The organism is Bacillus cereus group sp. BceL220, from assembly GCF_051776965.1.
Classification (GTDB): domain Bacteria; phylum Bacillota; class Bacilli; order Bacillales; family Bacillaceae_G; genus Bacillus_A; species Bacillus_A cereus.
Genome location: NZ_JBPWBC010000008.1, coordinates 173014 through 222177 on the forward strand (window position 1 = coordinate 173014; position 49164 = coordinate 222177).

Consider the following 49164-nt stretch of genomic DNA (forward strand, 5'->3'; position numbering starts at 1 on the left):
GAGGAATAAACGGGATAACAACTGTATTACTATCACCTTCAACTACTACTGGCGGCTCATTCGGATTTACAGTTGCGAGCCCATTCGCTGTAGCGGTATTTGTAACTAAATTATTTACTTGCCCTCCTGTTATTACAACTTGGAAATTAATAATTGCTGCATCATTTGGCTGAAAATCACCTAACGGAATACCAGTATTCGGATTAGCAAATGGAAGAGGTACATCATTTACCGTTACCGTACCATTTATAAATAGCGTATTCGGATCAATGATATCTGTTAACACAATATTGGTCACAGGAACTGTACTATCATTTATAACAGCGATTCCGTAAGTGACAACATCCCCTATCATTGCTACTTCAAAGTTTGCTCCTTTTGCAACAAATAAGATTGCAGTATTTACCGTTACAATAACTGTATTGCTCGTGTCCATCACTGTAACTGGCGGCTCTCCTGGTACTAAAATATATTCTGCTAACGCTCCAGCAACGTTTACTACTGTTCCACCATCCGGAAAACTTGTAATCGTAGCTTCATATGTTACAAGTGCCGTCTCACCAACTGGTATATCAGGTATCGTAAATCCAATCTGCGGATTTAACCCCGGTTGCGGAACCCCATTTATCGTTACACTATTTGGAACGAAATCAGCTTCCTGAGATAGCACATCGATAAATTGAACATTCATTGCATCAGCAGTACCAGTATTTAATATACGAACAGTATACGTTACCATTTCTCCTACACCAACAACTGAATGGTCTACTTCTTTTAGCATATCTAAGCTGCCTCTATTTACCGGCGTAACCGTCGTATTACTTGAATTTGTAATTGTAGACGGAGGTTCTCCTGGAATCAATTCGAAATCGCCCGTTACTCTTGCTGTATTCATAATGCTACTAGAAGGCGGAACTGCGATTACATTTACTTCAAATGTAATTAATACACTATCCCCTACTGCAAGATCAGGCAATGCAAAGCCTACAAATGGATCTAAACCTACTTGCGGAATCCCATTTATTTGTACACTTCCAGGAACGAATTCTAAACTAGGTGATGGAACATCGATAAACTGAACATTCGTTGCTGTTACCGTTCCCGTATTTGTAACTTGCACACTATACGTTAACGTATCTCCTAATCGTGTCGCTTCTTTATTTATAGATTTTATAACGCTGAATCGTCCTCTATTCACTCTAGTTATCGTCGTATTACTCGGCTCTGTTACTACAACTGGTGGTTCTCCTGGCACTAAAGTAAAGCTTCCTGTTATATTTGCAACGTTCGTAATTGTTCCTGATGACGGGATGTTTGTAACTGTCGCTTGAAACGTCACTATAACTGTTTCACCTACCGGTATATCTCCAACTCCAAATCCAGTAATTGGATTTAAGTTTGGTTGCGAGGCTCCATTTATCGTTACACTATTTGGTACAAATGACGCCCCTGCTGAAATGGTATCAACAAACTGAACAGCATTAGCTGTTACTGTTCCTGTATTCGTTATTTGAACCGTATACGTTAATATATCTCCAACGAGAGTAGCAACCCTATTTACTTGTTTAATAACATTAAATTGCCCTCTATTTACAGTTGTAAGTGTTGTATTGCTCGGCTCTGTTACTATAACTGGTGGTTCTCCTGGTACTAATACAAAACTTCCAGTTACATTTGCCGTATTGGCAATTGTTCCGTTTGATGGCGCACTAACAACGGTTACTTGGAAGATGACTTCTACACTTTCACCTGGATTTATATCTGGAAGCGGGAATCCGTTATTCGGATTGAATCCAGGTTGTAACACACCATCTATCGTTACACTGTTCGGCACGAATGCTATAGAGGAAGGTAATACATCACTATATTGAACATTCGTTGCTGGCACTGTTCCTGTATTTTGAACTACTGTTGTATATGTGATTGTATCGCCTACTGCAACAACCGGCTGACTCACTGATTTTAAAACATTCAAACCAGGCTCATTGATTTCTGTTAATGTCGTATTACTTGTCGTTGTTTCCGTAATAGGCGGTTCTGTTTCACTTACAGCAAATGTAGCTGTAACGTCTACAAAATTAACAATCGTTCCACCTTCTGGTATGCTTGTAACCACTTCCTGATATGTGACAAGTACAAAATCATCGACAGGTATATCTGGAACTGTAAAACCAATGAAAGGATCTAATCCTGGTGCTGGTACCCCGTTTATGCTCACACTTCCTGGTACAAATGCTACACCCGCGGAAGTAGTATCGATAAATTGAACATTCGTCGCTGGCACTGTTCCGAAATTAAAAATCAATACATCATACGTTAATATTTCTCCTACCGTCGCTACTTCTTTATCTACTAGTTTCAATGGAAAAATAAACGCTATATTAATTGTCGTAACGACTAAATTTGTTAATATCGTTTCCGTAATCGGTGGTTCCTGCGGATTTGGTTGTGAAGTAAATGTAACATCTGCATCATTTAATATGACTTCATTATCTGGAATTTCTGTAATCGTCACTTGGAATGTGACCTCAATACTTCCACCAGCGATTAATAATGGAGTAACTGTAAATCCTATTTCTGGATTTAAACCAAGTTGCTGCACTCCACCTATCGTTACACTATTGTCAACAAACGTCGTTCCTTCTGGTATGACATCTTGGAAGAACACATCTGTAACAGGGATAATTCCTACGTTTGAAATGAGCACAGTATACGTTAATACATCCCCAACGGCCCCAGTTGCAACATCAACTGTTTTTGTTGCAGTTACTTCACCAGGAGGAGGTAACGGTATTGTAACTACCGTTGTATTACTTGAATTCGTTGTTGTTACAGGTGGCTGTAAAGGATTTAATAAGAAAGTGGCTGTAGCAGATGCTGTATTTAATACTGCTCCACGTGTAGACGGTGCAACTACCGTAACTTGGAACGTTACTGTCAATGATGTTCCAGCTGCAATATTAGGAAGCGGGAAACCAACATTTGGGTCAAATCCAGGTTGTGGCGTTCCATTTATCGTTACACTATTTGCTACAAAAGTTGTCTCTAAAGCAATTGAATCAAGGAAAGAGACATTCGTTGCTGTTACTGTACCGTTATTTCGAATGACAACAGAATACGTGTAAGTTTCTCCAAGTGATGCTTGTTGTACAGATGAAGATTTTTGTATATTTAACTGTGCTGTGTTTACTTGCGTCACTACAAAATTACTATTTGTAACAGTCGTTATTGGAGGGTTTGCTGGATTTATAAGAAAACTTGCAGTAACGTTCGATTGGTTTCTTATATTTCCACCGCTCGGAACACTCGTCACTGTAACTTGAAACGTAATCGTAGCCGTTTGCCCGACCGGAATATTTGGTACCGGGAAACCTAGCATAGGATCCGCGCCTTGCTGTACGACTCCATTTATCGTCACACTATTTGCTACAAAGGCAGTACCAGACGGAATTGGATCTTGAAAAACAATATTCGTTGCAGGAACAGTTCCTGTATTTTGAATAAGAATCGTATACGTTAACGTATCTCCTACACCGGCTTGTGGTGTATTTACACTCTTCATTACATTAAGTGATCCTACATTCACTCGCGTCACAACAATATTACTAATCGTTACAATTGTAATTGGTGGCTGGAGAGGACTTACCTGGAAATCAGCAGTGACATTCGCATTATTCGGAAGAACTCTATTTGGTGGTACACTCGTGATTGTCACTTGAAAAGTGACCGTCACCATACCTCCTACTGGAATATTAGCAAGTGGAAATCCAGTTGTCGGGTTTAAACCTGGTTGAGGTGTCCCGTTTATTGTTACACTATTCGCTACAAAAGTGGTTCCAACTGGAATCGGATCAAGGAATGATACATTTGTCGCTGCCACCGTTCCACTATTTTGTATACGAACTGTATACGTTAACGTATCTCCTACACCGGCTTCAGTAGCACTTACACTTTTCATTACATTTAATCCTGAAGAATTCACGATCGTCATAACAGTATTACTTGGTACTGTTACAGTAATCGGTGGCTCTGTTGGATTTACAAGGAAATCTCCAGTTACATTCGCATTATTTACAACATTATTTCCTTGGGGAATTTCATCAATTAATACTTCAAATGTAACAATAACGCTGGCGCCAGTAGGCAAATTATTTAATGGGAATCCAAGTTCTGGATCTGCCCCTTCTTGTAATACACCATTCACAACTACACTATTTTCAATAAATAATGTCCCTTGTGGAATTGAATCTTGGAAAAATACATTTGTAGCTGGTACACTACCTGCATTTATAACTTCGATTGTATATACTAAAACATCTCCTACCGTTGCAACATCCGTATTGACTGCTTTCACAACTTCAAAGTTTCCTGATTGTACTGTCGTATTCACAACATTACTCGGTACATTGATTGTTACTGGTGGTTCATTCGGATTCACTTGAAAGCTTGCTGTTACATTTGCTTGATTTAAAATATCTTCATTTTCTGGATTCTGTACAATTACTACGTCAAATGTGACTACAACCGTTTGAGCCGCAGGAATATTCGGAAGAGAGAATCCTGTATTCGGATTTAGTCCACTTTGCTGTACTCCATTAATTGTTACAGAATTTGCAACAAATGAAACAGCAGAAGAAATAGGGTCTTGGAAAAATACATTTGTTAACGGAACGTTCCCTGTATTTTGGACGGCAATTGTGTACGTTAAAGTATCCCCTACCGCCGCTTGCGTTGTATTTACTTCTTTTATTACATTTAAACCGCCTGTATTAACTTGTGTCACAACTGTATTCGTTTGTCTATTAATTGTTATCGGTGGCTGATTCGGAATAACAACAAAATTAGCAGATACATTTCCGCGATTCGCAATCGTACCTCCCGATGGTGTAGATGTTACTCGTACTTGAAATGTAACAGTCCTACTTCCGCCAGGAGATATATTAGCTACTGTAAACCCAGTCGCTGGATTTACCCCAGGTTGTGAAACCCCATCCACAGTCACACTATTTGCGATAAATGTCGTTCCAATTGGGATCGGATCTTGAAAAATAACGTTCGTTGCAAGTACATTTCCTGTATTTTGAATTGTTACCGTGTACGTAAGAACGTCGTTAACCGTTGCAAAAGCTTTATCCACTGTTTTTCTCGTTGTTATATCAGCTATATTAATTGTCGTAACTACAGTATTACTTGTCGCTTGCCCTGAAACTGGTTGTTGACCAGGCACTGGAGTAAAGTTAAATGTTACACTCGCACGGTTTGGAATTGGATTGACAAGAGGGTTCGATGTTACTCGAACTTGAAAGCGCACTACAGTCGTTTGCGATGCATTAATACTTCCAAGATTAATACTACTTGCTGGATTCGCTCCTGGACGCGCTACTCCATTTACCGTAACGCTATTTGCGACAAATGTTGTTCCAGCAGGGATACTATCAACAAAAATAACATTGTTCGCAGTGACGTTTCCATTATTTGTGACATTAACTGTGTACGTTAATACATCATTAAGCGTTGCCGTCTGTAAATCTACAGATTTCTGCATACTTATAGTTGCTTGATTCACTGTCGTTTGTACTGTGTTTGAAGAAGACGTACTTGTAATAGGAGGACTACCAACGAAGGGACGGAATTGATATGACACCATTGCACGATTTAAAATAGGATTGGGATTCGGGAATGATGTTATTCGAACTTGAAATGTAACAATTCTTTGCGTGTTATTTGGGATTGTGCCTAAATTAATTCCATTAGCAGGGTTTGCATTCGGCTGTGTTACTCCCCCTACCGTAACACTACCTGCAACAAACGTCGTTCCGTTCGGAATACTATCACGTAATACAACGTTTTCTGCACTTCCTGTTCCTGTATTTGGGACCGTAATTGTATAAGTGAGAGTATCCCCTACCCCCGCGACTGTTCTATTAACTGATTTAACAGGATTAATAATTGGACCTGTTGCATCAATTTGAACACCAAAACCAGCTGCAGCGTATCCATCTCCATTTGTAACAAATCGAACCGTTGCTGATGTTTGACTGTTTACTAAAGATGAGGAGGCATCTACATTCGTAATATCCCACCCCTGTCTTCGGACGGCCAAAGCTACCCCTAACGGCTGATTCAAATCTCCAAACGTGCCGCTCGTATCTAAATTTCCACTGTCATTACAAATTTGTGACTGAAAGAAATTATTCGCAGGATTTCTCGGTCCGAATAATGCAACTGTAGCATTTGCATTCGGCCCAAAGCGAAGTTGATCTCCAACAATGTTAGAATCACCTTCTTGAGCAGTTACGAGCACTCTTCCTGTAACAGCTCCTGTTGCCGGCGTAGCAAAACCTGAAATTGTAGCATCAACTGGCGGGGATGAAGCATCGATAATTTCTTGACCTGCATATACTGACAAATTTCGAAGTGGTAAACTTGCATTTTGATACACAACCTCAAGCGTCCATCCAGCTGAACGACTGATTGTTGGGTCCGCTGAAGTTCTTGCAGCTGGCACAGCACCCGTTGTATATGTGCCTGCCCCACCTGCACTAACAAGATTCGTTACATTGGCAGAGCGAGCATAATAAAACTGATTTCCTACTGAACCTTGCTGCGCGGTAGCAGGATCTGGCGTAACAGAAAACGTCCCTGCTGGCGTTGTAAATGTAATGTTATCATTTAAAAATGGTAACACATCTTCCGTATCAGTCCGGAAAGTACCAGCCCAAACTAATTCTGCATATAATACACTGCTTCCCGCTGGAAGATTTAAAATTGCACTTGAAGAATTCAATTGCCATTCATCTGTTGTCCCTGCTGGGAACCCTGGTACTTGCAATGCTGTATTTACTGTCGTAAACACAGCAAGTGTACCAAAAATATTACCTGGTGCAGGTGATGTAGGGCTAAGTCCCAGCGTATTCCCAGTAAACGTGACGGCACCAGGTACTGTTGTCGTAAACCTATTTATAAAAGGCACACAATCATCTCATTTCAATTATAGTAAAAAGTGCTCTATACTATAAAATGTAGACAAACTATACAATGTACGTTGTCCAACAAAATTCCGCACATATGAGAGGGGTTTATAAAACTATGCGCTACGTTATCATAACAGGAACTTCACAAGGTTTAGGTGAGGCAATCGCTACGCAATTATTAGAAAAAAATACAACTGTCATCTCTATTTCTAGAAGAGAAAATAAAGAGCTTACGAAACTTGCAGAACAATATAACAGCAATTGCATTTTTCATTCCCTAGATCTTCAAGATGTACATAACTTAGAAACTAACTTTAAAGAGATCATTTCATCTATTAAAAAAGACAATGTATTCTCTATTCATTTAATTAATAATGCGGGTACAGTTGCACCTATGAAGCCAATCGAAAAAGCTGAAAGCGAACAATTCATTACGAACGTTCACATTAATTTACTTGCACCTATGATTCTTACATCTACATTTATGAAACATACGAAAGACTGGAAAGTAGATAAACGCGTTATTAACATTTCATCTGGTGCAGGAAAAAATCCTTACTTTGGCTGGGGCGCTTATTGTACAACGAAAGCTGGTGTAAATATGTTTACACAGTGCGTAGCAACTGAAGAAGTAGAAAAAGAATATCCAGTAAAAATCGTCGCTTTTGCACCTGGTGTTGTTGATACTAATATGCAATCACAAATTCGTGAAACAAATAAAGAAGATTTCATAAACTTGGACCGCTTCATTGCATTAAAAGAAGAAGGAAAACTATTATCACCTGAATATGTTGCGAAAGCTATTCGTAACTTACTAGAAACTGAGGACTTCCCTCAAGGCGAGATTATTAGAATTGATGAATAACAAAAAGGTGTGCTAAAATAGCACACCTTTTTGTTTTACTTCTCTAAAAATATAAGCACAGACTCCGCAATTTTCTCATAACCAATTTCTTGATAAATTTTATTCGATATCGGATTCGCTAAATCAGTATATAACGTAGTCGTCTTGTACCCTTCATCTAACATACGTTGACTAAGTGCCGCTACACAATTAGATGCGTATCCCTTTTTCCTTGCTTCTTTCGGCGTGTATACGAAATTAACTGTTATATTATTTTTAGTTGGTCTCGTTTTTGCAGCTACAGAAACAAGTTTCCTATCTACTTCCAAACCAAACAGTCGATTTGTAGTTATTAATGTATGCGCAGTTTGTTTTGCTTCTTCTTTCGTAGTAGGAAGCTTTACGTCTTCACAAAATTGATATATCCACTGTTCTATTAATGGTAATTCATCATTATTTACCGCCCGGAAAAGTCCGTTCGCATTACACTTCTTCTTTACTCTGTTCAGCTCATACACACCTTGCTCCATTGCAACATTCATTTTCTTATTTTCTAATACCGCAATCTCTTCCGCTAATTTCTGTACAATTTTCTTATTACCGATCAATCCAGGAATATCTGGATATACTTTCGTTAACTCTTTTGCAAGTTCCTCAATAGCTACTCCCGAAATTTCAGAAGTTGCAACAATGATTTGTTTCTTCTCTTCTGTTTGCAGAAATACAACCGCAATCTCTTCTCCTTGTTTCGCTATCCCCATAAATATTGGTTGTTGGATCATTTGTAATACACCTAATATGAGATTGTTTTCCTGCTCATTCTTTTCTAGAAATGGTGTAACATCTTCTTTAAAATGAAAAATCTCTTCATATACATGTAATTGAATCATCGACAATCTCTTCTCTCTATTTATATTTTAATTAAGTATTGGCGATTAATTCATTAAATCCCTCTTTTACGATTCAATAATATTCAAAACTAATGTATTTAAAGCATTTTCAGCTTGTAAAATTCTCTGTCTTTCCTTTTCAAATACATCTTCTTCTTTTCGAAATGACTCTTTTCGATTTTTAATCATACGATTCATTTCTTTTTTACTCGGTCCACCGTATACATTTCTTTTTTGAATAAAAGCTTCTGGCGATATAATTTCTTTCCACTCTTTTTCTAATAAATTTATTTTAAAATGTTCTTGCAAGTACATATTTATCTCTTTGAAGTGTAATTCATGTAGTTCTTTTTTCTGCTCCAATGACATATTTGCAATAGCACTTGCTGCATGATGAGCATGCCGAAATGGAATTTCATAGTTTTTTGTTAAAACATCGGCGAAATCCGTTATCGTTATTGCATGTTTATAGGAACGACTTTTTAACGTTTCTTCTTCTACTTTCATCGTTCGGATCACTGCATTCATCATACAAAAAACACGAATTGCCTTTTCAATTCCTTTATATAAATATGGCTGCAAGTCATCTTCCGTATCGACAATATCACCAAATGGTGTATTATGAATCATTTGAAATACTGTAAATGATTCTCCTAAAGCACTACTCGTAATTGCACGAGCGTGTTCAATTGAAACCGGATTTCGTTTTTGCGGCATTATACTACTGATTTGTACATATGGCTTTGCAACAGTAATACCGTCATATTCTTTCGTTGCTAACAACAAAAAGTCATGAATCCATCTACTCGTATTCGTCATCATTACCATAAGTAGCGAGCTAACTTCTAATAAATAATCCGCTCCGGCAACAGCATCATATGAGTTCTCAATTACAGTTGTAAATCCAAGTAGATGAGCAACTCGTTCTCGTTTAATCGGGAAACTTGTTGTAGAGAGTGCAGCTGCCCCCATTGGAGACTGATTTAAAAGCTGGTACGTTTTTTTCATTCGTTCTAAATCTCTTTGCATCGTATCGTAAATTGCTAAAGTATAATGACCAAATGTTGTTGGCTGTGCCGGTTGTGTATGTGTATAAGCTGGCATGATCGTTTCCTTATGATCATCAGCAAGTTGCAGTACACTTTCTTGCAATAGCAAATGATGTTCCATTAATCGTAATATATACCGCCTTAAACTCATGCGATACATCGTTACACCCATATCATTTCTACTTCTACCAATATGCATATTACTTACAAAATCGCATTTCGCTTCTTGAGAAATTAAATGTTCGATTAAAAAAAAGAGGTCTTCATGCTGCTCTGTATATACCAATTTACCTTTTGGTATTCGCTCTACTTTTCTAAGTGCGTTTAATATAACTTTAGCTTCTTCTATTTTCATTAAACTTTCTTCAGTCAGCATCGTAATGTGTGCTTTATGCACTTGAAACATATCTTTCAATAAGTAATTTCGTTGAAAATCAAATACATGTTGTAATACACAATCCACATATGTTTTTCCAGGGAAATCAGCGCCTTCACTCTTTATAAACTCTTCCTTACTCTGTTTCATCACCTTTTCCCCTCTCGCCTAAGTATTACTACCCATCATACCCAGAGATAGAAAAAAAGTGCCTGTACATAAAAATAAACTCGGTGCTCTCTGCACCGAGTTTATTTAATAAAAGTCGCATCATACTTATCGCTTTGCAACACTTGGAAATGTAAGTTTGCTAAATGTTTCCGTATTTCTGCACTATCGTCTTCATTTAAATTGTTCGCCAAAAACACAATTTCTGTACAGTTTCCACGTTTATCCATAGCGTAAACCGCTTTTGTAACCGTCCATGGTGTGTAACCATTCTTTTGTCCAGCATGTCTAAATGTTTTACGGTATTTCTTAGCACTCATGTCTGTTTCAACGATATTTGCCCACACTTTTTCTTCAGCTTCTGTCAAGCCACCTTTATGGTTTGCCTTTTGAAGTAATACCATATAATCATTTGCAGAAGCTGCTGGTAATCTATCTGACCAAATTTTGTCGTAACGTTCCTCTAAATAAAGCGGAATTTCCTTCTGTAATAATGGTCCCTTCTTCTTTAAGCGTTCATGAATAATCATCGAATATTCACGATATTGCTCTTGAGACATTTCTTTTAACTTTTTCTCTATTTTATATTTTGGAACATGTAATTCTTTATGCAAATATCCCGGGATATACAAAGATGAAACGATTGGAAATAGTGGTTGATGTGCAGGAAGTGATAAACTTTGTAAATTTCGATTGATGTTATCTAATCCTAACAATTCCATTAAGTATTCAGCATTTGCATTCGAACTAAACTTAACCATTCCTTTTGCCACTTCTTCTAAAGAAACCGCTCCTTCAGTTATCTTGCCCGTCTTCTCCAAATACTTTTGCCATCTATCTTGTGCACCACCATCTGTATTCGGCACATAATAGCGATTCACATCGTTAATCGACACGAAACTAGACGAATCAATTTTCCCTTCAGTAACTTGTTTCGTATATTCAAGCGCCACAATTAATTTCATCGTACTAGCAACTGGCAATACAACATTTGGGTTTACAGAATAAACAACTTTATCATTTCTCTTTACTAGAAGCGCACTATTTTTTTCATCTTTATGTTCTTCAATAAAAGATGCAATATACTGTGCATCATCATTATTTGAACTCCACACTTTTTTCACTAAAAAGTTACCCGATATTAGCAAAACAAAAATACCCACAATTACTGCGCATACTATAGTTTTTTTCAAGTAAAATTCCTCTCCTATTGTGTAACTCTTCTCTATTTATCATTAAAAAACAAAATAATGGAGATGGTCATTTAAATAACCATCTCCATTATTTTAACTTGTATGCTCCTATTATGTCTACGTCATAAATTTCACAAAATCCTCAAGAAACTTTTTATAATGTAACGACCAACCAATTCGCACCCAATTTTTTAATGCTTTTGCATCAGGTTGAGGTCGAAAATCAGCAATACTCTCTCCTTTTGCAATTCCAGCTGTATCTACATCGACACGACGATATACATAGTCTAAAAGGGATGGATTTGCCGCAACCATCATTGTAACGACGTCATGTACTGGGCTTCCTTTTATTTTCGGATTTAACTTTCTATAAGCTTTATAATAATACGTAAATATCGGCTCGATTAACTTATTAAAACTCGTTTTAGAGTGTTTCGTAATATATTTTACCATTTCCGGCGTAATAATTGCTTCAGATGTAACGTTAAGTGGTACTAATGTCACATTTTTAGCATTTTGCATAACTAATTGCGACGCAATCGGATCACCATGAAAATTCGCCTCTGCGACTGGTGTTACATTGCCAGGCATTAAGAAAGCACCGCCCATTATATAATATTCTTTCACATACTTCATCATCGGCTTTTCTAAAATAAATGCCGTCGCTAGTGTTGTTGATCTACCAGCATCGACTATTATTAATTCCCCTTTATATTTTTCAAGAAGATCAAAAAATGCACAAAAAGGCTTTATATTTGGCGAAAAAGTTTTTGGAGGTTTAATTGGCCCTAAACCGTCTGCCCCATGAATTTCTGGATAATACGTTGTAACATCTCCGGATAAAGGAATTTTCGCACCATTAATAACAGGTATATCTTCCCGTCCTGCCATTTGCAATAAATATGCGGCATTACTTGTCGCCTTTTCTTGTGTTACATTTCCATATCCCGTTACTACCCCAACAATATCAATATCAGGATGCAACAATCCATACATAATTGCTAAAGAGTCATCAATGCCTGGGTCTCCTAAAAATAACACTTTTTTCATCGACCTCAACTCCATCCCCTCAGTTGTTATTAATTTATGAATAAACGTGGATATACAGAATAAAAAAGAACAAATTCATACGAAAAAACGCAGTCTTATAAGGACTACGTTCTTCAGCTAACCTATACTGTTTTTTTTACAGCACTCATACTTCCAATAACATAAGCGATAAACGCAAAACAAATTGGGAAGACAACTGTATGTATACCGAACGGATTTGGATAGAAAAGATGAATACACATATATGAACCTACTCCAACGAAAATGGAAGCAAGCGCTCCTGTAGCATTTCCTTTTCTCCAATATAACCCTAATACGATTGGCCAAATGAATGCTGCTTCTAATCCACCGAAAGAAAATAAATTTAGCCATATTAAAAAATCTGGTGGTTTAATCGCCGCTGCATAAACGAGTAGCCCTACAATACCAGTAATCCACAAACTTCCTTTTTTTATCGTACTGTCTGCTGCATCTTTATTTATGTAATTTACGTATATATCTTTAATAATTGACGAGCTTACAAGTAATAATAAAGAGTTTACTGTAGACATAATCGCCGCCATTGGTGCAGCTAAGAAAACTCCAGCTAACCAAGGTGGCAACACTTCCATCGCGAGTAGCGGCATTACTTTATCTGGTACCGTTATACCTGGAAGTACTACTCTTGCAAATACACCTGTTAAATGCATACCAATCATAATTGTACCAACGACAACTGTTCCAATTATTAAAGCTTGGTGCATAGCTTTTGAATTTTTATAAGACATGGCACGCACGCTAATTTGCGGTAAACCTACAACGCCAATTCCAATTAAAATCCAAAATGATGTAACATATGATTTCGTTAAACTGCCATCTGCTCCGAATGGTGTAATTAAATTTGGATTAATTTGAACAAGTTCCTGCATAATCTTTTCAATTCCACCACCAGCAATGACAGTAGCAATTAAAATGATTGTCGTTCCAACTAACATAATGATTCCTAATAATGTATCTGATAGCGCGACTGCACGAAATCCACCAATTAATACGTACACAAGTACAGAAAAAGTAAATAAAAATAGTGCTGTTGTATACGATAGACCCGTTAGTGACTCGATTAATCGTCCACCGCCGACCCACTGGGCTACTGTCGCTGAAAATAAAAAGATAATAATACATAACGCAGAGAGTATAACAACTGCTTTATTATTGTATCTCCCTTTTAAATAATCGATAAGAGTAATTGCTTCCATCTTCCTAGCAATAATTGCAAACTTTTTACCGATAACCGTTAAAACGATATATCCTGTTACAACTTGAATCGCAGATAATAGTACCCATCCAAGCCCCATATTGTAAGCAATACCGGGACCACCAATAAAGCTACTTGCACTACCGTACGTAGCAATCATTGTCATCGCTAATAATAAACCGCCTAACTCACGCCCACCAAGAAAATATTCTTGTAAAAATTTATTATGTGCTGTTGCTTGCACGCGTCTTGAAGCATATACACCAATTAAAAATACAACGATAAACGAAATTATCATTGGAATGATTACATACCAATTCATCTATTATTCCTCACTTTTTTCTTCCTCATCGAGTGAAATATCTTGAAATACAAAACGAACAACTAAACTAAGTAAAATAACCATAACGATAAATCCAACGATACAGCTATAAAAAAACCATGCGGGAAAACCTAATACATATGTATATTCACTTGGATCTTTACTACCAAGCCCATAAGCAAATCCGTACCATATTATAAAATTAATAATAGCAAGTCCAAGACCAATTAACGCTTCTCTATGGGCTATTCGAAAGCGTGGATCATCATGATAATCTTTCATTTTTCCCCCTCCTCTCACGATGTATTATTGTACCATTGTTCTTCTAGTTTTTCCTACTAGAAAGCAAAAACAAGCAGGATTTTTTATAATCATATAGAAGCTTCTCTTACATTACATATTTTTTACAATTGTAACACAAATGAAATTTGAATTTTCAGTATTTATTAATTATGATTTTAATTAGAGGCTTTCCATCTAGTTTCCACATCCTTGATTTCGGAATAAGCGCCGTCTCGTACTGCGTTTACATTATATTTTCAAGGGGGTTATACAATGAGTCAACTAGCTGTAAATCTTCATGAAAAGGTAGAAAAGTTTCTTCAAGGTACAAAAAAGTTATATGTGAATGGATCTTTCATTGAAAGCGCTTCCGGTAAAACATTTAAAACACCTAACCCAGCAACTGGTGAAACACTTGCCGTCGTTTCTGAAGCTGGTCGCGAAGATATTCATAAAGCTGTAGTCGCAGCTCGTATGGCTTTTGACGAAGGTCCTTGGTCTCGTATGAGCACTGCTGAGCGAAGCCGTCTCATGTACAAGTTAGCTGATCTAATGGAAGAACATAAAGAAGAGCTTGCACAGCTCGAAACATTAGATAACGGAAAACCAATCCGTGAAACAATGGCAGCAGACATACCACTTGCAATTGAGCATATGCGCTATTACGCTGGATGGGCTACGAAAATCGTTGGTCAAACAATTCCTGTTTCCGGTGATTACTTTAACTATACACGCCATGAAGCTGTTGGTGTCGTTGGTCAAATTATCCCTTGGAACTTCCCGCTTCTTATGGCAATGTGGAAAATGGGGGCAGCGCTTGCTACAGGATGTACAATCGTTTTAAAACCTGCAGAACAAACTCCACTATCTGCTCTATACTTAGCTGAATTAATTGAAGAAGCTGGATTCCCGAAAGGTGTTATTAATATCGTACCTGGATTCGGTGAATCAGCTGGACAAGCTCTCGTTAATCATCCACTCGTTGATAAAATTGCATTTACCGGTTCTACTCCTGTCGGTAAACAAATTATGCGACAAGCATCCGAATCATTAAAACGCGTTACACTTGAATTAGGCGGTAAATCACCAAATATCATCTTGCCAGATGCTGATTTATCTCGTGCGATTCCTGGTGCACTTTCTGGTGTTATGTTTAACCAAGGACAAGTATGCTCTGCTGGGTCACGCTTATTTGTTCCGAAGAAAATGTATGATAATGTCATGGCTGATCTCGTCCTCTATTCTAAAAAACTAAATCAAGGTGTCGGTCTTAACCCTGAAACAACAATTGGTCCTCTCGTTTCTGAAGAACAACAAAAACGTGTAATGGGCTACATTGAAAAAGGGATTGAAGAAGGAGCTGAAGTACTATGCGGAGGAAGTAATCCATTCGATCAAGGCTACTTCGTTTCTCCTACAGTATTCGCTGACGTAAATGATGAAATGACGATCGCAAAAGAAGAAATTTTCGGTCCAGTTATTTCTGCAATACCGTTTAACGATATTGATGAAGTAATTGAACGTGCAAATAAATCACAATTCGGCTTAGCGGCTGGTGTGTGGACAGAAAATGTTAAAACAGCACACTATGTTGCAAGTAAAGTACGTGCAGGTACAGTATGGGTAAACTGTTATAACGTCTTTGATGCAGCATCTCCATTTGGAGGATTTAAACAATCTGGTCTTGGCCGTGAAATGGGATCTTACGCATTAAATAACTATACAGAAGTAAAGAGCGTTTGGCTTAACTTAAATTAATGAAAAGAACCTGACCTACCTGGTCAGGTTCTTTTCATTATGTATTCCTTTAAACTTGCAGTCCTCCGCTCACATTTAATACTTCACCTGTAATATAAGATGCGTATTCTGATGCTAAAAAAGCTGCTGCGTTCGCAATATCTTCTGGCGTTCCAATTCTACCAACTGGAATAGCACCAACCATCTTTTCTTTCACTTTATCTGGTATCGTTTTTGTCATATCTGTATCCATAAAACCCGGACAAATCGCATTACAAGTAATACCGAAGCTTCCAACTTCTTTCGCTGCTGTTTTCGTTAAACCGACAACTCCTGCCTTTGTAGCCGCATAATTTGCTTGACCTATGTTTCCTTCTCTACTAATTGAAGATATATTAATAATGCGTCCATACCCTTGTTGTCTCATGTAAAGAAGCGCTGGTTGCATACAATAAAAAACACCAGTTAAGTTCACTTGTAATACTTGTTCCCAAGCAGACTTCTCCATTTTATGTAACATTGCATCTCTTGTAATCCCGGCGTTATTCACCAAAATATGTAATGTACCGAATTTTTGAACCGCATATTCAATTAACGACTTCGCTTCATTTTGATTACTCACATCACATCGATATGAGCATACTTCATATCCTTCATCTGATAATTCACGTGTCGTTTTTTGTAGCTTCTCTTCATTTACATCGCTAATTAATACTTTCGCCCCCAGCTTTGCATAAACCCTTGCAATCTCTTTTCCAATTCCCTGTGCAGCTCCTGTTACAACAGCTGTTTTCCCATATAAAAACTCCATTCCTATCCCCCATTTCTATTACTTATACTGTATATTTCGGCTTTTTACTTTCCAATTCCTCTTTGTATAAAAAAGTCTATTTGTGTCAAACTAACTTTGCAACGTCGCATAAAGTGCAAGGAGATTATGTCGAATGAACAAAAAGAATTTCAAACAAAGCAAAGCAACTGATGGCATTGATGTTGAGTTCTCTCGCGAACTCGCTGACCACAATGACTTAGAAGCAAACGCACGTGCAAATGCCGCTGATGCACGTCAAAAACGCCAATCAACCGAAAAATAAGGTACATCACAACCTTATTCTTTTCAAAAGGGACCTACTACCCAACAAAATAAACCGAGAGACATCTCTCGGTTTATTTTCTATATTTTTTTGCATAATGAGCCAAAGTAAGCAACGGATATATATGAGCATAACTATGATAACGAATATAAAACCCACCTGGCAAGCCTGTTCCAGTAGGATATTTTTCATTTACATAAGGGTTGGAGAGCAAATATGAAATACCTTTGCGAATGACTGGCGTTTCTTTATCATAGTAAGAAATGAGGGCATCTAACGCCCATGCTGTTTGGGATGGTGTACTAAATGGCAAAGTAACAAATCTTTTTTCCACACTACTTTGGCAAGATTCTCCCCAGCCACCATCTTCATGCTGTATATGTTCAAGCCATAAAGCTGCTCGTTTCAATGATGGATCGCTAAATGGTATTCCGAGTGACCGTAAACCCGTCAACACTGCCCACGTACCATATATATAACAAATTCCCCATTTCCCATACCACGATCCATTTTCCTCTTGTACATTCATTAACCAATTTATCGCACTTTGTTTTTGTTTCTCGGGCAATTCATTTTGCGTATACGTCCCGAAAAATTCTAACACTCTTCCTGTAATATCTGGTGTAGAAGGATCTGTAATCATATCACTTGCATTTTCGATTGGTAAATTTGCTAATATACGGCTCGTTACCCCTTTTTCAAAAGCCCCCCAACCACCATCATTATTTTGCAATCCTTTAACCCAATTAACCGCTCGCTTCCAAGCATTGTCTACATTTTCGTTCCCTCTACTTCGCGCCAATGCTCTTAACGCAGCAGTTGTATCATCAATATCTGGAATCGTCGTATTCACATCCGAAAAGCCCCAACCACCTGGGAAGAGATCCGGTGCATGTACACTCCAATCTACTTTCTTTGTTTGCTGTTTTCTTAGTAAATACGCTGATGCATTTTGAATCACTTTACTTGCTTTCGGAACTTGAGCTTCTTGCAAAGCATAACTGAGTAAAGCTGTATCCCATATAGTTGACGGAGAGTTTTGCAAATGGCTCCCTCTCTCCATCTTCCATATATAAGATGTGATTCCCATTATAGCCTTCTGAATAATTGGTGAGTGAATAGAATGTCCTAATGCAAGTAAAGCATAAATCATATAAAACGAGGCAGTTGCGTAACTATATAATGTTCCATTTTCATCAATACGCTCTTTCATAAAACGTTCTACTTCCTCATATCCTTTATGATGCAAAGAAAGTGGATACGTTATAATTTTCTTCACGTCACTTACTAACGTTTGAAAAACTGGAGACCGATCCTCCCGAAACCATTCTCCGCCCCCGCCTGCAATATGATTTAAATTTGGCAATAACTTTTTCCCTACTCGAAATCTTTTATTTAAACACAACATCATCGGAATTAAATGGATACGTGCTGAGCTACTCAATTCAAATATACTGAGAGGGGAATCATTCTGCAGAAACATAATTGGTGTTGGCAAATGAAAGAGAGAAGGATATTCATATTCTCCATGAATCGCTAATAAAAACTTCGTCATAAAATGAGCACGCGCTACCCCACCGCGCTCATTTATAAACATTTCCGCTCGCTTCATATTCGCATCTTCTTTTGTATATTTTTCCGATGCAAGTAAGGCAGCATAAGATTGAATTGTAGCAGATAAATTACCACCCATTTCATCTTCATACAATTTCCATGTTCCTTCATTTGTTTGAAGTGATGCTAATCTTTTTACAAACGGTTCTATCTCTTTATCTCTACCTAATAATTTTAATAAAAAAATCATATGACAATCTGTTAGCGGCGCTCCTTCAAAACAAAACTGCCACGTACCATCTTGCCGTTGCATTGTTTGAAGTGCAGTTGTTCTTCTCGCTATTTCTTCATGCACTTTTTCATATAATAACAAGTTACTCACCCACCCTTTCGAAATCCGTATAACGATATTCAAAAAGGTAGCTGAATATGTATAAAAACAAAGAAAAGCAGAACATATAAAATGTTCCGCTCATAAACAATATCCTACTCCGACAATAATCCCTAATAAAGCACCAACTACTACTTCATACGGTGTATGCCCAACAAGTTCATTTAACTTCTTATATTCTGTTTGTCTACCGTGAAAAAAGTCATTCAATATTTTTGCTTGTTTACTTACTGCAAGCCTTACTCCTGAAGCATCATACATAACAATAATGGCAAAAATAGTAGCAACCGCAAACATCGAGCTTTCCACACCTTCTACTACCCCAACTCCTGTAGCAAGTGCTGTAACAGTTGAAGCATGAGAACTCGGCATCCCACCTGAAGCGAAAAACTTTGCAAAATCAAATTCACCCGTTTTGACTAATTTAAAGACTACTTTCGTTAATTGTGCTAAAAACCATGAAATTACAGCGGCCATAAGCGGATCATTATGTAAAATTGTTTCCACGTTCTCAGCTCCCTACTAGCTATGATGGAAATCCTATATAGTATCAGTATAAAGAAAAATGCGTAGAAAATACTACGCATTATGATACTTTTGCTGATTTATTTTTTATAAATTTCGGTTGTTTCTGCACTAAAAACTTTGTCTTCGCTACCGAGAATACAAATAAAGCAACCCATATACAGAAAAATGCAATCATATGTGTAGATGTGAAATGTTCACCAAATACAAATACACCTAAAATTAAGCTAATTGTTGGCGCAATATATTGTAAAAATCCCACCATATAAAGCGGAATAAGTTGTGCTCCTTTTGCAAAATAAAATAGTGGTAATGCCGTTACAATACCTGCTCCTATTAAAAGTAACGTTGATAACATTGAAATAGATCCAAATGAGCCGAAACCATGTGCTCCTGTCATAACAAGATAAATGATTGCAAACGGCGTCACTAACATCGTTTCCATCGTAAGTCCAATTGTGGCATCATAGTTTAACAGTTTTTTCGTTAATCCGTATAATCCAAATGAAAAGGCAAGTGAAAGAGAAACCCACGGAATAGATCCGAAACGTACTGTTAAAATGACAACCCCTACTCCTGCTAAACCAACTGCAACATATTGCCAAAAGTTTAACTTTTCCTTTAAAACGACTGTACCAAGTAAAATACTAATAAGCGGATTAATATAATAGCCAAGACTCGCTTCAATAACATGATTATGATTAACGGCCCATATGTAAACAAACCAGTTTCCGCTAATCAAGACTGAAGCTATTGTTAATGACATTAATAATTTAGGTCGTTTAAAAAGATTCACAAATTCCCCAATAAACTGGCGAAACCTCTTCGTAACACCTAATACAAGTAACATAAAAACAAATGCCCAAACGATGCGGTGTGCTAATATTTCATCTGCTGGAACTTCCTCAACCCATTTCCAATAAATCGGTAGAATTCCCCACATCGTATAAGCACCAGCCGCATATAGTATCCCTTTTTTTTGCTCTGCTGATTGACTCCCCATCTTCCTTTTTCTCCTCTTCTCATTTTTTCTCCATTATACGGTCTCACATGCTCACTTTACCAATAATCAATCTGCATTTCTTTCGACATTTCTCATACAACGAATAATAAACATACCGTTATTACAACAAGTAACGGTATGCCGAAAACAAATTTCTTTTTATGAGTTTTATGATGAAACATATACATACCGATCCAAGCTCCAACTGCTCCCCCAGCTGCCGCTGATAAAAACAGCGTACTTTCTGGCGTTCTCCACTGTTTCTTCTTTGCTTTTCGTTTATCAAGCCCCATAAGGCTAAAAGCTATAACGTTAATAATAAGAAAATAAATCCATTTCATCGCTTTCTCTCCTTATGAAAAATTCGCTTAATGGTAACACGAAAAAACGCCGGAAACAACTGAAGAACTCTTTTTATCAAACTAGTTTCATTCCTTTTTCTTAATTAGTTACCTTCATATTTACAAAACCAACTAAAATCGCAATTAAAGCATTTAAATAGAAAAATGTTATGAGCAGAATCTTATATTTCATTACATTCACCCACTACCATATCATCAAAAAAACTGCTCTCAATCACTTTCTCCTCAAAATGAAGAACTACAATTAGCCCTACATATAAAGAAACCAAATTTAGAAACCATTCCCCATTCTCATCTTTCTTAGCTAAGCATTTAAATATCTCTTGAAATTGCATACGCTCGTCTGCAGCAACAATCGGACGCACACCAAAATATTTCAATACGAGATTCAGCTTCAACTGCACGGATAATGATAAAATATATTTTAATAGCTTCGTATACTCTGTACTATCTTTTTGACTATACAACTTCACAAGCTTTGGATGTAAATTCGAAATCGATAATTCCTCGTCAGTCACTCTAGTTACTTCTATCGTTTCAATCATCTTTTTCATATCCATCACATTCACCCCTTCTGAAAAAATTCTAAAGCCAAAAAGTACTTAATTCAAAATGTGCAATAATTGTGCGTTTCTCGTCTCTCGTTCTTCCTCACTGACTAAATCATACTTTTTTAGAAGGTGAAAAATATCATTTAATAATTTCTGCGAATGATTACCTTGTAAAAAACTCTTTAACTCTTTAAAGATCCCTTCAGGTAAAGAATTCTTTTGACTTTCGAGCTTATTCATCACATCTTCAATAGAATGATCAATGTTACACGCCATACTAAACCTCCCCCTCTATCCTCTATAAATAATATCCTCAGCTAACGATGTAAACACTTCTCCAACAAGAGAATCTTCATCATATACAGATGAACCGCTATTTTCTTCACGTTTTGCAAAAGGTATCTTGGCAATTACTTCTGCTTGCAATTGTTCTGCAAGCATTTCGCCGCCGCCTTTTCCGAAGAGATAATTTTTCGATCCATCTTGCTCTTCATAATAAGCCATATTTTCCACAATACCTAAAATCTCATGCTTCGTATGTTTTGCCATTACACCGACTCTTGAAGCAACGAATGAAGCTACATTGTGCGGAGTTGTAACAATTATTTCTTTCGCTTGCGGAATCATCGCTGCAACATCAATCGCAACATCTCCTGTACCTGGTGGTAAATCAAGTAATAAATAATCTAATTCTCCCCAGTGTGTATTCGCAAGGAAATTTTGAATCCATTTATTTAGCATCGGTCCGCGCCACATAACTGGGTTATTTCCTTCTGTAAAAAATCCCATCGACATGATTTTAACACCGTGACTAATGACTGGAATTGCCGTTTGATCAATCATCGTTGGTTTCGTATTCGTTTCCATCATAGCTGGAATACTAAAACCATATATATCTGCATCTAATATCCCCACTTTCTTGCCCATACGAGCTAGTGCAGTTGCAAGATTAATTGTCACCGTTGATTTTCCAACTCCGCCTTTTCCACTCGTTACAGTAATAAAACGTACTCCTGAATCCGGGCGAAGCATGCTCGGCATACCAGTTTCTGTTCTAGTATTTTTCTTTAACTTCTCTGTTAAAGCTGCACGTTCTTCTTGTGTCATAGAACCAAATGTTACATCCACTTTAGAAGCACCAATTGCGTGAAGTGATTCTTCAATATCTTGTTGAATTTTTGCTTTTAACGGACAACCTTGGATTGTTAGTACTACTTCAAGTTTAACCTCTGTTCCGTTCATTTGTACATTTCTAACCATATTTAATTCTACAACACTTTTGTGTAACTCTGGGTCCTCTACATGTTTTAATGCATTCATTATTTGTTCTTGAGTAAGCATGGAACTCATCCCTTCTCTTATTCTAATTTATATACAACATCTTCTTGGCGCTTCATCTGGTGAAAAAGCTTATTACCCGCCGCTAACGGGCGGGATTAATGCGACTATATCTCCAGCCTTTATCATCTCTTCATTCATTACAAGCTCCTCATTAACAGCCACCATCACTTTATCCAGCGATTGTAAACAATAGCTGACTTTGAGCCATTCTTTTAATTGCTGCACTGTCATTTCTTGCTTTTCTGAAATTACTAATCGATCCGATCCAACTTCCTCACGCAGATTTGCAAATAATAAAATTGTAATCATTTTCTCATTCTTCCTTCTTTGGTTTTCCTTCTGGATATGGTGTGTTTTCAAGTTGATCTCCAATCCACATCGTTCCATCTTCCCAAAATTCTTTTTTCCAAATTGGAACAATTCGTTTTATACGTTCAATCGCGTACTCATTCGCTTCATAAGCTACTTTACGATGCGGTGATGAAACTGCAATGACTACCGCAATATCCATTATTTCTAGCCGCCCTACACGGTGCGTAATTGCTACTTTTGCATCCGGCCATCTTTCACTAATCTCTTCACCAATTCTCATAAGTTGTTTTACTGCCATCGGTTTATATGCTTCATACTCTAAATGTAGCGTTCGTTTTCCTTTTGTTAATTCTCTCACCGTACCAATGAATGTTGTAATCGCACCTGCTTCCCTTCTTGCGACTTTATTCGTTACTTCTTCAACTAAAATCGGATTATCTACAATTTCAAATAGCGCTTGTCTCATTAGAACCACCTCTCACTTTATGAAATGTCCAAGGCCATTCACTACCTTCGTTATCTTCTAATAATAGAACATCAACAAACATATCTTTTTTATATCCTCTTGTCCCGCCCGGCAATACGATAAACGCATTTGATTCTGCCAATGAAGAAACTGAGCTAGATTTATCAAACCCTGATGGATAAGCGATTAATTTCCCCTCATCATATTGCAATTTTGCTCGTACAAATCTTGTAAATGGATTCGGTTTTAGAAAATCTTCTCCTAATAACGCTTTTTCTCTTTTTAAATGTACTTTTTCACTAAACATATACGTCCGAATACACGGTCTTACGAATAATTCAAACCCTACGTAACAAGCGGATGGATTTCCTGATAAACCAAATAATAACTTGCCATTTAATTGTGCTACAGTCGTAACACTTCCTGGTCGCATTGCAACTTTATTAAAAAGAACAGATGCACCTAACTTTTCGTAAATAGCTGGTAAATAATCATAATCTCCTACTGATACACCGCCCGTTGTAATTAACATATCTACTTGGCCAAGCGCTTCTTTCACAGCTGTAAAACACGTATTAAAATCATCACTAAACTTCCCAAAATATTTTACTCTGCCGCCCGCTCTTCGAATTTGAGACAATATCATATACGTATTACTGTTTCGGATTTTCCCTGGCTGTAATGAATCATCGACATCAAGCAATTCACTCCCAGTCGCTAACAGTCCAATTACAGGCTTTCTCGCAACTGGCACTTCACTATAACCGAATGTAGCAAGAAGAGCTGAAATACCTGGATTAATGTACGATCCTTTCTTTGCAAGAACCGTTCCTTTACGAGCATCTTCACCTTGAAAAGAAATATTGTCGCCCGTTTTGAATGATCGCTTCACTTCCATATAATTGTTGCCATTCTTCTCATATTGACGAGTCAGCTCTAACATAACAACCGCATCACACTCATTCGGAATTTGTGCTCCCGTCATAATTCGAACTGCTTGAAACGGACCTACTTTCTCATGGAATAGCGATCCTGCACCAATTTCACCCACTACTTCAAATACAATTGGCGTTTCATAACTTGCTAAATTAGTATCTTCTGCTCGAATAGCAAATCCGTCATACGGCGAACGATTAAATGACGGTACATCATGGTCAGCTACTAAATCCTCCGCTAATATACGTCCATAAGCTAATTCAATTGGTAATAGCTCCTTTAAGCCTTTATCAGCAAATCCCATCACTTTACGAACAGCTTCTTCAACCGTAATTGGCACTCTTCTTTCCATTGTTGACACCCTCTCTATTAACCGAATACGCGATAATATAGTTGTTTCGCTTTCGAAATATCATTTGTACCATGAATAAAAACACGACCATCTCGAAAAACAACCACGCGGTAATCATCGAATTGGCAAGATAGTAAATACGGATTCCGATCTACTTTCCCCAGTTTTTGTAATACTTTTTCTATATCATCAAAATTGTATTTCCTATTGTCTACTGTTCTAATTTGAACTGTATTTCTTCCGCATAAAACAGCTGCTTTCGTTTGATTTTCGTATGATAAATAAGGATAAGTTCGATTCAAACCGCATGAGAGACAAGTGTCTGTTTTTATTTTCCCTAATTTTATAAAATGATTTTGATTACTCCATATATCAAACATGAAAAATGTTTTTCTAATTGCTGAGAAATCTTCCACTAAAATTTTGAGTGCTTCTGCCACTTGATATGCTGCGACGATTTGAACAGTCGGGCTAATAATTCCAGCGGTATCACATGTCACACCTGTAACAGGAATATTTTTCAGCATACAATGTAAACACGGTGTCTCTTGCGGAATAATTGTATAACTCATACCATACGATCCAACGCAAGAACCATATACCCAAGGAATATTATGTTTTTGTGATAAATCATTTATTACAAATCGAATATCAAAATTATCTGTTGCATCAATGATTACATCTACATTTTTTAATAGACCTTCCATATTTTCTGAAGTTGCATCCATTACGAAAGCATGTATTTGTACTTCCGAATTAATTTGTTCTAACCGATTTTTTGCAGCAATTGCTTTCGGCATTTTCTCTCTCGCATCTTGTTCAGAGTACAATTGTTGCCTTTGTAAATTACTCCATTCAACGTAGTCACGATCAATAATCGTCAACTTGCCAACACCTGCACGTACGAAACTTTCGGCACTTGCACTTCCTAATGCGCCTGCCCCTACAATTAACACATGTTTATTTCGAATTTTTTCTTGTCCTTTACTCCCAATTGGTTTGAACAACTGTTGTCGTGAATACCGATCAGCCATTACATACCCTTCCTCTCAAGAACTCTATTTCATATCAGAATGTTGTTTCTGATAACAAGCAAAGTAAGCAAAACCAACAAACCCAGCTCCTCCAATTACATTTCCGATAAAAACAGGAACAAAATTTTTAGCCAAATCCATCCACGTTAGATGACCAGCAAAAATAACAGCGGAAATGACAAACATATTTGCTACTACTTGCTGAAATCCAATCACTACAAATGCCATAATTGGAATCCAAATTCCGATGATTTTTCCGACAAAATCACTCGTCCCGTAAGCGAGCCAAAGAGCAAGACAAACGAGCCAATTACAACCAATTGCTAAAATTAAAGTTCTTCCAAATGATTCATGTAACTTCCCTTCCGCTATCGCTACCGTTTTATTTAAATACTCTCCCTCTGTTAATCCGCCAAGATGCCCAAAGCAATACGCAACGAAAATTGCCCCAATAAAATTCATGAGAGTAATCCAAACCCAGTTATTCAGTACACTTATCAATGTAATTTTCTTTGCATAAAGCGCCATAGACAGTGACATCATATTTCCCGTAATTAATTCTCCTCCTGCTAATACTACGAGCATGAGTCCAACAGGAAATACTGCTCCTCCTAAAACATTCACTAGACTTCCCCAGCGCTCAGGTAAATTCCCTAAAACTCGAATGTTAAGTAAAAAACCTATCGCAATAAACGCTCCTCCTAAAAAACCGAGAATAAGCATCGCTGGCAATGTCTGTCTTACTTTTTGAACACCGGCCTCAATGACAAGCTCAGCAATTTGTTCCGGCTTATAAAATGCCATTACCCATTCCTCCATTTTCTCCAAATAAAAAAGCAGCTTCAAAAAACCTCCTCAAAATAAAGGTTTTTGAATGCTGCTTAATTTCTCTGCACATCTTTTACAGAGATATCAATCATCACTTTTACTATAAAATAGAAAATCCACAACTCTTGTAAATTTTCCATTTTTCACTATGAAGCTAGCTTTATATATTAACCACCGATATGTGACATTTCAATTTTAGGTATTGTTTTCTTATTTGTATGATTTAAGCGTTCATCTGAATAACGATCTTCCCTATTATTCCATATATCGCGTACTACATCTGTAATGTCCTCATCTGTATGTTCAGAACGAAGCAATTCTCTTAAATCATTTCCTTTAGAAGCAAATAAGCAAGTATATAATTTTCCTTCTGCAGAAATACGAGCTCTCGTACATGATGAGCAAAAAGATTCTGTTACTGATGAAATAATACCTATTTCCTCATCGCTTCCTATATAACGATACCTAGTAGCCACTTCACCAGAATAATTTGCTTCTATCCGTTCTAACGGCATAACTTGATGAATCGTATCTACTATTTCTTGTTTAGAGACGACCTCTTTTAAATCCCAACCATTATAATTTCCAACATCCATATACTCAATAAAACGAAGAATATGCTTATTTTCCTTAAAATATTGCGCCATCTGCAAAATGTCCTGTTCGTTTTTTCCCTTTTGAACGACCATGTTTATTTTAATTTTCATTCCAACTTCAGCTGCAGCCTGTATTCCTTCCAGAACCCTTTGCACTTTGCTCCTATTACCATTTAAATAGAAAAACCGATCTTCTTCCAAGGAATCTAAGCTAACTGTTACACGTGATAGTCCCGTCTTATATAAATCAGGAGCAAACTTTTTAAGTAACGATCCATTGGTTGTTAAACCGATATCTTCTACACCATCAATTTTATTAAGGCGCTCAATAAGCTGCGGAAGACCTCTTCGAAGTAACGGTTCTCCGCCCGTAATTCGTAACTTTCTTACACCTAAAGAAACAAAAATACGTGTTATCCTTTCAATCTCATCAAAAGATAAAATTTTATCATTAGACAAAAACGAGTAATCAGGACCAAATATTTCTTCTGGCATACAATATCGGCAGCGAAAATTACAGCGATCAGTAACTGAAATACGTAAATCCTTTAACGGACGTTGCAACTTGTCTAATGTAACTGATTTCATCTTCATTGCCTCACTTTTATTTTATATTTAAAACACGTTCTGGATGGGTATATACATTTAAGGAGTGATTACGAATAAATCCTATTGTCGTAATACCTAAATCTTCCGCTAGTTGCAAAGCTAATTCAGTTGGAGCTGATTTTGATAGTATAATTTCACAACCGATTTTTGCAACTTTCAATAATATTTCCGAAGAAATACGACCACTAAAAACAATGATTTTATCTTTTATAGAAATATCGTTTCTTAAACAATAACCGTAAATTTTGTCTAGTGCATTATGCCTACCAATATCCATTCGGCTTAAAATAATACCATTCACATCACATAAAGCTGCATTATGAACCCCGCCAGTATGATGAAACGTATCCGCAGATTGCTGCATTTCTTTCATTAACCGAAAACAATCCTCTGCCGCAACCTGTACATGGACACCCTTCATTTTTTTTGCACTTAGTGCATCATTAGCAAAAACAAACCCTTGCCTACTCATACCACAACAAGACGTAATATATCGTTTATTTTGCATTTGTTCATAATACGGATTTACTTTTGTCGTTGTTACATGTACAAATCCTTCTTTCTCCTGCATCCATATGCTATCAATATCTTCATACTTCCGAATGATTCCTTCAGACGCCAAGAAGCCTATTACCATATCTTCTATATATTCTGGAGTACTAACCATTGTAACAAACTCCTGTCCGTTCATTTTAATGGTGACAGGAAACTCTGTTACAATGCTGTCCTCTATATGCTTAAACGCCCCTTGTTCATAACGAAAGATTTCTCTTTCTACCTGTATCGGTTTCACGATCAGTATCCTTCTCTCACGTTATATTTTTATCAAAAACAAATACCGAAACTGCAATATCTTCTTCTACTTTCATATCTGAAAACAAATTCACTAATTTTGCTCCAACAAGTTCCTCCAAATGTTCACGGGAATTCGCAGCATACACCTCTTGAATCATTTTCGTTCTAGCCATATGAACCATTTCCGCACCGTCCATCGTACTTGAAATAAATTTTTCAGTAGGTGTTAAGTTTCCATAAAGAGTCGCTATAGCCATATTTTCTGCAAAAACAGTATGAATTCGTTCTGGTCCTTTTCCGAAAAGTTCCTTTCGAAGTTTTCGTATCATATCATTAAATTCATGTACTTTTTTTGACATACAATTATACCTCCCAAAAGCCTCATTTTACTTTATTATATATTTTACCAAAATGAGCCTTCCGCCCAAACTATTTCCTACAAATATTTGGGCGGAAAGGTTCACTTCATGAAATTTATTCGTCTCTTAACCCTTTCCCCATACCTTTTAAGAAATGAAGTCCAAACCCGATAGCACGGTTAATATCTGGGTCTTTCAATACTTTCATAAGATCGAATACCCCTACTTTTTTATTACTTTCTAGATGTTCATTACCTTCTTCTAGCCCGACTAATAAACTACCTATAAGCTTTTTCGTAAGTTCTGGGTCAAGTTCAGTTAACGCACCTGCAGCACCCATCATATTATTAATTAAATTTGTAACAGGCTCACGAGTTACTTGACCTAGAACAATCTTTGCAATTGGTTCTTTCGCTTTCAGCATAGAATTTGCAGCTTCTAGCATTCCAATGTCATTTAATTCCCCTACTATATTAAACATCTGATTTAGAGCTTCTTCATTATTTGTTAAAAGCTCCTTTAAATCATCTAATTTTTGCTGTTTTATTTCTTCCTCAGTTAATTCTTGTTTTTGAATCATTTTTATAGGTGCAGCCATAGTTTTCTCCTCCTACTTATCCGTTAAATGCACATACCCTGGACGTGCCCACTTACGATGTACCTCAATTCCAGCTTGAGGGTGACGTTTTTTATTGCGTGGGTTCGCTTTTGGCATCGGATTTTCGCCATCAACTTCTAACACTTCCATACGCACTTTCGTTTGTTTATACGCAGGTGTATTCGTACGTACATCCACAGCAGGACCTGTTAAGAAATTAATTGCCGTTTCGTTATCTGTAGAGTTCATCGGTAAATATAACTCATTCGCTTTTACACGATCTGTAACGAGTGCACGTAATTTTAATGCTCCAAAAGGAGAGACAAGACGAACTAACGAACCTGTTTTTACGCCACGTTCTTTTGCAAGGTCTGGAGAGATTTCAACGAAAACACCAGGTACTTTCGTTTGAATACCTGTTGATTTATTTGTCATATTCCCTTCATGGAAATGCTCAAGCATACGACCGTTGTTAATGTGAAGGTCGAACTCCGCTGGAAATTCAGCTGGACGTACCCAGTCAGCAATCGCAAAACGAGCTTTTTTATCTGGGAAGTTAAATCCATCTTGGAACAGAAGTGGTGTATTTGTTCCATCAAAACTTCCCCAATGGAAACTGTTCCATCCTTCAAGCACTTCATAGTTCGCTTGCGAGAATAATGGTGATAAACTTGCCATTTCAGCAAAGATTTCACTTGGGTGGCTATAATTCCAGTTTGCCCCTAGTTTATTCGCAACCTCCTGGACGATCCACCAGTCTGGTTTCGCATCTCCTAGCGTAGGAAGAACTTGATATAATCTTTGGACACGGCGCTCTGTATTTGTGAAAGTACCTTCTTTCTCAAGAGATGGCGCTGCTGGTAATACAACATCTGCATATTGAGCAGTTTTAGAAAGGAAAACATCTTGCACAACGAAGAAATCAAGGCTCGACAACACTTCATGTACATGATTTGCATTAGAATCTACAAGAGCCATATCTTCTCCGACAAGATACATTGCTTTCATTTTTCCTTCGTCAATTGCGTGAAGCATTTCAATATTATTAAGACCTGGTTCACTATCAATTTTCACTCCGTAAGCAGTTTCAAATTTCGCACGTTCCATTTCGTTAGTAACGTGCTGATATCCTGGAAGCCATCCTGGTAAAGTACCCATATCACAAGCACCTTGTACGTTATTGTGACCTCGAAGTGGGTATGCACCTGCTCCTGGACGACGATAGTTCCCTGTTGCAAGAAGTAAGTTTGAAATTGCAGCGGAAGTATCAGAACCACCTGTATTTTGCGTTACCCCCATACCCCAAAGGATACACGTACCATCTGCATCACGAATCATTTCAGCCATTTGAATAAGTGTTTCTTTTGAAATACCTGTTACTTCTTCTGCATATGCAAGTGTATATTCTTCTAGACTTTCTTTGAAATCTTCAAAGAAGTTTACATTCTCATTAATAAATTCTTGATCATGCCAACCTTGATCGATCATATATTTAGTAACAGCCATTAACCAAACTTGATCTGTTCCTTGTTTTGGACTAATAAAGACATCTGATCGCTCTGCCATTTCTGTTTTACGAAGATCAGCTACAATTAACTTTTGTCCGTGTAATTTATGTGCACGTTTAATACGTGTAGCTAAAACTGGATGACCTTCTGTCGGATTACATCCTACAATAATAACAAGACCAGATTGCGCAATATCTTTAATCGTTCCTGCATCACCGCCCATACCAATTGTACGGAACAAACCATCCGTTGCTGGTGATTGGCAATAACGTGAGCAGTTATCAATATTATTCGTTCCAAATACTTGTCGAGCTAATTTTTGAATTACATAATTATCTTCATTTGTAATTTTAGAGGAAGAAATAAATCCGATAGAACCTTTACCGTACTCTTCTTTAATAGTACCTAATTTATTTGCAACTACATTCAGTGCTTCTTCCCATGTAGATTCAACAAACGTTCCATTTTTACGAATTAAAGGTTTTGTAATTCGTTCTTTAGAATTTACGAAATCCCAACCAAATTTCCCTTTTACACAAGTGGAAATTGCGTTAACTGGTGCATCTGAAGATGGCTGTACTTTAAGGATTTTACGCCCCTTCGTCCACACTTCAAACGAACAACCTACACCACAAAATGTACATACTGTTTTCGTTTTCTTCGTACGAGTATCACGCATGGCCGCTTCCACTTCTGATACCGCAAAAATACCGCTATATCCAGGCTCAACTTCTTTAATTAAATCTACCATCGGTTCAAGAATATCTGGTTTTAATCCCGTCATAAATCCAGCTTCACCGAGCATCGTTTTCTCCATTAAAGCGTTACAAGGGCAAATCGTTACACATTGACCACAGCTAACGCATGAAGAATCATTAATATTTACTCCTTCATCCCAAATAACTCGTGGGCGTTCCGCTTCCCAGTCTATCGATAACGTTTCATTTACTTGTAAGTTTTGACACACCTCAACGCATTGACCGCACGCAATACATTGATTAGGGTCATAGCGATAAAACGGATGCGTCATATCAACTTCACTTACATCTACTTTCGGTTCATAAGGATATTTTTGATGTTCAATTTCCATTAATTCTGCTGTATTATGCAGTTTACAGTTCCCATTGTTGTTGTCACATACTGTACAGTATAATAAATGATTTTCTAGTAACCGATCCATCGCCTCTGTTTGTGCTTCTTTTGCGCGAACAGAAGCACGCTCAACGTTCATACCTTCCGTTGCTATCGTCGAACAAGAACGCATTAACTTTCCGTCAACTTCTACAATACAAGCGTCACATGTTTGAATAGGATCTACTTCCGGCACGTAACAAATTTGCGGATGTTCAATCCCGTTCTCATTAATAACACCCAATATCGTTGAACCAGGCTCCGCTGTATACTTTTTTCCGTCAATTGTAATATGAACCATGTTGTCATTCATGGTCTTTCCCCCTTTTTGAGAATAAAAAAAACTCCACCACGAAAATATACGCACCACATTTTGGGCACGCTATCATCATGGTGGAGTAGTTTATTAGCACATCTTGCTAAAATACCAATCCATTTATTCATAAATAAAACGATAGATTCATAACAGGTCATATCACGATTCCATCTTTAACACTATAATTATAGCGTTAAATGTACAAATATACAATATAAATTTTAAACTGCGCATATGTCTGTATGTAACTATCCATAATAACCCATATAAAGTTCAACGAGGAATAAGGTGAATATATGGGATCTTTTCGAAAATGGATAAGGGGCGAAAAATCTTTCTCTACACATGAGCAATCTGAAACTGTATTAAATAAAGAAATTTCTTCCTCCATGCCGCTTAATCTTAAACACTTATCCAAATTATTTAGTGGTATTCCAGAATTAATTACACGCACTTTCCCGTTAAAAAACGGAAAAGAAGCTGCTCTTATATATATGGAAGGACTTGTAGATAAAACTGTTATTAATGTAGATATTCTTCGTCCTCTCTTATTTAAAGAATGGAATGAAGATGATTTTTGGGAATCTTCTGTTTCTATAGGGAATATTAAAAAAGTTCAGAAGTGGATAGACATTGAGCAATCTCTCTTACATGGCAAAAGTATTTTATTTATAAACGGGCAATTATCAGCTTTAGAACTAGATACGCAAGCGGCGCCAAAAAGGAGTATTGAAGAACCTACAACAGAGACTTCCATAAAAAGCTCACACGAAGGATTTAATGAAGTGGCAAGTGATAGTATCGCACTTATTCGTCGCTATATTCCAAATCGCGAATTAAAAGTGAAGGAATTCACTGTTGGCGAACGAGCAACCTCTAAAGTTTTTTTACTTTATCTTGCAGATGTTACAAACGAAGATGTTGTACAAGATATGGCATGCCGCATTGAATCAATCAAAGTAGATGCTATTCTTACTACCGGTGAATTAGAAGGATTTGTTGAAGATAATTCCTATACTCTCTTCCCACAATTGTCTATCACTGAACGTCCTGACACAACGGCACATCATATTTTGAATGGGCGAATTGCTGTTGTTGTAGATCGCTCACCAGGCGTATTAATAGGACCTATGACCTTTTCATCCTTCTTTCAGACGATAGATGATTACAGCTTCAGACCTATGATTCCATCTTTTATACGACTCCTTCGTTTCACTGGGCTATTTATTGCAATATTTGCTCCTGCTCTTTATATTGCTATGATTTCCTTCCATTATGAAGTGATTCCGCTCAAATTGTTGTTAACGATTGGAGAATCTCGAGCCAAAATTCCTTTTCCTCCCATATTAGAAGCTTTATTAATGGAATTAGTTCTCGAAATGCTCCGAGAAGCAGCGATTCGGCTTCCTGGGCCTGTTGGACAAACAATCGGCGTCGTAGGAGGAATTGTAATTGGACAAGCTGCGGTTCAAGCTGGGATTGTGAGTAACGTTATGGTTATCGTCGTATCAATTACTGCGGTTGCCTCCTTCATTATTCCTAACTTAGAAATGTCAGCAGGAATTCGGCTTCTTCGATTCCCAATGATGATAGCCGCCTCTTTATTTGGCGTCATTGGAATTATGGTTGGAATGGCAATCATTATCATCCATATTCTTTCTATGGAATCACTTGGTGTACCATATGGTAGTCCTTTTTCTCCGTCATATGCTTCGGATTTAAAAGATACCCTTATACGTTTCCCATGGAAAATTATGAAGAAACGGCCACTATCTCTACAATTAAAACAAGATAACCGGCAAAGAGATGTTGAAGAAAAGGAGGAGAATTAGTGACAAAACGTGCAAAGAGGGAGATTACTTTATTTCAATACATTTTAACTATTAGTGGTGTTCAAGTCGGATTCGGCGTACTTACACTTCCGCGTGAAGTTGCACAAGGAGCGAATACAGATGGCTGGATATCTATTATTATCGGATGTGTCATTACTACTTTAGTCAGTCTATGTATTGTAAAAATCATGGAAAAACATCCAGGATATACTTTACTTGATGTGCTGATACGCTATCTTGGAAAATGGCTAGGAAGAGTAGTAATGATTTTTTGGATTTTATATGCTGTACTCGCAGCTGTTTCCTTAATTTTTTCCCTCTTATACGTTATTCATATTTGGATTTTACCTAGATCTCCTATGTCTTTAATTATGATTTTGCTATCTATTCCAATGCTTATGCTTGCATGTAAAGGAGCACTTATTATTAGTCGTTTTGCTGTTTTCACTGTCATCTTTACACTTTGGATGCCATTATTATTATTTATTCCTCTTAAAGATGGGCATTTTATATATCTTCTTCCTCTTATCAAGGAAGGATGGCTACCAATTATAAACACCGTAAAATCAACTATCATTGCGTTTCTCGGATTCGAGTTTGCGTTTGTCCTTTATCCTTATTTAACTAACAAAGCATCTGCAAAAAAAGGAATTGTTATTGCAAATTTGATTACGTTATTTATTTATCTTCAAATCACGTTCGTTTCTTTTATTTATTTTAGTCCAGATGGTATAACAAAGTTTTTATGGCCAACTCTTTCTCTTGTTACACCGTTTCATTTCTCATTTCTTGAGCGGTTTGAAATTATCTTTTTGTCATTTTATCTCTTTATTATTTTTGATTCCTGTATTCCTTATATTTTTACTGCTTCAGATGGTATTAATCAATTACTTAACAAAAAAGGCAGTTCATTACCTATTTATTTTTTATTATTCGGGTGTATTTTCATCTTATTCTTTTATATCCCTTCTTCTTATCAGATAAGTTCGTTGCGGGAATTTTGGGGAACTGCTAGTTATTTTATCGTTTTTCTATTCCCAGTTGTATTTCTCTTATACATGACACTTTATCAGCATTGGAAAAGGAGAAAAGTTTAAATGAGACGCTTTATTCATTTTATTATATTTTGTTTTCTCATAATTTTTTTAGCAGGTTGTGAAGATCGGCTTGATTTAGAAAAACAATCCATCTCATTAATTTACGGTTTTGACGCAAAAGCAAAAGGAAAAGGAAAATTAATTGTGTATCACGTAAATCCTATTTTCAATGAAGATGTAGAGAAAAAGTACGAAATTCATGAAGCGAAAGTACATACACCCCGAGAAGCAAAAGATACGTTTAACAGTTCAAGCAGCGGTTTAGTGTCCACAGAAAAGTTACAGCTTATATTGTTTAGCACGAATTTTTTAAAACAAGAAGGAGCTATGCCTTATCTGGATGTTTGGTATCGCGACCCTAAAAATACAGGGAATATGCGCATGGTTGCAGTAGATGGCCCCATTTCTTCTGTTATATATAATAATTTCAAAGATAAGCCTGCTCTTCCTGAATATTTAACAGATTTAATTAATACGAACAAACTATACAATCGGACCGTGTTTACGACATTCCATGAATTTCATAGACAAACTTTTAATAAAGGCGTAACTCCTGCTATTTCAGAAATAAAAAAAGGGAAGAAAGATGTTATTGTTACCGGTTCGGCACTATTAACCTCTCGTGGAACTTATAAGATGTCTTTAAATCGCTACGAAAGTGCCCTTCTTCTTATGGTGCAAAAGAAAGCTAATATACCCGTTTCACTTACAATGAAAATCCCCTCTAATTTAGTTGAAAGTAATAGCCATCTAAAAGATACAAAAGGCGACGATTTTATAACAATAAATGTTCTTAGTATGAATCATGATATCGGTACAGACTATAGCGATAACCGCTTCAAATTTAATATTAAAATGGATTTAAAAATTGCCGTATCTGAACTTACATTCAACATGGATATAGAAAATGATAGAAAAAAATTAACTTCTCTTATTACAAAACAACTAAACAATGATTTAAACGATTTAATCCACAAAATTCAAAAACAGCAGCTTGATCCATTCGGATTTGGTGATTATGCGAGAGCGTTTCAATATAAAGAATGGAAACAAGTTGAAGATGATTGGCCAAGTTCCTTTTCAAAAGCTAATGTGAAAGTGGCACCAACTATTAAAATTTTAGAAAATGGGATTATTAAATAGAAAAAACACGCTACTTGTTCTTATATGAATAAGTAGCGTGTTTTCATTTCCATTACAAGTATTATTTCAATGGACTATACTCTATTTCCATTTCTAACATTACTATGTTTTTTAGCATATACAAAATATATGAAAACGCCTATTATAATCCATGCCACAAAACTAATTAAAGTAAGCTTAGAAAGGTTCAAAGCCAAATATATACAACTTACTATTGAAACGATAGGTAAAAAAGGTACTAGAGGGGCACGGAATGGCCTCTTCATATCAGGATGTGTCTTTCTTAATACAATGACAGCTATAGATACAAACACAAATGCTGTTATCGTTCCCATATTCACTAAATTAGCTAATAAATTCAAATCCACTAATCCCGCTAATAAAGCTGCTAGTATACCTGTAACCCACGTATTAAAAAATGGAGTTTGTAAACGTTTATGGACACTTGAAAGTCTTTTTGGTAACAGTCCATCTCGACTCATCGAATAAGATACACGAACAAATGCAAACATAGCTACTAACAGAACTGTTGTTAGCCCTGCTATCGCTCCCACCGATAACAACCCAGCAATTCTATCTTCTCCTACAGTGCGCAACGCATATGCAACCGGATCAGCAACATTTAATTCCGTAAACGGAACCATTCCAGTTAGCACGAATGAAACACCTACATATAGAACGGTACAAATGAACAAGGAAACAAGTAGCCCAATTGGCACGTTACGTTGTGGACGCTTCACTTCCTCTGCGGCTGTTGCAACTGCATCAAATCCTAAAAAAGCAAAAAATACAGTAGCAGCGCCCCCTACCACACCGTGAAAACCAAACGGTAGAAATGGTTGCCAATTCTCTGGTCTTACATATTGTGTCCCTACAACAATAAATCCTACAATAACAGCCAGTTTAATAATAACCATTATATTATTAATTCGTGCACTTTCTTTTGCACCACGGCTTAATAAAAATGTAACAACTAAAATAATAAGAACTGCTGGTAAATCAATGATTCCACCCTTCCCCATTCCTGGTGCCGAAGCAAAAACCGTAGGAATGTGAATATTAAAACCTAGTAGCAGTGACTGAAAATACGCTGACCAGCCTGCTGCAACCGCAGAAGTCGCTAATAAATACTCCAGCATAACACACCAGCCAACTATAAATGCAAAAATCTCACCTAGTGTCATATATGTATATGAATATACACTTCCCGAAACTGGAACTGTAGATGCAAATTCAGCATAACAGAAAGCTACACATGCACATATAATTGCCGCTAATACAAAAGATAATACAATCGCCGGACCAGCATGTTTCGCTGCCACAATACCAGTTAATACGAAAATACCTGTACCAATAATTGCTCCAATACCTAAAAGAGTTAAATCAATCGCTCCTAAAGTTTGATTCAATACTTTTTTCTTTTCTTCATCCATTGCTTTCTTTATGAAAAGACTCATTCTTTGAAACCTCTTTTTCAAGTTTATCTCTTACTTGTTACATTCTTTATTACTGTTCTATTTTAAAAATAAAAATATACATAGTTCACTTCCCCTATAGACTTAGTAACCCGTCTCAATAAAAACAGAAAAATCAATCTCTTTATACCGTATCGAATTTTCAAAATATTAATCATACCAAAAAACCATTAAGAATGCTGATTGAATTTATCATACAATTAATTATATTGTCAATAATAAATCACTCAAAAATAATCGGTTGATTATGTATCAAATGTTATTTTTATACATAATCATTTTCTCAAAAACATTGTTGTTTCCCACCTTAATATTCATATTCATTTTATTACATTGATTTTCATACAACCTTCATTACATACAATGTAATGAAAATCATAATAACCTCAAATTAATTATTATTCAAAAATAATAATTAATTTGAGGTTATCTCACCATTTTAATACTAACAAAAAAGTGCAGATTTTCATCTGCACTTTTTTTATTCTTCCACTTCAGCTTCTGCACTACTATTTTCAAGATGCTCCTTCTGAGCTTCCTCTTGCAACTCTGCTGAAATCATCCCATAATAAAGTTCCGGATATAACCCAAATATTTGATATACACTTCCTAAAAACGGCATCAGAATCCCTCTTTTCTAAAGTTGTATTGCCACTTTTAAGGATTCCCTTTTCATTCACTATACATTCGTTTTTGGCGTTTCTTCTTCATCTTGAATACTTAATAAATTTTGCCATTTTTTATACGGAGCGCTATTTGGATCTACATATCCTTTCGCATGCGAGCGATCCCACAATTGTTTAATAAACATTTCTTTCTCTTTCTTTGCAACCATATCAGCACCTGTACCGTAATAGTTCTGGAAATACAACTCGATTTCATCAAGGAATAGTCTTAATAATTCATCTGATGTTTCTTCTAACGTCGGATCATACTTCGCTTCACGGTCATACATTAAAATCATGTCTAAAAGATTGTGGACATGTTCTTTTCTAAGCCATCTTACATCTTGGGCTCCTAATACGAACGGATGTGTATATAAATGTCCACCTTGTATCATCGCCTTTTCTTGCTCTTCTTCAAATCGTGACAAGATGTTTTCATAAATAAACGGATTATGAAGCAATGCTCTGTGTAATTTATAACTTTCGCTTGAAATATTTTTCCCCATCGACTGAATTAAAAAGCTACGTCCCACACCGTTATATTGATACACAAACTGTCCATCAACAGCAACTAAACTAATCCAGCGATACATATATGCGTATAGTAAGGCACGATTACATTTATCATAATCTAATTTTGTTTGAGTCGCATTCAAATCTGGCATAAAGGCTGGTAAGTGCCAATACTTATCTAAATGCGGCGTTAAACTAGATTTTTTACTATTTAATTTGTTTACACGGCGATAATACGATTGGAAATAGTCCCCTTTATCATTCATAAATCCGTTTGAAATATGTCCTGATGATAATTTAGGAAAATCTTGCAGCGATAAGCCATAATGTGCTCGATAACAGATCACTTCAAATGGCGAAAAGGCTTCGTGTACTGTATCTTTTTCTTTAAACATTTCTTGAATCAATTCCTCTTGTAGCTCTTTCTTTAAAGAAGGATGTATACCCCAATATTGTAATTCCCTATGATGGGCAACTTTCGGAATGAATGGACTTGCTAAATGGAACAGGTCTTCAATTTTTTCACGCACGTATTCATCGCGATCACGTTTCTTATAATCTGCTTCTTTTCGCAACGCTTCAATAATATTCAATTCTAATTTATCACGATAGCGTACTTGCAGTTCGTCATAACAATAGCTCAGTATATGTTCGCGATAGAAATCCTCTACCTTTTTCGACTGAATCTCTTCTGTTTTCGCATCACGACAATATTCCCCATACAAACTCATATAAATTTCCGCTGATATATCTTTCGGTAGTACACCTAAATTTAAATGTTGCTGCATATCTTGCCATATCTTTTCTTGCAGCTGTTCCTCTGCTAATACATAAACATTCGTCGGGTTTGTTTTCCCTTCAAATTCCTTACTGCGCTTTTGGATTTCAAACAATAAATTTTCACGTGTTTCATGTAAATTATCAAAAAATCTTTCCCAATATTGAATCATTTTATTAACTGCCTGATATAGCGATTGATACACAAGTTCTAATAGCATTTCTTTTCGATATTCATTTAATTTGTGTACATATTGCGTTACGATGTCTTCAAATTCTCTTTTGAATGAACGTTGCTGATTATTAATCATTTTTCCGAACCAGCCTTGTTGTTGAGCAATTTCTACTCGGCGTACAGCCGTTACCGTTCCATCGATATTACCTACATTAAATTTTTTATCGTAGTTTTGAATTACATTACGCTTTTGTTCATTATTTTCATGTAGTCGATTCATTTTTTCTACTAACTGCTTTCGAATTTCATATAACATAAAACGTGCTGCTACTGGGTGAACTGGATCTGTTTTCTTTAAAAACCATGTATTTAATTGATAGGACTGCCCTTCAGAACCACTTGGTGAAAAGCGGTCTGATTCAATCATGTCATATAAAAGTGTCGTTACATGTTCATGTACACGGCTCGGAATCGCATATGCATATAAGCGAACCGCATGATCCACTCTTGCCACTTCACCTTTCATTTGTTCCATCATTTTCAGTTTCGCAGCTGAAATTTTACACTCATGTTGCAGACGATTTAATTCCTCATCTTTTTGCACCGTTCGTTGTACATAACTTTCTACAGCTTCTAAAAACAGTTTTGATTTCGCAACTCCGAGCTTACCACCTTCTGCTCCTTCACGTGTTTCATTGTACATTTGTCTATAGAAAATATGAGCTTGCTCTGGACGGGTAGCAAGATGCTCCAAGTCCTCTAAATAACTTTTACCTCTCTCCGGCTTTTCACGCTGCATCCCACGTTTTACATCTTGGTCATATCTTTGCTTCTTCTCTTGAAACAGTTGATCTAAATGCAGCCACGATTCATCTAAACCTTGCACCGCCCATTTTAAAGCACAATATTTTAACACATGCTCATATGGATAAATGAGTTTTGCCGTTCCTGCCCCGCAATATCGTCCTTTTCCACTTGATTCTGCTAATTGCTGAATTTGATTGTCTTCCTGTGCAAAATGACTTGTAGACATCGGGCTAAATAACTGTAAATAAATTGTATTTGCCATCTGTTCCATATAGTCTGATAAATTGTGTAAATGGTGTCCATGTAGATTTTCGTAATCGTATAAGAAACAATAATTGTACGGTAAATGATGTTGTTTAATTGTATGATTTGTTCTTCCGTCTTCATCTACTTGATCAGGGCGATACTCTAATTCAATTGTTACACCGCCGCGTTTTGATAATTCTCCAGTAGAACCGAGCGTAATAGCATGTAATTCTTTTAACGATGCATAGCCGTTCGCTTGCACCGTTTCAAACTCTTTCGCACTAACTGTTCTCGTCTTTACTAAAACATCCGGCATTAAAAACGCACCGCGTATTAAAATGTTATGATGCTGCAATTTCTTCCGAAGCATTTCACGTAAATATAATGCAATTTGCAGAAACATCCCCGAACCTGTTCCGCCTGCTAGTGATGTTACTATAATGACACGCACACCATATTCCGTTTGATCACTTGTAACCGGAAAAATTTTCTCAATTTCTTGCCAAAAGGACGTTAATTTATCTTCTTTCATCGCAGCACGTAACGCTAAACGTGAAATGACGCGTAACTGTCCTGCTCCTTCTGTTAATGGCTTATCAAGTATAGTCGGATCCATCGGAAACCACTCTGGGATCGTTGGATCTCCCGCAATATACTCCCTAGGCGTTTTACTAGAACTTGTTTGTGTCTTAAACTTTCGAATATGATCAAATTTACTTAATGTATTCACATCTGTATCAAATACGTGCATTGCTACCTTTTTCCGGCGCTCTTCAGGCAATTTTTCATATATTTGATGCGTCACAGTACTACCGATTCCACCTAAACCAATTAATATTGTTGGAACTTGTAATGTCATGTGAACCACCTTCCTATTCTTGCTTGTTTGAAAAAAGGGAAAGAGAATCAATACTCCATCCCCTTCTTTTCCCTATCTACTATTCACATTCGTACTTGTAAATCTCCTTACCATATCCTCTATCAATTAGTAAAAGTTCATTTGGATATAGTGTCTTATGTTCCATTCCTACTTCATCCTTTGTTATAAACATCCCATCAATAATCATTCCAACTACTTGTGATTCTTTCGCTACAAAGACAGATTTCGAACCTTTCTTCGCTATAAACGTAACGGATTGCACTGTTTTTCTTTCTGCTCTAAATGGGATACCAAAATAATGGTTCCACCATTTATTTCGAAGTAATTCTGGTTCAGATTGATATAGCCAATCTTTCGCTACCTCTTGATCCCATTCATAATACAGTAGTGCTTTCCGGTGAAATCTTGGCCGAACAATCCATCCTAAAACAATGATTCCTACTACTAGTAGTAATAAAGTGATAGGAATGACAAACTTAAAAATAAGCGCATATTTTTCATAAAACGGAGCATCTTGAATATGGAATGTTATGTTTTTCTTTACTTCTTGTAATTTTGAATCCTGCATTACGATGGTAGCTTCTACGGTGCCGGTATCTGTAAAATTAAATGTGTCGGAGTAATAGGGGCGAGGATAAACATAGATCTGATTTCCATGTTGCTTTATTTCATAATTGATTGATTGTTTAGATGTGACACCAGTAGATTTTAATAGTTTTTTTACAGCTTCTTCTGTCATCGGCTTACCATCTAACTGTGGCTGCAAAACAAATGGTTTACTATTCTCTAAATTTGTCACTTTTTCTTCATAATCTTTTGTAACAGTTTGAAGTGATAATTTCGGTTTCTCAGCTGTTTCAATTTTAAATTCTTTCGTCTGTCTATAAAACCCCTTTATATTCATATGAACTTTCCCGCGTACTAACCCTTTACCAAGCTTAGTTTCGTAATAAAACACATGCCTCTTATCGTCCCACTTCATTGGATATTGTTTTCCGTCTATTTCTACTTCTGCCTGAAAGTAAGAAGACTGAACTGGCAACTCCGTAGGCTTCGCTTCAATAACAGCAGTAACACCTTCGTACATTTCCTCTACATTTTTTTGACTACTATCATCTTTGTCATAAGTAGAAACCGTATAATTAAGCGCCGGTTCAACTAGTACTTGTAGTCCTTCTTTCTCAATGTCCTGGTCCACTTCTATCGTATAAGTTCCCGGTTTAATAACTTCCTGATTTTCCGTACTTATATGAACTATATTTCCGAACAATTTTGCTTCTCCTGGTGCATGTATGGAAAAAGAAGATTGTAATTGTAATGGTTTAGAAATTTGTGTGACCTGATAATCGGGCAGAGAAGGCGATTGTCGTACAAGCGTCATACGCTTTAATGGAAACGGTGTTGTAATCTCTACTCTTTTCCCCACTACTTTCGTTTTTACAATCGATTCAACAGAGGAGAATGGATCACGATTTGCAACTAATGCTGCCACTTGATTTACACTTTTTACAATGCCATCTTCTCCGCTTGACGGCATAGTAACACCATTTATCTCTTTCTTCCATATTTCTTTGAACGTGTTTAATTGTTCTTTTTCTTGTTGTCCTAAATCTTCTTCCATCGTAATTAAGACTGGGTGTAACGATATCTTTTTTGCATCCATTTCTTTCTTAAACTGGGCTAATTTCTGCAAAATTTGTTCTTTTCCGCCAACCTTATCTTTCTCTAAATCATTAAATGCCCCGTCAGTTAATACAATAAGCCAAAATTCACGTTTTCCATCTATATCTGCTTCCTTTTTTATAGATTGCATCGCCGTTTCTACCGCGCTAAATGGAGTATTTAAATACGTTTTCCACGCTCCAATTCCCTCAATTTCTGTTTGCCTTTTATCCTTCGTTAACGAAATGTTTAATGGATCATTCGGCTTACTCATTGGAACGTAAGAAAATTTATCTTTTTCATCTAATAGCGCAACTAAACTTTGCAAAGCATAATTGGCATATTTCCAGCGATCGTTATTTCTCATGCTGCCCGAATCGTCATATACAAGTGAAACGACCCTTTCCTTTGCCTCCTCTCCTTTTGCAAAAGCTGATAAAGGTAAACATATAAATAGAAACAACATGAACGTGGCACAAATTCGAATTTTCATGATGAGGCTTCGCCACCTTTGTAGACAAATTCCTATGTTTAAATTTATGAGAGGAAACAAGATATATGACTTGTATTTTAGGACAACTAACCCACCATAACTTTATTATGTAAACAGATCATACACTGGGTAATATTCCTTCTAGCATTCTCTATCCAATTATATAAGTAAAAAAGCCTGTTTAAGCTCCACGCTTAAAACAGACTTTTCCTACTTTTTATTTTAAAAACACATAACAAAAAGTTTGATTTTTGACTTAACACATCACTTCAATTGTAAATCCACCAGGTGCTTCAACGTAAAACGTATACGCATGGACATGCTTAGGAGGCTCCACGAAAAATCCATCTTCCTTCAATCTTTGATTTATCTTATCTACTTGTTCTTCACTTTCTTGTGGAAATCCTATATGAAATGTTTTTGGATACTGAACTTCTTTTCCTTTCATTAAAGTTAGTATAAATCCATCATTATCACGCATAACTGCAAAGGCATTCCCCCTTGTTCCACTACAAATCAAACCAAAATACCTCTCTAAAAACGCTCTAGATGCTGTTACATCTGTAACTGTTAAATTAAGATGTTTAATTCCCAATCCTTCACCTTCTTTCTCAATTTTCTAACATTTTATCATATAAAGTGAAACTTGAATCAGTCGGAGTTTTGTTCATCCCCCACTGATTATTAGCCCTCACCAATCGGGATTTTACGGGCCGCAGGGCCCCCATCTAACTTCTTTGCTTCCGCTGAATTTTGAGGTGGGGGTCTTACTGCCCACAAATAGCGGGACAAATAAAAAACACGCCTTTCACAGCGTGTTTCATTGCTTTACATACACTTCAACAATCGGATTCTCTTTATTATCCGCATGCAAGCGTATATTCGCTTCACTTGTATTATAAATACTAGCTAATAACATTATCGTTAACACATTAGGTATCTTCGCATCACTTCCGTATTTTCTCTCAAGCCCTTCCTTATATTCAAAATCTAAATCCCCCTGCACATATGTATACACTTCAAAACCATCTTCTAAATTGCAAACTACTGTATCAATAATATCTGCCCCTACTTGCTTCTTCATTTCCTCTCGCAACGCTTCAATAAATTCTTCCCACGGTACTTCGTATGTCTGAAACTGATCTGTAGATTTCATGCCTTTTCCTCCTTATATATCCTCTTCTTATATTTCCCCTTTCCTATAACAATTATGATAGATAGGACATTCATACAAGCCGCACTTGTCCCCCTTACATATCGTATTACTGTAATGCGGAAGGAGGAAAGAACATGCATAGACAAAAATGTTATGATACATGCCGACGTTATTTCGGAAAAGTTGTTCGGATTGAAGACCGTGATGGCCGTATACATTTAGGTAAAATAATCGATTTGACACAAAGCTCTGTATGGATCGAACCGGTGCAACAGCGCTCATCTTTTGATTCAGGATTCGGATACTATGATGCTTATGCAAACGGTGGTTGTGACCTTTGCGGCGGCCTTAGCAGATGTGATAGTTGCGGATTTGGATGCGGTGGTGGATTCAGCAGTTGCGGATGTGGTGGCCGTGGTTGCGATAGTTGTGGTGGCGGCGGCTGGGGTGGCGGCGGCTGGGGTGGCGGCGGTTGTGGCTGGGGTGTTGAACTCGGATTTGGTTTCATCTTCGGAATTACATTAGCTGCATTATTTTTCATTTAACATAGTAAAGAGTTGGCTACCTTTAGCCAACTCTTTTTCTTTATTTTTCACATATAAAAATACGATGCCCTAAAATGTGTTGGTACATAAGCCGTACATTTTCATGCTGTACCCACGCCTCATATAACTCATTCGGAATATGTGAGGATACATTCCATTCTGGCTCTTCTACATAGCCAGAGATTGTTTCTGAAATCGTGCCACCGCCAGCAATTGTGATTCTTTTAAAATTTGCTTTCTGAAATAATTGTACCCACTCATTCTCAGTTAATAGTTCTTTCATGCCATATAATTGGGCGATTTTTTCTTCCTCACCCTTATCAATGTGCCTATCAATAATCATTTCAATGACAACAAGCTTACCATCCTGCTGTAATACACGATAACACTCCGAGATAACCCTTTCTTTCTCTGTAAAAGCGATGATTGATTCTCCAAATACGAACTCAAATGAGTTATTCAAACAAGGTAATTGCTCTACACTTCCTTTAATTAATTGTATATCTAACCCTTCAAACAACCATCTATCTTTTGCCTTTTGAATCATAATTTCATTCTTTTCAACCGCTGTTACTTTATAACCAAATTCCCTTGTCATATACGCCGCTGTTTTCCCTGTGCCGCAACCTATCTCAAGAACATTCGCTCCCTGTCCAAGAGGCAGTTGTGCTAGCAATTGTTTCGTTAACGTAAAACCACCTGGATGAGCACTTCCTATTCCGTAATAAGCTAGGAAATCGATGTATGTGTTTCGTTTCATAGGACTCTCCCTTTTTTATTTTATATATTCGAGGACGGAAGAAAAGTGCATAGAAAAAGGGGCGTATTGTACGCCCCTCATCTTACTTATCCTCTGTAATATATGCCCATTTATAGCTGTAGTCTCCACCAACTGGATGGTGAACAATACCTTTTACTTTAGGTCTTTGAACGATAGCATCACCACGTTGATATAATGGTGCAATTGCTGCATCTTCCAATAACATTTTCTCCGCTTTCAGTAAGCTATCCCAACGCTCTTTCGTTTTCGTTAATAGCTCACCTTTACCTTTTTGTACAATTTCATCATATTTAGGATTTGAATACCCTGTTTGGTTATGAGGGCCATTTGTAACGAACATATCAATGAATGTCATTGGATCTAAGTAGTCAGGCCCCCAACCAGCGTAAGATAAATCATAATCTAGATCTGATTCTAATTTTAACTTTTGTTTAAATGGCTGGTTTTTCAAATTCACTGTTAAACCTGGTAAGTTTTTCTCAAGTTCTCCTTTTAAGAATTCTCCTACTTTTTTCGCACCATCACCATCATAGTTTAATAGTTCTACTGTAATTGCATCTTTTCCAAGTTCTTTTTTCGCTTTTTCCCAATGCTCTTTTGCTTTTTTCACATCTGTTTTTAAAATATCTCCATTTTCTTTACGGAAGTCTTTTCCATCTGGGCTCTTAGCAAATTCTTTTGGCACTAAATAATCTGCAGGTGTAGAACCATCATTTAAAATTACATTCGTTAAGCCTTTTTTATCGTACGCTTTTGCAATCGCTAAACGTAAATCTTTGCTCTTTAACACTGTATCTTGCCCACCACGTTTTTGGTTTAAGCGTAAGAAGTACGTTGACGGTGTTTTTTGTGTAAAGAAGTCGGGGCTTGATTTATATTTGTCAACAAATTCAGATGTAAGTCCTGAACGATCAATTTGTCCACTTTCATATAAGTTAACACGTGTACCGCTATCTTTTACTACGTTAAAATTAATTTCTTCCAACTTAACTGTCTTATTATCCCAGTATTGTGCATTTTTCTTTAACTTCCAACCTTCTTCATGTTTCCAGTCTGTTAATGTAAACGGTCCGTTGTATAACGTCGTATCTGATTCTAAACCGTACTTTTCTCCTTTTTCTTTTACAAATTTCTCGTTTAATGGATAAAATGTTCCAAATGAAGTTAATTCTACAAAGTAAGGAACTGGATTTTCTAATTCTACTTCTAACGTATAGTCATCTACAGCTTTTACTCCTAACGTATCTAGTTCAGCTTTTCCTTCATTAATCGCTTGTGCATTTTTCAAATCAAACATAATGTATGCATATTCTGCTGCTGTATTTTTATCTACCGCACGTTTCCAAGCAAACACGAAATCTTTCGCTGTTACAGGTTCTCCATTTGACCATTTTGCATTTTTATTTAATGTAAATGTGTATTTTTTACCATCATCACTCTTTTTATATGACTCAGCAACTCCTGGTGTTGCTTTATTATCTTTATCAAGTCGATATAAACCTTCCATTACGTTGTTTAAAGCTAGAAACGATACTTGGTCTGTCGCTTTAGCAGAGTCCATAGATGGAATCTCTTGAGACTCTGTTAAATTAAGCACTTGCTTCGCCGCTAGCTTTCCGCCTTCTTTTTCACCGCTTTTTGGTGTTGTGCTTGCCTTATCTTTTTCCCCAGATCCAGAGCAAGCTGTTAATGCCATACTCATTACTAAAACTGGTGCTACAACCGCTGTTAATTTTTTCATCTTTTTTCTCTTCATTTTTGTACCCTCCCCAATTATATGTACGATATTAACTTTGAGAGATCCTTTTTAATTATTAGAAAATTCTTACTTATTATCATTCTACTAATTTCTCTAGATTTGTAAAGTGTTTTTATGAATATTCTGAATAATTAACCTAACAACCATAATAACTATTACTATACGAATTCTCCCACATCTACTATATGTAAGTACCACTTTTCTTATTCTTCTCTATTTAATTTAATAGTAAAAGAGCGTTCTAAAAGTCATTTATGAACTGCACCTCCAATTGTTAGACACAGTCTAACAATTGGAGGTGCAGTTTTTCTATGGCTAAATTTACAGCTGATGAAAAAATACAAATCGTTCTACGTTATTTGAACGGAAATGAAAGTT

The 49164-nt window shown here is 36.7% G+C and carries 40 protein-coding genes (1 of these 40 only partly in view); 7 read left to right on the forward strand and 33 right to left on the reverse strand.

Translation table 11 applies throughout. The features are described from left to right. Positions 1 to 6973 carry the 5' portion of a DUF11 domain-containing protein gene (locus tag ACS2FK_RS20930; protein ID WP_063548292.1) on the reverse strand. 500 nt of this gene lie to the left of the window's left edge, so only the first 6973 of its 7473 coding nucleotides appear in the window; its start codon is at positions 6971 to 6973; the stop codon falls past the left edge of the window. 116 nt (positions 6974 to 7089) lie between these two features. Between ACS2FK_RS20930 and ACS2FK_RS20935 the strand changes: the two genes are divergently transcribed. Next, entirely contained in the window at positions 7090 to 7839 is a 750-nt protein-coding gene (locus ACS2FK_RS20935) for a (S)-benzoin forming benzil reductase (protein WP_063548294.1), read from the forward strand. A 35-nt stretch (positions 7840 to 7874) separates the two neighbouring features. Here ACS2FK_RS20935 and ACS2FK_RS20940 read toward each other — a convergent pair whose 3' ends face one another. The 6 genes from ACS2FK_RS20940 to ACS2FK_RS20965 all read right to left on the reverse strand — a co-directional run bounded on the left by ACS2FK_RS20940 (position 7875) and on the right by ACS2FK_RS20965 (position 14382). Next, a complete protein-coding gene (locus tag ACS2FK_RS20940) occupies positions 7875 to 8708 on the reverse strand; it encodes a GNAT family N-acetyltransferase (protein WP_023522690.1) in 834 nt (277 codons plus the stop codon). Between the two features lie 66 nt (positions 8709 to 8774). Next, entirely contained in the window at positions 8775 to 10283 is a 1509-nt protein-coding gene (argH, locus tag ACS2FK_RS20945) for an argininosuccinate lyase (RefSeq protein ID WP_023522691.1), read from the reverse strand. Between the two features lie 101 nt (positions 10284 to 10384). Beyond that, positions 10385 to 11494, reverse strand: coding sequence for a serine hydrolase (locus tag ACS2FK_RS20950; RefSeq protein ID WP_000751368.1), 1110 nt, complete (start codon positions 11492 to 11494; stop codon positions 10385 to 10387). A gap of 117 nt (positions 11495 to 11611) precedes the next feature. Beyond that, positions 11612 to 12544 (reverse strand): nucleoside hydrolase, encoded by a 933-nt coding sequence (locus ACS2FK_RS20955; protein ID WP_000756465.1) that lies wholly within the window; start codon positions 12542 to 12544, stop codon positions 11612 to 11614. 122 nt (positions 12545 to 12666) lie between these two features. Beyond that, positions 12667 to 14100, reverse strand: a complete 1434-nt coding sequence (gene panF, locus ACS2FK_RS20960) for a sodium/pantothenate symporter (protein ID WP_001104824.1) — start codon at positions 14098 to 14100, stop codon at positions 12667 to 12669. A gap of 3 nt (positions 14101 to 14103) precedes the next feature. Next, positions 14104 to 14382: a YhdT family protein gene (locus tag ACS2FK_RS20965; RefSeq protein WP_000656237.1), complete on the reverse strand. Its 279-nt coding sequence runs from the start codon at positions 14380 to 14382 to the stop codon at positions 14104 to 14106. Positions 14383 to 14655: 273 nt separating this feature from the next. Here ACS2FK_RS20965 and dhaS point away from each other — a divergent pair, with 273 nt between their 5' ends. Next, the gene (dhaS, locus tag ACS2FK_RS20970; RefSeq protein ID WP_000080279.1) at positions 14656 to 16140 is read left to right on the forward strand and encodes an aldehyde dehydrogenase DhaS; all 1485 of its coding nucleotides are present in this window, start codon (positions 14656 to 14658) and stop codon (positions 16138 to 16140) included. Positions 16141 to 16189: 49 nt separating this feature from the next. Here dhaS and fabG read toward each other — a convergent pair whose 3' ends face one another. After that, positions 16190 to 16930 carry a 3-oxoacyl-ACP reductase FabG gene (gene fabG / locus ACS2FK_RS20975; protein WP_000395352.1) on the reverse strand — a complete coding sequence of 247 codons (741 nt, stop codon included), beginning with the start codon at positions 16928 to 16930 and terminating at the stop codon, positions 16190 to 16192. A 133-nt stretch (positions 16931 to 17063) separates the two neighbouring features. Here fabG and ACS2FK_RS20980 point away from each other — a divergent pair, with 133 nt between their 5' ends. Further along, a complete protein-coding gene (locus ACS2FK_RS20980) occupies positions 17064 to 17213 on the forward strand; it encodes a YfhD family protein (RefSeq protein ID WP_001035815.1) in 150 nt (49 codons plus the stop codon). A 73-nt stretch (positions 17214 to 17286) separates the two neighbouring features. Here the strand turns inward: ACS2FK_RS20980 and ACS2FK_RS20985 are convergent, their stop codons facing one another. The 17 genes from ACS2FK_RS20985 to fdhF form a co-directional block, all read right to left on the reverse strand. After that, positions 17287 to 19140 (reverse strand): terpene cyclase/mutase family protein, encoded by a 1854-nt coding sequence (locus ACS2FK_RS20985; protein WP_063548296.1) that lies wholly within the window; start codon positions 19138 to 19140, stop codon positions 17287 to 17289. A 99-nt stretch (positions 19141 to 19239) separates the two neighbouring features. After that, positions 19240 to 19665: a divergent PAP2 family protein gene (locus ACS2FK_RS20990; protein ID WP_063548298.1), complete on the reverse strand. Its 426-nt coding sequence runs from the start codon at positions 19663 to 19665 to the stop codon at positions 19240 to 19242. Positions 19666 to 19744: 79 nt separating this feature from the next. After that, positions 19745 to 20686: an EamA family transporter RarD gene (gene rarD, locus ACS2FK_RS20995; protein WP_000535541.1), complete on the reverse strand. Its 942-nt coding sequence runs from the start codon at positions 20684 to 20686 to the stop codon at positions 19745 to 19747. 92 nt (positions 20687 to 20778) lie between these two features. After that, the gene (locus tag ACS2FK_RS21000) at positions 20779 to 21027 is read right to left on the reverse strand and encodes a DUF1294 domain-containing protein (RefSeq protein ID WP_000871349.1); all 249 of its coding nucleotides are present in this window, start codon (positions 21025 to 21027) and stop codon (positions 20779 to 20781) included. 182 nt (positions 21028 to 21209) lie between these two features. Next, a complete protein-coding gene (locus tag ACS2FK_RS21005) occupies positions 21210 to 21608 on the reverse strand; it encodes a hypothetical protein (RefSeq protein WP_000367304.1) in 399 nt (132 codons plus the stop codon). Positions 21609 to 21650: 42 nt separating this feature from the next. Further along, positions 21651 to 21875 carry a hypothetical protein gene (locus ACS2FK_RS21010; protein ID WP_000752378.1) on the reverse strand — a complete coding sequence of 75 codons (225 nt, stop codon included), beginning with the start codon at positions 21873 to 21875 and terminating at the stop codon, positions 21651 to 21653. A gap of 15 nt (positions 21876 to 21890) precedes the next feature. Further along, positions 21891 to 22940, reverse strand: coding sequence for a P-loop NTPase (locus ACS2FK_RS21015; protein ID WP_063548300.1), 1050 nt, complete (start codon positions 22938 to 22940; stop codon positions 21891 to 21893). A gap of 72 nt (positions 22941 to 23012) precedes the next feature. Beyond that, complete coding sequence (gene moaD / locus ACS2FK_RS21020; RefSeq protein WP_000628503.1) at positions 23013 to 23249, reverse strand: molybdopterin converting factor subunit 1; 237 nt, start codon at positions 23247 to 23249, stop codon at positions 23013 to 23015. Between the two features lie 4 nt (positions 23250 to 23253). Further along, positions 23254 to 23718: a molybdopterin synthase catalytic subunit MoaE gene (moaE, locus tag ACS2FK_RS21025; protein WP_001248111.1), complete on the reverse strand. Its 465-nt coding sequence runs from the start codon at positions 23716 to 23718 to the stop codon at positions 23254 to 23256. Further along, the gene (locus tag ACS2FK_RS21030; RefSeq protein WP_063548302.1) at positions 23699 to 25006 is read right to left on the reverse strand and encodes a molybdopterin molybdotransferase MoeA; all 1308 of its coding nucleotides are present in this window, start codon (positions 25004 to 25006) and stop codon (positions 23699 to 23701) included. The genes moaE and ACS2FK_RS21030 overlap by 20 nt, the downstream gene beginning before the upstream one ends. A gap of 17 nt (positions 25007 to 25023) precedes the next feature. After that, complete coding sequence (locus ACS2FK_RS21035) at positions 25024 to 26040, reverse strand: molybdopterin-synthase adenylyltransferase MoeB (RefSeq protein ID WP_000785264.1); 1017 nt, start codon at positions 26038 to 26040, stop codon at positions 25024 to 25026. A 24-nt stretch (positions 26041 to 26064) separates the two neighbouring features. Continuing rightward, complete coding sequence (locus ACS2FK_RS21040; protein ID WP_063548304.1) at positions 26065 to 26844, reverse strand: formate/nitrite transporter family protein; 780 nt, start codon at positions 26842 to 26844, stop codon at positions 26065 to 26067. 191 nt (positions 26845 to 27035) lie between these two features. Then, on the reverse strand, positions 27036 to 28052 hold the full coding sequence (gene moaA, locus ACS2FK_RS21045) for a GTP 3',8-cyclase MoaA (protein WP_023522699.1): 1017 nt from the start codon (positions 28050 to 28052) through the stop codon (positions 27036 to 27038). 16 nt (positions 28053 to 28068) lie between these two features. Beyond that, complete coding sequence (gene fdhD / locus ACS2FK_RS21050; protein WP_063548306.1) at positions 28069 to 28866, reverse strand: formate dehydrogenase accessory sulfurtransferase FdhD; 798 nt, start codon at positions 28864 to 28866, stop codon at positions 28069 to 28071. A gap of 16 nt (positions 28867 to 28882) precedes the next feature. Then, positions 28883 to 29227: a DUF2294 domain-containing protein gene (locus ACS2FK_RS21055; protein WP_000039582.1), complete on the reverse strand. Its 345-nt coding sequence runs from the start codon at positions 29225 to 29227 to the stop codon at positions 28883 to 28885. A 115-nt stretch (positions 29228 to 29342) separates the two neighbouring features. Continuing rightward, positions 29343 to 29825: a DUF1641 domain-containing protein gene (locus ACS2FK_RS21060; protein WP_023522701.1), complete on the reverse strand. Its 483-nt coding sequence runs from the start codon at positions 29823 to 29825 to the stop codon at positions 29343 to 29345. 12 nt (positions 29826 to 29837) lie between these two features. Beyond that, on the reverse strand, positions 29838 to 32777 hold the full coding sequence (gene fdhF, locus ACS2FK_RS21065) for a formate dehydrogenase subunit alpha (RefSeq protein WP_023522702.1): 2940 nt from the start codon (positions 32775 to 32777) through the stop codon (positions 29838 to 29840). 299 nt (positions 32778 to 33076) lie between these two features. Between fdhF and ACS2FK_RS21070 the strand changes: the two genes are divergently transcribed. Genes ACS2FK_RS21070 through ACS2FK_RS21080 form a run of 3 tightly spaced genes read left to right on the forward strand, consistent with a single transcriptional unit; the run spans position 33077 to position 36852 of the window. Next, positions 33077 to 34612, forward strand: coding sequence for a spore germination protein (locus ACS2FK_RS21070; RefSeq protein WP_000534548.1), 1536 nt, complete (start codon positions 33077 to 33079; stop codon positions 34610 to 34612). After that, on the forward strand, positions 34612 to 35709 hold the full coding sequence (locus ACS2FK_RS21075) for an endospore germination permease (RefSeq protein WP_023522703.1): 1098 nt from the start codon (positions 34612 to 34614) through the stop codon (positions 35707 to 35709). The genes ACS2FK_RS21070 and ACS2FK_RS21075 overlap by 1 nt, the downstream gene beginning before the upstream one ends. After that, complete coding sequence (locus ACS2FK_RS21080; RefSeq protein ID WP_063548308.1) at positions 35710 to 36852, forward strand: Ger(x)C family spore germination protein; 1143 nt, start codon at positions 35710 to 35712, stop codon at positions 36850 to 36852. It abuts the gene before it with no gap. Between the two features lie 74 nt (positions 36853 to 36926). Here the strand turns inward: ACS2FK_RS21080 and ACS2FK_RS21085 are convergent, their stop codons facing one another. The 6 genes from ACS2FK_RS21085 to ACS2FK_RS21110 form a co-directional block, all read right to left on the reverse strand. Then, a complete protein-coding gene (locus tag ACS2FK_RS21085; protein ID WP_000051664.1) occupies positions 36927 to 38309 on the reverse strand; it encodes an APC family permease in 1383 nt (460 codons plus the stop codon). Between the two features lie 499 nt (positions 38310 to 38808). Next, positions 38809 to 38949 carry a hypothetical protein gene (locus tag ACS2FK_RS21090; RefSeq protein ID WP_001116193.1) on the reverse strand — a complete coding sequence of 47 codons (141 nt, stop codon included), beginning with the start codon at positions 38947 to 38949 and terminating at the stop codon, positions 38809 to 38811. Positions 38950 to 39006: 57 nt separating this feature from the next. Further along, complete coding sequence (locus ACS2FK_RS21095; RefSeq protein ID WP_063548310.1) at positions 39007 to 42369, reverse strand: tubulin-like doman-containing protein; 3363 nt, start codon at positions 42367 to 42369, stop codon at positions 39007 to 39009. A gap of 79 nt (positions 42370 to 42448) precedes the next feature. Next, entirely contained in the window at positions 42449 to 44545 is a 2097-nt protein-coding gene (locus tag ACS2FK_RS21100; RefSeq protein WP_063548312.1) for a vWA domain-containing protein, read from the reverse strand. A gap of 256 nt (positions 44546 to 44801) precedes the next feature. Then, the gene (locus ACS2FK_RS21105) at positions 44802 to 45140 is read right to left on the reverse strand and encodes a VOC family protein (protein ID WP_023522706.1); all 339 of its coding nucleotides are present in this window, start codon (positions 45138 to 45140) and stop codon (positions 44802 to 44804) included. A gap of 225 nt (positions 45141 to 45365) precedes the next feature. Further along, positions 45366 to 45701, reverse strand: coding sequence for a hypothetical protein (locus ACS2FK_RS21110; RefSeq protein WP_000842905.1), 336 nt, complete (start codon positions 45699 to 45701; stop codon positions 45366 to 45368). A 134-nt stretch (positions 45702 to 45835) separates the two neighbouring features. On the opposite strand from ACS2FK_RS21110, the gene ACS2FK_RS21115 reads away from it, so the two are divergent. Beyond that, positions 45836 to 46246 carry a hypothetical protein gene (locus ACS2FK_RS21115; RefSeq protein ID WP_063548314.1) on the forward strand — a complete coding sequence of 137 codons (411 nt, stop codon included), beginning with the start codon at positions 45836 to 45838 and terminating at the stop codon, positions 46244 to 46246. A gap of 40 nt (positions 46247 to 46286) precedes the next feature. On the opposite strand, the gene ACS2FK_RS21120 is transcribed toward ACS2FK_RS21115, so the two are convergent. Both ACS2FK_RS21120 and ACS2FK_RS21125 read right to left on the reverse strand, forming a co-directional pair. Then, positions 46287 to 47006, reverse strand: coding sequence for a class I SAM-dependent methyltransferase (locus ACS2FK_RS21120; protein WP_063548316.1), 720 nt, complete (start codon positions 47004 to 47006; stop codon positions 46287 to 46289). Between the two features lie 82 nt (positions 47007 to 47088). Beyond that, positions 47089 to 48783, reverse strand: coding sequence for a peptide ABC transporter substrate-binding protein (locus tag ACS2FK_RS21125; RefSeq protein WP_063548318.1), 1695 nt, complete (start codon positions 48781 to 48783; stop codon positions 47089 to 47091). Positions 48784 to 49164: the final 381 nt, after the last annotated feature.

What these genes read in the sequence shown, in the direction of transcription:
- ACS2FK_RS21090 (WP_001116193.1), bottom strand. Translation starts at nt 38,949, where the DNA reads ATGCCGTTTTTAGGAAGTGTATATCAAATATTTGGGTTATATCCGGAA.
- panF (WP_001104824.1), bottom strand. Translation starts at nt 14,100, where the DNA reads ATGAATTGGTATGTAATCATTCCAATGATAATTTCGTTTATCGTTGTA.
- rarD (WP_000535541.1), bottom strand. Translation starts at nt 20,686, where the DNA reads ATGGGGAGTCAATCAGCAGAGCAAAAAAAAGGGATACTATATGCGGCT.
- ACS2FK_RS20935 (WP_063548294.1), top strand. Translation starts at nt 7,090, where the DNA reads ATGCGCTACGTTATCATAACAGGAACTTCACAAGGTTTAGGTGAGGCA.
- ACS2FK_RS21040 (WP_063548304.1), bottom strand. Translation starts at nt 26,844, where the DNA reads ATGGCATTTTATAAGCCGGAACAAATTGCTGAGCTTGTCATTGAGGCC.
- ACS2FK_RS21095 (WP_063548310.1), bottom strand. Translation starts at nt 42,369, where the DNA reads ATGACATTACAAGTTCCAACAATATTAATTGGTTTAGGTGGAATCGGT.
- ACS2FK_RS21015 (WP_063548300.1), bottom strand. Translation starts at nt 22,940, where the DNA reads ATGCTTACTCAAGAACAAATAATGAATGCATTAAAACATGTAGAGGAC.
- ACS2FK_RS21005 (WP_000367304.1), bottom strand. Translation starts at nt 21,608, where the DNA reads ATGGATATGAAAAAGATGATTGAAACGATAGAAGTAACTAGAGTGACT.
- ACS2FK_RS21035 (WP_000785264.1), bottom strand. Translation starts at nt 26,040, where the DNA reads ATGGCTGATCGGTATTCACGACAACAGTTGTTCAAACCAATTGGGAGT.
- ACS2FK_RS21125 (WP_063548318.1), bottom strand. Translation starts at nt 48,783, where the DNA reads ATGAAGAGAAAAAAGATGAAAAAATTAACAGCGGTTGTAGCACCAGTT.
- ACS2FK_RS21110 (WP_000842905.1), bottom strand. Translation starts at nt 45,701, where the DNA reads ATGAAATCTACAGATCAGTTTCAGACATACGAAGTACCGTGGGAAGAA.
- ACS2FK_RS20980 (WP_001035815.1), top strand. Translation starts at nt 17,064, where the DNA reads ATGAACAAAAAGAATTTCAAACAAAGCAAAGCAACTGATGGCATTGAT.
- ACS2FK_RS21055 (WP_000039582.1), bottom strand. Translation starts at nt 29,227, where the DNA reads ATGTCAAAAAAAGTACATGAATTTAATGATATGATACGAAAACTTCGA.
- ACS2FK_RS20965 (WP_000656237.1), bottom strand. Translation starts at nt 14,382, where the DNA reads ATGAAAGATTATCATGATGATCCACGCTTTCGAATAGCCCATAGAGAA.
- ACS2FK_RS21000 (WP_000871349.1), bottom strand. Translation starts at nt 21,027, where the DNA reads ATGAAATGGATTTATTTTCTTATTATTAACGTTATAGCTTTTAGCCTT.
- ACS2FK_RS21030 (WP_063548302.1), bottom strand. Translation starts at nt 25,006, where the DNA reads ATGGAAAGAAGAGTGCCAATTACGGTTGAAGAAGCTGTTCGTAAAGTG.
- ACS2FK_RS21070 (WP_000534548.1), top strand. Translation starts at nt 33,077, where the DNA reads ATGGGATCTTTTCGAAAATGGATAAGGGGCGAAAAATCTTTCTCTACA.
- ACS2FK_RS21115 (WP_063548314.1), top strand. Translation starts at nt 45,836, where the DNA reads ATGCATAGACAAAAATGTTATGATACATGCCGACGTTATTTCGGAAAA.
- moaA (WP_023522699.1), bottom strand. Translation starts at nt 28,052, where the DNA reads ATGAAATCAGTTACATTAGACAAGTTGCAACGTCCGTTAAAGGATTTA.
- fabG (WP_000395352.1), bottom strand. Translation starts at nt 16,930, where the DNA reads ATGGAGTTTTTATATGGGAAAACAGCTGTTGTAACAGGAGCTGCACAG.
- moaD (WP_000628503.1), bottom strand. Translation starts at nt 23,249, where the DNA reads ATGATTACAATTTTATTATTTGCAAATCTGCGTGAGGAAGTTGGATCG.
- ACS2FK_RS21100 (WP_063548312.1), bottom strand. Translation starts at nt 44,545, where the DNA reads ATGAAAATTCGAATTTGTGCCACGTTCATGTTGTTTCTATTTATATGT.
- ACS2FK_RS21060 (WP_023522701.1), bottom strand. Translation starts at nt 29,825, where the DNA reads ATGGCTGCACCTATAAAAATGATTCAAAAACAAGAATTAACTGAGGAA.
- ACS2FK_RS20940 (WP_023522690.1), bottom strand. Translation starts at nt 8,708, where the DNA reads ATGATTCAATTACATGTATATGAAGAGATTTTTCATTTTAAAGAAGAT.
- ACS2FK_RS21010 (WP_000752378.1), bottom strand. Translation starts at nt 21,875, where the DNA reads ATGGCGTGTAACATTGATCATTCTATTGAAGATGTGATGAATAAGCTC.
- argH (WP_023522691.1), bottom strand. Translation starts at nt 10,283, where the DNA reads ATGAAACAGAGTAAGGAAGAGTTTATAAAGAGTGAAGGCGCTGATTTC.
- fdhF (WP_023522702.1), bottom strand. Translation starts at nt 32,777, where the DNA reads ATGAATGACAACATGGTTCATATTACAATTGACGGAAAAAAGTATACA.
- moaE (WP_001248111.1), bottom strand. Translation starts at nt 23,718, where the DNA reads ATGAGACAAGCGCTATTTGAAATTGTAGATAATCCGATTTTAGTTGAA.
- dhaS (WP_000080279.1), top strand. Translation starts at nt 14,656, where the DNA reads ATGAGTCAACTAGCTGTAAATCTTCATGAAAAGGTAGAAAAGTTTCTT.
- ACS2FK_RS21085 (WP_000051664.1), bottom strand. Translation starts at nt 38,309, where the DNA reads ATGAGTCTTTTCATAAAGAAAGCAATGGATGAAGAAAAGAAAAAAGTA.
- ACS2FK_RS20955 (WP_000756465.1), bottom strand. Translation starts at nt 12,544, where the DNA reads ATGAAAAAAGTGTTATTTTTAGGAGACCCAGGCATTGATGACTCTTTA.
- ACS2FK_RS21120 (WP_063548316.1), bottom strand. Translation starts at nt 47,006, where the DNA reads ATGAAACGAAACACATACATCGATTTCCTAGCTTATTACGGAATAGGA.
- ACS2FK_RS21080 (WP_063548308.1), top strand. Translation starts at nt 35,710, where the DNA reads ATGAGACGCTTTATTCATTTTATTATATTTTGTTTTCTCATAATTTTT.